This is a genomic window from Janthinobacterium sp. 1L-D-8-B-C4 (assembly GCF_057291295.1).
Genome location: NZ_JBXAVX010000015.1, coordinates 114,606 through 172,276, shown reverse-complemented (window position 1 = coordinate 172,276; position 57,671 = coordinate 114,606). Strand labels below are relative to the sequence as shown.

Annotated in this window: 52 protein-coding genes (2 of these 52 cut by a window edge); 44 read left to right on the top strand and 8 right to left on the bottom strand. The window is 61.7% G+C overall.

Features of this window, described 5'->3' with window-relative positions; translation table 11 throughout:
• The 29 genes from AC0Z42_RS23370 to tatC form a co-directional block, all read left to right on the top strand.
• Positions 1–791 carry the 3' portion of a PAS domain-containing sensor histidine kinase gene (locus AC0Z42_RS23370; RefSeq protein ID WP_485470568.1) on the top strand. It extends 391 nt beyond the left edge of the window, so 791 of the gene's 1,182 nt are visible here — the last part of the coding sequence; its start codon lies off the left edge, out of view; the stop codon is at positions 789–791.
• An 85-nt stretch (positions 792–876) separates the two neighbouring features.
• A complete protein-coding gene (locus AC0Z42_RS23365) occupies positions 877–1,560 on the top strand; it encodes a response regulator transcription factor (protein ID WP_485470567.1) in 684 nt (227 codons plus the stop codon).
• 136 nt (positions 1,561–1,696) lie between these two features.
• Entirely contained in the window at positions 1,697–2,398 is a 702-nt protein-coding gene (locus tag AC0Z42_RS23360; RefSeq protein ID WP_485470566.1) for a transposase, read from the top strand.
• A 179-nt stretch (positions 2,399–2,577) separates the two neighbouring features.
• Positions 2,578–7,278, top strand: coding sequence for a glutamate synthase-related protein (locus AC0Z42_RS23355; RefSeq protein ID WP_485470565.1), 4,701 nt, complete (start codon positions 2,578–2,580; stop codon positions 7,276–7,278).
• 70 nt (positions 7,279–7,348) lie between these two features.
• Complete coding sequence (locus AC0Z42_RS23350; protein WP_485470564.1) at positions 7,349–8,812, top strand: glutamate synthase subunit beta; 1,464 nt, start codon at positions 7,349–7,351, stop codon at positions 8,810–8,812.
• Between the two features lie 253 nt (positions 8,813–9,065).
• Positions 9,066–9,875 carry an ABC transporter ATP-binding protein gene (locus AC0Z42_RS23345; RefSeq protein WP_485470563.1) on the top strand — a complete coding sequence of 270 codons (810 nt, stop codon included), beginning with the start codon at positions 9,066–9,068 and terminating at the stop codon, positions 9,873–9,875.
• Positions 9,872–10,657 (top strand): lipid asymmetry maintenance ABC transporter permease subunit MlaE, encoded by a 786-nt coding sequence (gene mlaE, locus AC0Z42_RS23340; protein WP_485470562.1) that lies wholly within the window; start codon positions 9,872–9,874, stop codon positions 10,655–10,657. The genes AC0Z42_RS23345 and mlaE overlap by 4 nt, the downstream gene beginning before the upstream one ends.
• Before the next feature lie 79 nt (positions 10,658–10,736).
• Entirely contained in the window at positions 10,737–11,207 is a 471-nt protein-coding gene (gene mlaD, locus AC0Z42_RS23335) for an outer membrane lipid asymmetry maintenance protein MlaD (RefSeq protein ID WP_308925834.1), read from the top strand.
• Between the two features lie 11 nt (positions 11,208–11,218).
• Positions 11,219–12,088, top strand: coding sequence for an MlaA family lipoprotein (locus AC0Z42_RS23330; protein WP_485470561.1), 870 nt, complete (start codon positions 11,219–11,221; stop codon positions 12,086–12,088).
• Between the two features lie 83 nt (positions 12,089–12,171).
• A complete protein-coding gene (locus tag AC0Z42_RS23325) occupies positions 12,172–12,807 on the top strand; it encodes an MlaC/ttg2D family ABC transporter substrate-binding protein (RefSeq protein ID WP_485470560.1) in 636 nt (211 codons plus the stop codon).
• 47 nt (positions 12,808–12,854) lie between these two features.
• On the top strand, positions 12,855–13,202 hold the full coding sequence (locus tag AC0Z42_RS23320) for an STAS domain-containing protein (RefSeq protein ID WP_485470559.1): 348 nt from the start codon (positions 12,855–12,857) through the stop codon (positions 13,200–13,202).
• Between the two features lie 199 nt (positions 13,203–13,401).
• Positions 13,402–14,319 carry an ABC transporter ATP-binding protein gene (locus AC0Z42_RS23315; protein ID WP_485470558.1) on the top strand — a complete coding sequence of 306 codons (918 nt, stop codon included), beginning with the start codon at positions 13,402–13,404 and terminating at the stop codon, positions 14,317–14,319.
• A complete protein-coding gene (locus AC0Z42_RS23310; protein WP_485470557.1) occupies positions 14,316–15,077 on the top strand; it encodes an ABC transporter permease in 762 nt (253 codons plus the stop codon). Before AC0Z42_RS23315 ends, AC0Z42_RS23310 begins: the two co-directional genes overlap by 4 nt.
• A 39-nt stretch (positions 15,078–15,116) precedes the next feature.
• A complete protein-coding gene (locus AC0Z42_RS23305; RefSeq protein ID WP_436548407.1) occupies positions 15,117–15,353 on the top strand; it encodes a BolA family protein in 237 nt (78 codons plus the stop codon).
• A 3-nt stretch (positions 15,354–15,356) separates the two neighbouring features.
• Positions 15,357–16,607, top strand: a complete 1,251-nt coding sequence (murA, locus tag AC0Z42_RS23300) for a UDP-N-acetylglucosamine 1-carboxyvinyltransferase (protein WP_485470556.1) — start codon at positions 15,357–15,359, stop codon at positions 16,605–16,607.
• Between the two features lie 11 nt (positions 16,608–16,618).
• The gene (hisG, locus tag AC0Z42_RS23295) at positions 16,619–17,284 is read left to right on the top strand and encodes an ATP phosphoribosyltransferase (protein ID WP_485470555.1); all 666 of its coding nucleotides are present in this window, start codon (positions 16,619–16,621) and stop codon (positions 17,282–17,284) included.
• Between the two features lie 17 nt (positions 17,285–17,301).
• Entirely contained in the window at positions 17,302–18,624 is a 1,323-nt protein-coding gene (hisD, locus tag AC0Z42_RS23290; protein ID WP_485470554.1) for a histidinol dehydrogenase, read from the top strand.
• The gene (locus AC0Z42_RS23285; protein ID WP_485470553.1) at positions 18,621–19,514 is read left to right on the top strand and encodes a DNA-methyltransferase; all 894 of its coding nucleotides are present in this window, start codon (positions 18,621–18,623) and stop codon (positions 19,512–19,514) included. Before hisD ends, AC0Z42_RS23285 begins: the two co-directional genes overlap by 4 nt.
• Before the next feature lie 30 nt (positions 19,515–19,544).
• Positions 19,545–20,633 carry a histidinol-phosphate transaminase gene (hisC, locus tag AC0Z42_RS23280; RefSeq protein ID WP_485470552.1) on the top strand — a complete coding sequence of 363 codons (1,089 nt, stop codon included), beginning with the start codon at positions 19,545–19,547 and terminating at the stop codon, positions 20,631–20,633.
• Positions 20,634–20,653: 20 nt separating this feature from the next.
• A complete protein-coding gene (gene hisB, locus AC0Z42_RS23275; RefSeq protein WP_485470551.1) occupies positions 20,654–21,244 on the top strand; it encodes an imidazoleglycerol-phosphate dehydratase HisB in 591 nt (196 codons plus the stop codon).
• A gap of 46 nt (positions 21,245–21,290) precedes the next feature.
• Positions 21,291–21,929: an imidazole glycerol phosphate synthase subunit HisH gene (hisH, locus tag AC0Z42_RS23270; protein ID WP_485470550.1), complete on the top strand. Its 639-nt coding sequence runs from the start codon at positions 21,291–21,293 to the stop codon at positions 21,927–21,929.
• Positions 21,930–21,982: 53 nt separating this feature from the next.
• Positions 21,983–22,777 carry a 1-(5-phosphoribosyl)-5-[(5-phosphoribosylamino)methylideneamino]imidazole-4-carboxamide isomerase gene (hisA, locus tag AC0Z42_RS23265; RefSeq protein ID WP_485470549.1) on the top strand — a complete coding sequence of 265 codons (795 nt, stop codon included), beginning with the start codon at positions 21,983–21,985 and terminating at the stop codon, positions 22,775–22,777.
• Positions 22,778–22,836: 59 nt separating this feature from the next.
• Positions 22,837–23,598 carry an imidazole glycerol phosphate synthase subunit HisF gene (hisF, locus tag AC0Z42_RS23260; RefSeq protein ID WP_485470548.1) on the top strand — a complete coding sequence of 254 codons (762 nt, stop codon included), beginning with the start codon at positions 22,837–22,839 and terminating at the stop codon, positions 23,596–23,598.
• A 30-nt stretch (positions 23,599–23,628) separates the two neighbouring features.
• The gene (gene hisI / locus AC0Z42_RS23255) at positions 23,629–24,048 is read left to right on the top strand and encodes a phosphoribosyl-AMP cyclohydrolase (RefSeq protein WP_485470587.1); all 420 of its coding nucleotides are present in this window, start codon (positions 23,629–23,631) and stop codon (positions 24,046–24,048) included.
• Positions 24,045–24,416: a phosphoribosyl-ATP diphosphatase gene (locus tag AC0Z42_RS23250; protein ID WP_485470547.1), complete on the top strand. Its 372-nt coding sequence runs from the start codon at positions 24,045–24,047 to the stop codon at positions 24,414–24,416. The genes hisI and AC0Z42_RS23250 overlap by 4 nt, the downstream gene beginning before the upstream one ends.
• A gap of 17 nt (positions 24,417–24,433) precedes the next feature.
• The gene (locus AC0Z42_RS23245) at positions 24,434–24,805 is read left to right on the top strand and encodes a histidine triad nucleotide-binding protein (protein WP_485470546.1); all 372 of its coding nucleotides are present in this window, start codon (positions 24,434–24,436) and stop codon (positions 24,803–24,805) included.
• An 82-nt stretch (positions 24,806–24,887) separates the two neighbouring features.
• Positions 24,888–25,124, top strand: a complete 237-nt coding sequence (gene tatA / locus AC0Z42_RS23240; protein WP_308923053.1) for a Sec-independent protein translocase subunit TatA — start codon at positions 24,888–24,890, stop codon at positions 25,122–25,124.
• Between the two features lie 48 nt (positions 25,125–25,172).
• A complete protein-coding gene (tatB, locus tag AC0Z42_RS23235) occupies positions 25,173–25,724 on the top strand; it encodes a Sec-independent protein translocase protein TatB (protein ID WP_485470545.1) in 552 nt (183 codons plus the stop codon).
• Positions 25,721–26,476: a twin-arginine translocase subunit TatC gene (tatC, locus tag AC0Z42_RS23230; RefSeq protein ID WP_485470544.1), complete on the top strand. Its 756-nt coding sequence runs from the start codon at positions 25,721–25,723 to the stop codon at positions 26,474–26,476. The genes tatB and tatC overlap by 4 nt, the downstream gene beginning before the upstream one ends.
• A 191-nt stretch (positions 26,477–26,667) precedes the next feature.
• Here the strand turns inward: tatC and AC0Z42_RS23225 are convergent, their stop codons facing one another.
• From AC0Z42_RS23225 to AC0Z42_RS23210, 4 genes are all read right to left on the bottom strand, one after another.
• Positions 26,668–28,509, bottom strand: a complete 1,842-nt coding sequence (locus AC0Z42_RS23225) for a DUF885 domain-containing protein (protein ID WP_485470586.1) — start codon at positions 28,507–28,509, stop codon at positions 26,668–26,670.
• 158 nt (positions 28,510–28,667) lie between these two features.
• Positions 28,668–29,162 carry a hypothetical protein gene (locus AC0Z42_RS23220; protein WP_485470543.1) on the bottom strand — a complete coding sequence of 165 codons (495 nt, stop codon included), beginning with the start codon at positions 29,160–29,162 and terminating at the stop codon, positions 28,668–28,670.
• Positions 29,163–29,228: 66 nt separating this feature from the next.
• Positions 29,229–33,407, bottom strand: coding sequence for an SNF2-related protein (locus tag AC0Z42_RS23215; RefSeq protein ID WP_485470542.1), 4,179 nt, complete (start codon positions 33,405–33,407; stop codon positions 29,229–29,231).
• A gap of 30 nt (positions 33,408–33,437) precedes the next feature.
• Positions 33,438–35,390 carry a S9 family peptidase gene (locus AC0Z42_RS23210; protein WP_485470541.1) on the bottom strand — a complete coding sequence of 651 codons (1,953 nt, stop codon included), beginning with the start codon at positions 35,388–35,390 and terminating at the stop codon, positions 33,438–33,440.
• Between the two features lie 161 nt (positions 35,391–35,551).
• Between AC0Z42_RS23210 and hemE the strand changes: the two genes are divergently transcribed.
• From hemE to AC0Z42_RS23195, 3 genes are all read left to right on the top strand, one after another.
• Positions 35,552–36,637, top strand: coding sequence for a uroporphyrinogen decarboxylase (gene hemE, locus AC0Z42_RS23205; protein ID WP_485470540.1), 1,086 nt, complete (start codon positions 35,552–35,554; stop codon positions 36,635–36,637).
• Between the two features lie 499 nt (positions 36,638–37,136).
• Entirely contained in the window at positions 37,137–37,430 is a 294-nt protein-coding gene (locus tag AC0Z42_RS23200; RefSeq protein WP_485470539.1) for a hypothetical protein, read from the top strand.
• A 9-nt stretch (positions 37,431–37,439) separates the two neighbouring features.
• The gene (locus AC0Z42_RS23195) at positions 37,440–39,461 is read left to right on the top strand and encodes a primosomal protein N' (RefSeq protein WP_485470538.1); all 2,022 of its coding nucleotides are present in this window, start codon (positions 37,440–37,442) and stop codon (positions 39,459–39,461) included.
• Here the strand turns inward: AC0Z42_RS23195 and AC0Z42_RS23190 are convergent, their stop codons facing one another.
• A complete protein-coding gene (locus AC0Z42_RS23190) occupies positions 39,462–40,337 on the bottom strand; it encodes an ArgP/LysG family DNA-binding transcriptional regulator (RefSeq protein ID WP_485470537.1) in 876 nt (291 codons plus the stop codon).
• Between the two features lie 125 nt (positions 40,338–40,462).
• Here AC0Z42_RS23190 and AC0Z42_RS23185 point away from each other — a divergent pair, with 125 nt between their 5' ends.
• Complete coding sequence (locus tag AC0Z42_RS23185; RefSeq protein ID WP_485470536.1) at positions 40,463–41,923, top strand: dihydrolipoyl dehydrogenase; 1,461 nt, start codon at positions 40,463–40,465, stop codon at positions 41,921–41,923.
• Here AC0Z42_RS23185 and AC0Z42_RS23180 read toward each other — a convergent pair whose 3' ends face one another.
• Positions 41,924–42,409, bottom strand: coding sequence for an SRPBCC family protein (locus tag AC0Z42_RS23180; RefSeq protein ID WP_485470535.1), 486 nt, complete (start codon positions 42,407–42,409; stop codon positions 41,924–41,926).
• Positions 42,410–42,623: 214 nt separating this feature from the next.
• On the opposite strand from AC0Z42_RS23180, the gene AC0Z42_RS23175 reads away from it, so the two are divergent.
• Entirely contained in the window at positions 42,624–44,684 is a 2,061-nt protein-coding gene (locus AC0Z42_RS23175; protein ID WP_485470534.1) for a UvrD-helicase domain-containing protein, read from the top strand.
• Positions 44,685–44,686: 2 nt separating this feature from the next.
• On the opposite strand, the gene AC0Z42_RS23170 is transcribed toward AC0Z42_RS23175, so the two are convergent.
• Together AC0Z42_RS23170 and AC0Z42_RS23165 are read right to left on the bottom strand one after the other, a co-directional pair.
• Positions 44,687–45,034 carry an addiction module antidote protein gene (locus AC0Z42_RS23170; protein WP_485470533.1) on the bottom strand — a complete coding sequence of 116 codons (348 nt, stop codon included), beginning with the start codon at positions 45,032–45,034 and terminating at the stop codon, positions 44,687–44,689.
• Positions 45,018–45,422, bottom strand: a complete 405-nt coding sequence (locus AC0Z42_RS23165) for a type II toxin-antitoxin system RelE/ParE family toxin (protein ID WP_485470532.1) — start codon at positions 45,420–45,422, stop codon at positions 45,018–45,020. The genes AC0Z42_RS23170 and AC0Z42_RS23165 overlap by 17 nt, the downstream gene beginning before the upstream one ends.
• Positions 45,423–45,579: 157 nt before the next feature.
• On the opposite strand from AC0Z42_RS23165, the gene AC0Z42_RS23160 reads away from it, so the two are divergent.
• From AC0Z42_RS23160 to AC0Z42_RS23115, 10 genes are all read left to right on the top strand, one after another.
• Positions 45,580–45,795: a SlyX family protein gene (locus AC0Z42_RS23160; RefSeq protein ID WP_094442476.1), complete on the top strand. Its 216-nt coding sequence runs from the start codon at positions 45,580–45,582 to the stop codon at positions 45,793–45,795.
• 130 nt (positions 45,796–45,925) lie between these two features.
• A complete protein-coding gene (locus AC0Z42_RS23155; RefSeq protein ID WP_485470531.1) occupies positions 45,926–48,076 on the top strand; it encodes a M3 family metallopeptidase in 2,151 nt (716 codons plus the stop codon).
• Between the two features lie 183 nt (positions 48,077–48,259).
• The gene (locus tag AC0Z42_RS23150) at positions 48,260–50,404 is read left to right on the top strand and encodes a M3 family metallopeptidase (RefSeq protein WP_485470530.1); all 2,145 of its coding nucleotides are present in this window, start codon (positions 48,260–48,262) and stop codon (positions 50,402–50,404) included.
• A 101-nt stretch (positions 50,405–50,505) separates the two neighbouring features.
• Entirely contained in the window at positions 50,506–50,715 is a 210-nt protein-coding gene (locus tag AC0Z42_RS23145; RefSeq protein WP_094442472.1) for a VF530 family protein, read from the top strand.
• An 11-nt stretch (positions 50,716–50,726) separates the two neighbouring features.
• Positions 50,727–51,017, top strand: a complete 291-nt coding sequence (locus AC0Z42_RS23140; protein ID WP_485470529.1) for a DUF4404 family protein — start codon at positions 50,727–50,729, stop codon at positions 51,015–51,017.
• 150 nt (positions 51,018–51,167) lie between these two features.
• Positions 51,168–53,495, top strand: coding sequence for a YgiQ family radical SAM protein (locus AC0Z42_RS23135; protein WP_485470528.1), 2,328 nt, complete (start codon positions 51,168–51,170; stop codon positions 53,493–53,495).
• Positions 53,496–53,703: 208 nt separating this feature from the next.
• On the top strand, positions 53,704–54,663 hold the full coding sequence (locus tag AC0Z42_RS23130) for a substrate-binding domain-containing protein (protein ID WP_485470527.1): 960 nt from the start codon (positions 53,704–53,706) through the stop codon (positions 54,661–54,663).
• Between the two features lie 77 nt (positions 54,664–54,740).
• Positions 54,741–56,294: a sugar ABC transporter ATP-binding protein gene (locus AC0Z42_RS23125; RefSeq protein WP_485470526.1), complete on the top strand. Its 1,554-nt coding sequence runs from the start codon at positions 54,741–54,743 to the stop codon at positions 56,292–56,294.
• A 19-nt stretch (positions 56,295–56,313) separates the two neighbouring features.
• Positions 56,314–57,285 carry an ABC transporter permease gene (locus tag AC0Z42_RS23120; protein ID WP_485470525.1) on the top strand — a complete coding sequence of 324 codons (972 nt, stop codon included), beginning with the start codon at positions 56,314–56,316 and terminating at the stop codon, positions 57,283–57,285.
• A 9-nt stretch (positions 57,286–57,294) separates the two neighbouring features.
• On the top strand, positions 57,295–57,671 hold the beginning of the coding sequence (locus tag AC0Z42_RS23115; RefSeq protein ID WP_485470524.1) for a LacI family DNA-binding transcriptional regulator. Its footprint extends 664 nt past the window's final position; only the first 377 of its 1,041 coding nucleotides appear in the window; it begins with the start codon at positions 57,295–57,297; the stop codon falls past the right edge of the window.

Below are 57,671 nucleotides of genomic sequence, written 5' to 3'. Positions count from 1 at the left end.
GCCCCTACGCTTTAGTGGGCAGCGTGCGCGACGTAACGCAAGCGCAGCACGAAGAAGCGCAGCGCGGCCTTGAACAAAAACGCTTTGCTTCCATGCTGTCGCATGAGTTTCGTACGCCCCTGGCTACCATCGATGGCGCCGCGCAGCGCCTGGTGGCCACCGGCGGCGGCGCCGACGAGGCCACGCGCAAGCGCTATCTGAAAATACAAACGGCGGTTGACCGTTTGTTGGTCATGATCGACGACTATCTGTCGCCCGAGCGCATGGCGGCCATCGGCCGCGAGCGGGCCGCTGACGGCATCGCGCCTTTGGCGTTGCTGCAGCAGGCCGCCGCGACCGTGCCGGCCAGTCATCCGGTACGGCTGCATCTCGACGAAGACTTGCCGGCGCGCTTGCGCTGTGACGTGGCGGGCATGGCGCTGGCGCTGAAAATCCTGCTGGAAAACGCCGTCAAATTCAGTCCGGCCGGCAGTCCGATCGAACTTGACGGCCGCCTGGCGCAGCAAGGCGGGGTGGAGTTCGTGGTGCAGGATCGCGGCCTCGGCGTGCCGCAAGCCGAGATGGCGCAGGTGTTCGACAAGGGCTATCGCGGCATGCACGCCGCCGGCCACCCGGGAGCCGGGCTGGGCCTGTACATGGCGCGCGCCGTGGTCGAGGTGCATGGCGGTACTCTGCAAGTCAAAAACGGCGAAGATGGTGGTGCCGCGTTTTGTATTTGGCTGCCGCTGCCGGTAGCGACCGGGAAAAGCCTTGCTTCCGCTGAAGTCAACCGTGATAATTCCTTGACGTAGACCTGCCCTGCCGTCCATGATGGTGCAAGAAGTGCATGGCAAGTTTGCCTCATGAAATGCTTATTAACAGAAGAATGGCGTAGCAATGACGAAAATACTGATCGTCGAAGACAATCTGGACTACGCAGAAGACATGGCGGAGTTCCTCGTTGAGCTCGAACATGAAGTCCATGTCACCAGCTCGGCCGGCGATATGTGGGCAGCGCTCAGCCACGGCAATGTCGACGTGGTCGTGCTCGACCTGGGCTTGCCCGACGAGGACGGCTTCAATGTCATCCCGCGCATGCGCCAGCTGTATCCGCAGATCGGCGTGCTGGTGCTGACGGGCCGGGTGGCGTTCGACAGCCGCATTCTGGGCTTGCGCCTGGGCGCCGACCATTACCTGACCAAGCCGATCAAGTTCCCCGAGCTGGCCGCCCATATCGAGGCGCTCGACCGCCGTGTCGGCCCGCAGGAATCGGCTGCGCCGGAACCGGGCAAGTGGACCTTGAAAGTGAGCGCCCGCCAGCTGGAACTGATGGGTTCGGTCATCGCGCTGACGGAAAAGGAATTCAATTTCCTGCATCTGCTGACCATCAATACCCGGCCCGTGCCGCGCGACGTGATCGTGGCCGGCATGGGTGGAGATGATCCCGATGCGGGCCGCCGCGTCGACATGCTGGTGTATCGCTTGCGCAAGAAAGCCAAGACGGGACTGGGCCAGGATTTGCCGTTGCGCAGCGCTTATGGCGAGGGCTACAGCCTGTCGGCCAGTTTCAATCTGTCCTGAAGACAGGCTGAAAATAATAAAAGGGACGGAGTCGTACCTTTTTTTTTCGTTCGCGAAAAAAATCAGGGCCAGAGTCGCGCCCGGATGCGCAAAGTGTGTAAAATCAAGCCATTAGCCCTATCCTGACGACTTTGCCATGGCCCGCCTGCCCCGTTTGATCATTCCCCATCTGCCCCATTACGTCATCCAGCGCAGCAGCAACCGCCAGCCTGTATTCCAGGACAGTGCCGATTACGCGCAGTTCCTTGCATGGCTGAAAACCGGCGCCAAAATGTTCAAGGTCGCCATTCACGCCTATGTTTTATTGCCTGATCAGCTGCATCTGCTGGCCACTCCCGATAATGAAACCGGACTCGGGCAACTGATGCAGTGGCTGGGGCGTTATTACGTGCCTTACTTTAACCAGAAGTATGGCCGCGAGGGGGCCTTGTGGCAGGGGCGCTACAAAACCTCGGTCATCGATGCCGGGCATTTCTTCCTGCTTTCCTGTCACTATCTGGAGATGGTTCCGGTGCAGGCGGGCTTGGCGGCCCAGCCACGCGACTACCCGTGGTCCAGCCACGCGCATCACGCCGGCGTGCAGATAGACCCAATCGTTACCGACCATGCGCTGTATTGGGCCTTGGGCAATACCCCGTTCGATCGCGAGGCGGCCTATTTGCGCCTGGTGGAGCAGGGCCTGGGCAGCAGCCAGGTGAAGGCGCTGGAAGCGGCGGTATTGAAGGGGTGGCCGCTCGGTTCGGACGCTTTCAAACAGGCTTTGGCAGTCAAAATGAAACGGCAGGTGCTGCCGGCGAAACGGGGCCGGCCACGCAAGATTGCAGCCGATATTGGGTAAAAATCCCGAGGGTAAACAAGACGCATTTTCATTGGTGAATCAATGACTATGTCCCTATTAAATTTTCATGGCGAAAAAATTGCATTTAATTCGACTCCGACCCTTTTTGTTTTAGTTGAGTTTTCTGCTGCATTGCACTACTCTGGCTTTTCGATAGTTATTTCGCAGCGGAGAAGCCCATGAAAGCGCAAGGCCTGTACGACCCAGCCAATGAACACGATGCCTGTGGCGTCGGTTTCGTCGCCCATATCAAGGGCAACAAAACCCATTCGATCGTCGAACAGGGTCTGCTGATACTGAAAAACCTCGATCACCGGGGTGCCGTGGGCGCCGATGCGCTGATGGGCGATGGCGCCGGCATCCTGATCCAGATTCCTGACCAGTATTACCGCGAAGAGATGGCCAAGCAGGGCGTGGAATTGCCGCCGCCTGGCGAATACGGCGTCGGCATGGTGTTCCTGCCAAAGGAACATGCTTCGCGCATCGCTTGCGAACAGGAAATCGAACGCGCCGTGCGCATCGAAGGCCAGGTGATCCTCGGCTGGCGCAATGTGCCGATCGATACCGATATGCCGATGTCGCCGACCGTGCGCGCAAAAGAGCCGGTGATCCGCCAGATCTTTATCGGCCGCGGCCCGGACATCATGGTCACCGATGCGCTCGAGCGCAAGTTGTACGTGATCCGCAAATCGTCGGGCCACGCGATCCAGGCGTTGAAACTGCTGCATGGCAAAGAATTCTTCGTGCCGTCGATGTCGGCGCGCACCATCGTCTACAAGGGCCTGCTGCTGGCCGACCAGGTCGGTGTCTACTATAAAGACCTGCAGGACGCGCGCTGCATCTCGGCGCTGGCGCTGGTACATCAGCGTTTCTCGACCAATACCTTCCCGGAATGGCCGCTGGCCCACCCGTACCGCCTGATCGCCCACAACGGCGAAATCAACACCGTGAAGGGCAACTTCAACTGGATGCGCGCGCGCGAAGGCGTGATGAAGTCGGCCGTGCTGGGCGACGACCTGCAAAAGCTGTTTCCGCTGATCTATGAAGGCCAGTCCGACACCGCCTGCTTCGACAATGCGCTCGAACTGCTCTTGATGGCCGGTTATCCGATCGCCCAGGCGATGATGATGATGATCCCGGAAGCGTGGGAAAACCACACCACGATGGACGACAACCGCCGCGCCTTCTATGAATACCACGCGGCGATGATGGAACCGTGGGACGGCCCGGCCGCCATGGCGTTTACCGACGGCCGTCATATCGGCGGCACCCTGGACAGGAATGGCCTGCGCCCGGCGCGCTATATCGTTACCGACGACGACCTGGTGGTGATGGCCTCGGAATCGGGCGTGCTGCCGATCCCGGAATCGAAGATCATCCAGAAATGGCGCTTGCAGCCTGGCAAAATGTTCCTGATCGACCTGGAAGCGGGCCGCATCATCGACGACCAGGAATTGAAAAACACCTATGCCAACGCCAAGCCGTACAAGGCCTGGATCAACTCGGTGCGCATCAAGCTCGATGAAATCAAGATGGCCGAAGGCCAGCTCAAGCAGGACCGCGCGCAGGGCGAAAAAGCCCAGCCGTCGCTGCTCGACCGCCAGCAGGCGTTTGGCTATACCCAGGAAGACCTGAAATTCCTGTTGGCGCCAATGGCTGTGGCCGGTGAAGAAGCTACCGGCTCGATGGGCAATGATTCGCCGCTGGCCGTCATGTCGAACAAATTGAAGCCACTGTATAACTACTTCAAGCAATTGTTCGCGCAAGTGACCAACCCGCCGATCGACCCGATCCGCGAAGCGATGGTGATGTCGCTGGTGTCGTTTATCGGTCCGAAACCGAACTTGCTCGATACCAACAACGTCAACCCGCCGATGCGCCTGGAAGTGTCGCAGCCGGTGCTGGGCTTTGACGACATGGCGCGCCTGCGCAATATCAGCGCGCACACCGGCGGCAAGTTCAAGTCGTATGAACTCGATATCTGCTACCCGTTGGCGTGGGGCAAGGAAGGCGTGGAAGCATGCCTGGCCTCGCTGTGCGCCGAAGCGGTCGACGCCGTCAAGTCCGGCCACAATATCCTGATCATTTCGGACCGCGCCATCTGCGCCGAGCAGGTTGCCATTCCGGCACTGCTGGCCACCTCGACCGTGCACCAGCACCTGGTCAGCAAGGGCCTGCGCGCTTCGGCCGGCCTGGTGGTGGAAACCGGTTCGGCCCGTGAAACCCATCACTTCGCCCTGCTGGCAGGTTATGGCGCGGAAGCCGTCCACCCTTACCTGGCGATGGAAACCCTGGTTGAACTGGCGCACGGCTTGCCGGCCGAGCTGTCGGGCGAGAAAGCGATCTACAACTACACCAAGGCAGTGGGCAAGGGCTTGATGAAAGTCATGTCGAAGATGGGCATTTCGACCTATATGTCGTATTGCGGCGCACAGATTTTCGAAGCGATTGGCCTGAACAAGTCGCTGGTCGACAAATACTTCAAGGGCACGGCCTCGAACGTGGAAGGCATCGGCGTGTTTGAAGTGGCGGAAGAAGCGCTGCGCCTGCACAACCTGGCCTTCGGCAATGACCCGGTACTGATGGACAAGCTCGACGCCGGTGGCGAATACGCATTCCGCGTGCGTGGCGAAGACCATTTGTGGACGCCGGATGCGATTGCCAAGCTGCAGCATTCGACACGCAGCAACAATTTCTCCAGCTATAAAGAGTACGCCCAGATCATCAACGACCAGAGCCGTCGCCACCTGACCCTGCGCGGCCTGTTCGAGTTCAAGCTCGACCCGACCAAGGCGATCCCGCTCGATGAAGTGGAACCGGCCAAGGAAATCGTCAAGCGTTTCGCCACCGGCGCCATGTCGATGGGCTCGATCAGTACCGAAGCGCACGCCACCCTGGCCGTTGCCATGAACCGTATCGGCGGCAAGTCGAACACCGGCGAAGGCGGCGAAGATCCATCGCGCTATGCGATGGAACTGAAGGGCATCAAGATCAAGCAGGGCGAAACCATGGCCTCGATCATGGGCAAAGAGCAGATGGTGGTCGATATCGCGCTGCAAGAAGGCGATTCGCTGCGCTCGCGCATCAAGCAGGTGGCGTCCGGCCGTTTCGGCGTCACGGCCGCCTACCTGAACTCGGCCGACCAGATCCAGATCAAGATGGCGCAGGGCGCGAAACCTGGCGAAGGCGGCCAGCTGCCTGGCCATAAAGTGTCGGAATATATCGCCACCCTGCGCTTCTCGGTGCCGGGCGTGGGCCTGATCTCGCCGCCGCCGCACCACGACATCTATTCGATCGAGGATTTGGCGCAGCTGATCCACGACTTGAAGAACGCCAATCCGCGCGCCTCGATCTCGGTGAAACTGGTGTCGGAAGTCGGTATCGGCACGGTGGCCGCCGGCGTGACCAAGGCCAAGGCCGATCACGTGGTAGTGGCCGGCCATGATGGCGGCACGGGCGCCTCGCCATTGTCGTCGGTAAAACATGCCGGCACGCCATGGGAGCTGGGCCTGGCTGAAACCCAGCAGACGCTGGTGCTGAATGGCTTGCGCAGCCGGATTCGGGTACAAGCAGACGGACAGATGCGTACCGGCCGCGATGTGGTGATTGCCGCCTTGCTGGGCGCCGACGAAATCGGTTTTGCCACCGCGCCGCTGGTGGTCGAAGGCTGCATCATGATGCGCAAATGCCATCTGAACACCTGCCCGGTCGGGGTAGCCACGCAAGATCCGGTGCTGCGCGCCAAGTTCTCGGGCAAACCGGAATACGTCGTCAACTACTTCTTCTTTGTTGCCGAAGAAGCGCGTCAATTGATGGCCCAGCTGGGCATCCGCACCTATGACGAACTGATCGGCCGCGTCGACCTGCTCGACAAGTCAAAGGCAATCACGCACTGGAAGGCGCAGGGCCTGGACTTCTCGGCCATCTTCCACAAGCCCGACGTGTCGCATGACCATGCCTGCCGCCATGTGGAAAACCAGGACCACGGCCTGGAAAAAGCGCTCGACCACAAGCTGATCGCGCAAGCGCGCGCCGCATTGGAAAAAGGCGAACGCGTGTCGTTCATCTCGCCGGTGCGCAACGTCAACCGTACGGTCGGCACCATGCTGTCCGGCGAAGTGGCGAAGAAATACGGCCATGCTGGCTTGCCGGATGACACCATCCACATCCAGCTGCAAGGCACGGCGGGCCAGTCGGCCTGCGCCTTCCTGGCGCACGGCATCACGATCGACCTGGTTGGCGAAGGCAACGATTACGTCGGCAAGGGCCTGTCGGGCGGGCGCATCATCGTGCGTCCGAACACCGAGTTCCGCGGCTGGGCGGTGGATAACATCATTATCGGCAACACGGTACTGTACGGCGCCGTTGCCGGCGAAGCGTTCTTCAATGGCGTGGCGGGCGAACGCTTTGCCGTGCGCAACTCGGGTGCCACCACGGTAGTCGAAGGCCTGGGCGACCATGGCTGCGAATACATGACGGGCGGCACGGTGGTGGTACTGGGCGCGACCGGCCGTAACTTTGCGGCCGGCATGTCGGGCGGCGTGGCCTACGTGTATGACCCGGCCGGCGACTTCGCCAGCAAGTGCAACACGGCCATGGTCAGCCTCGACAAGGTAGTCTCGGCCAGCGAGCAGCAAGCCCAGCGCGACGCCTGGCATGCCCAGCAGCGCAATGGCACGCCTGAAGCCGATGAAGTGATCCTCAAGCGCCTGATCGAGCGTCACTTCAAGCACACGGGCAGCACCCGCGCCCGCGTCCTGCTCGACGACTGGGCAGTGGCTCGCGGCAAATTCGTCAAGGTCTTCCCGAACGAATACAAGCGCGCGCTGATTGAAATGGCCGCCGACGCCGCACAGGAAGTGCAAGCCGTCGCCGCCTGAGCCAGCTGAAAACAATGTGACAAGGGAGCGGCCAGGCCGCTCCCCGCCAGCCAAACATAAAGGAATCATCGTGGGTAAAATCACCGGCTTCATGGAATTCAAGCGCCAGGACGAACATTATCTGGAGCCTGCCGCGCGTCTGAAGAACTACAAGGAATTCGTGCTGCACCTGTCGGACGCGCAAGCGACCGTGCAGGGCGCGCGCTGCATGGATTGCGGTATCCCTTTCTGCAACACGGGTTGCCCGGTCAACAACATCATCCCGGACTGGAACGACCTGGTGTACCGCGGCGCCTACCGCGAAGCGCTGGACGTCCTGCATTCGACCAATAACTTCCCGGAATTTACTGGCCGCATCTGCCCGGCGCCGTGTGAATCGGCCTGTACCCTGGGCATCCATGAAGATCCGGTCGGCATCAAGTCGATCGAACACAAGATCATCGACATGGGCTGGGAGCATGGCTGGGTCACGCCGCAGCCGGCCAGTTTCAGCACCGGCAAGAAAGTGGCCATCGTCGGCTCCGGTCCTGCCGGCCTGGCGGCGGCGCAGCAACTGGCGCGCGCCGGCCACGCCGTTACCGTGTTTGAAAAGAGTGATCGGGTCGGCGGCCTGCTGCGCTACGGCATTCCCGACTTCAAGATGGAAAAGTCACATATCGACCAGCGCGTGAAGCAGATGGAAGCCGAAGGCGTGGTGTTCCGCACCAGCGTACTGGTCGGCAAGGACTTTCCTGCCAACGTGAACAACTGGGCCAAGGAAACGATTTTCCCGGAAGACCTGGAAAAAGAATTCGACGCCGTCATCATGGCTGGCGGCGCCGAGCAGCCGCGCGACTTGCCGGTGCCGGGCCGCGAACTGAAGGGCGTGCATTTCGCCATGGATTTCCTGCCGCTGCAAAACAAGGTCAACGCCGGAGACAAGGTCAAGGACCAGATCAAGGCTACGGCTAAGCACGTGGTGGTAATCGGCGGCGGCGACACCGGTTCGGATTGCGTCGGCACCTCGAACCGCCAGGGCGCCGCCTCGGTAGCCCAGTTCGAACTGATGCCAATGCCGCCGGAACAGGAAAACAAGCCGCTGGTCTGGCCTTACTGGCCAACCAAGCTGCGCACCTCGTCGTCGCACGAGGAAGGCTGCGAGCGTGACTGGGCGGTGGCCACCAAGCGCTTCGAAGGCAAGGGCGGCAAGGTTGAAAAGCTGATTGCCTGCCGGGTCGAATGGAAAGACGGCAAGATGAGCGAAGTGCCAAACTCGGAATTCGAGATGAAGGCCGACCTGGTATTCCTGGCGATGGGCTTTGTGTCGCCGGTGCAGCAGGTGCTCGAAGCGTTCGGCGTCGACACCGATGCGCGCGGCAACGCCAAGGCGGTGACGGAAGGCGAACGCAGCTACTACACCTCGGTACCGAAGATCTTTGCCGCCGGCGACATGCGCCGTGGCCAGTCGCTGGTGGTGTGGGCGATCCGCGAAGGACGCCAGTGCGCGCGCGCCGTCGACGAGTTCTTGATGGGCGCTTCGTTGCTGCCGCGTTAAGGAAATAAGCGAGCACTCGCTCGCTTTGCAGGCAAGGCCACGGCGCAAACAGCGGCGTGGCCTTTGTTGTTTTGTCCACCGGATCAAGTGGCCGGCAAGGCATCAGGTCTTTACACGGTTTTTACACTAAAATATCTGACTTTCGATTCATTAGTGTTGTATTCTTCCCCCTGCCAAGATCGTGGCGAGGCGGGCCTCAGCAGAGATTGGTGTTTCTGCACTACAATACGCCATTAAAATAGTGAGTTTCGTCGTGCCAAATCTTGTTGAAATCCGTGATTTACACTTTGCCTATGGAGAACGTTCGATTTTATCGGGCCTTCAAATGGACTTCCCACGTGGAAAAGTTGTGGCTGTCATGGGTGGTTCCGGCAGTGGCAAGACGACCGTCCTGCGTCTGATCGGCGGCCAGCTGCGCCCCAGTTCCGGCAGCGTCAATGTCGACGGCCAGATCGTGCATGAACTCGATACTGAAAACCTGTACCTGATGCGCCGCAAGATGGGCATGCTGTTCCAGCACGGCGCCTTGTTTACCGACCTGACGGCGTTTGAAAACGTTGCCTTTCCACTGCGCGAGCATACCGACCTGAACGAAGAGCTGATCCGCACCCTGGTGCTGATGAAACTGCACGCGGTCGGCCTGCGCAATGCTGCGCAGCTCAAACCTGCCGAGATTTCGGGCGGCATGGGCCGGCGCGTGGCGCTGGCGCGGGCGATTGCGCTCGACCCCGAATTGATCATGTACGACGAGCCATTTGCGGGCCTCGACCCGATTTCCATGGGCGTGACCGCCAATCTGATCCGCAACCTGAACGACGCGCTCGGCTCGACCTCCATTTTGGTTTCGCACGATGTGAAGGAGTGTTTCGCCATCGCTGATTATGTGTATTTTCTGTCGTCCGGCAAAATCGTGGCGCACGGCACGCCGGCCGAGATGGCTGTCTCGACTCATCCGTATGTGAAACAGTTCGTCAATGCGGAGGCGGACGGCCCGGTGCCGTTTCATTATCCGGGCAAGACGCTGGCCGATGACCTGGGCCTGCACGCGGAGGGTGGCCGATGATCGTGCGTTTCCTGGCGGCTATCGGAGCATGGTTGCGTCACTCTATCGAGGACCTTGGCTTTGCCGTACGGTCCTTCTTTATCATTATTGCCGCCTCGGGCGGCCTGTTTCGCCGGCCACGCCTGGTGATCGAGCAATTGTTTTTTGTCGGCAGCCGCTCGCTGGTCATTACCACCGTGTCCGGCCTGTTCGTCGGCATGGTGCTGGGGCTGCAAGGCTATTACACCTTGACCACCTATGGCGCGACACAGTCGCTGGGCCAGCTGGTGGCGCTGTCGCTGATGCGTGAGCTGGGCCCGGTCGTGACCGCCCTGCTGTTTGCCGGCCGCGCCGGCACCTCGCTGACGGCCGAAATCGGCCTGATGAAGGCCGGTGAGCAATTGTCGGCCATGGAAATGATGGCTGTAAACCCGATCCAGCGCGTGCTGGCGCCACGTCTGTGGGCCGGCGTGATCGCCATGCCGATCCTGGGCGGCATTTTCACGGCGGTCGGCATTATCGGCAGCTACCTGGTGGGCGTGGTACTGATCGGCGTCGACGAAGGCTCGTTCTGGTCGCAAATGCAGGCTGGCGTCGATCTCTGGAAAGATATCATCAACGGTACCTATATCAAAAGCATGGTATTCGGTATCGCCGTGACGTTTATCGCCCTGTTCCAGGGCTACCAGGCGCAGCCGACACCGGAAGACGTGTCCGGCGCCACCACGCGCACGGTCGTCATCTCGTCGCTGATGGTGTGGTGGCTGGACTTCATGATGACAGCCATGATGTTCAGCAAGTAATTTCGTAAGAGTAAGAAAATCAGTCGCCTGCACAGGGTTTGCGCAGGGGGCGGCAAGTAAAAATTATTTAGGATTGTTTATGCAACGTAAATCTCTGGATGTCTGGGTAGGCCTGTTCGTCTTGCTGGGCGTGGCGGCAGTGATGTTTCTGGCGTTCAAGGCTGGCAACATGAGTTCGCTGTCTTTCACCGATACGTATACTATTACGGCGAAGTTCGACAATATTGGCGGCCTGAAACCGCAAGCGCCCGTCAAAGGCGCTGGCGTGGTGGTCGGCAGGGTGTCGGAAATCGTGTTTGACGACAAGACGTACCAGGCGCTGGTCAAGCTGGACATCGAAGAAGGTTATAAATTTCCGAAAGATAGCTCGGCCAAGATTTTGACGGCTGGTCTGTTGGGTGAGCAATACATTGGCCTGGAAGCGGGCGGTGATGAAGCAAACCTGGCGGAGGGCGACAAGATTGCCCGCACTCAATCGGCCACAGTGCTGGAAGACCTGATCAATCAGTTCATCTACAGCAAGGCAGCGGACGGAAAGGACAGCAAATGAGCGAGTCGAACATGAATACTGTAGTAAATGCTGGCCGTATCGGCCTGGTACTGGCATTCGCCGCCACCCTGAGCGCCTGCGCCAGCAGCGGCAACCCGCGCGACCCGCTGGAGGGTTACAACCGCGCCATGTTCAAGTTCAACGACAAGGTTGATGAAGTGGCCTTGAAACCGGTGGCGACTGCCTACAAGAACGTGCTGCCATCGTTCGTGCAGACCGGCGTGAGCAATTTCTTCGGCAACTTGTCCGATGTCTGGAGCGCCGCCAACAACCTGGCGCAAGGCAAGGGCGAAGCGGGCCTGCAGGATATCGTGCGCGTGACGATGAACTCGACCTTCGGTATCCTGGGCCTGATCGACATCGCCTCGCAGGCAGGCGTGCCGAAGCACAATGAAGACTTCGGCCAGACCCTGGGCTGGTATGGCGTCAACCCTGGCCCCTATGTGGTGCTGCCGCTGCTGGGGCCGTCGACCATGCGCGACACCGTCGCTCTGCCGCTCGACGTGGTGGGCGACCCATGGCGCTACAAGGATCCGACCAATGTGCGCAATATCGGCACGGTCACCCGCATTGTCGACAAGCGCGCGTCCTACCTTGATGCGACCAACCTGATGGAAGCGGCGGCGCTGGACCGTTATGAATTCATCCGTGACGGCTACCTGCAAGCGCGCGAGAGCAAGGTCTTCGATGGCGACACCGACCGCCGCGATCAGAAAGCACCAAAAAACGACAGCAGCGCGATCGATGAGGAAGATGGCTTGAAAGCTGCGCCAGTGGCCGCAACTACGGTGCCTGAAGCGCCGGCCACCCCGGCGGTTGCTGCCGATGCCGTAACATCTGGTAGCAATACTGTTGCCGCCGAGACTACGACGCCAGAGTAAACTAGACCTACCGCAAGCACCGCAGCCGGCGTTATGATTTTGACGCCGCCTGCGCCTGGCAAGACCACCAGAAAGGTACAAACATGAAACTGATGAAACAATTGCTGGCGATGGCCACCATCGCCTTTGCCACCGCCGCCCAAGCTGCGCCAGCCACCGAAGCGCCGGACGCACTGGTCAAACGCATCAGCCAGGACGTGATCGACACGGCCAAGGCCGACAAGGGCATCCAGTCTGGCGACATCAACCGCGTCAATGCACTGGTAGAAACCAAGATCCTGCCGTACGTGGACTTCCAGCGCATGACCTCGCTGGCCGCCGGCCGCCACTGGCGTACCGCCACGCCGGACCAGCAACAGAAGCTGTCGGCCGAGTTCCGCACCCTGCTGGTGTACACTTATGCTGGCGCGCTGTCGCAGATCAAGAATGAAACCGTGGACTTCAAGCCGCTGCGCGCAGCGGCCGATGACACCGACGTCGAAGTGCGTTCGCAGGTGAACGTGGCCCGTGGCGAACCGGTGTTGCTGAACTACCGCGTTGCCAAGACCCCAAGCGGCTGGAAGATCTATGACATCAACGTGATGGGCGCCTGGCTGGTGGAAACCTACAAAAGCAGCTTCAACAGCGAAATCAGCAAGGGCGGCATCGATGGCCTGATCAAGACCCTGGCCGACAAAAACAAGGCGCTGGCCTCGCGTCCTGCTGCCAAAGCCAAATAATCGGCTATCATACTAGCTCCAGCACCCGACCAGCGCAGCCCGACGCCATGCCAGACCCTCTCGACACCTTGCAGTCCCTGACTTCCCTGACCGTGCACAACGCCACTTCGGCGTTGGAGCAGGGCCTGGACGCGATCCGCTCGGGCCAGACGAAGTTTGATCTGCGCAACGTCAAGGCCGTCGATTCGGCAGCTGTTTCCGTCATGCTGACGTGGCAGCGCGCGGCGCAGGAAGCGGGCGCCGTGCTGGAGCTGAACAACCTGCCGACCAACCTGAAAAACCTCACCAAGCTGTATGGCGTCTGCGCGCTCGTGTCGAGCACGCTGGAAGCCGGCGACTGTGGCTCTGCCGGCGCGCACGCCGCGCGCAGCCCGTCCGACCTGCATCATCATTGATCCTGTCCCACTCCCCGCATCAGCAGTAGTTATCAAGCCGGCCGTGCTAGCGCGCCGCCGGACTGATCTCCAAGTGTTCCACGAATTTTCCAACTATAATTGACTGTTGCGCCACCTTCAAAAGAAGACGGCGCCCGGCACCGGCCTGTCGGCCTGACGTTACTCCGGCAAGCGGCGCATCACACCAGAACACAAGCACATGACCGCAATTCAAATCACGAATGTCGAAAAGAGCTATAAATCGCTCAAGGCGCTGGGCGGCGTCTCGCTGGCGATCGAGGAGGGCGAATTTTTCGGCCTGCTCGGTCCCAACGGCGCCGGCAAGACTACCCTCATTTCCATTATCGCCGGCCTGATCCGGCCTGATGGCGGCAGCGTCACCATTCAGGGCCACGATGTGGTCAAGGACTTCCGCAATGCGCGCCGCAGCGTTGGCGTGGTGCCGCAGGAACTGGTGTTCGATCCGTTCTTCACGGTGCGCGAAACCTTGCGCCTGCAGTCCGGCTACTTTGGCCTGCCGAACAACGACAAGTGGATCGACGAGGTAATGGAAAACCTCGACCTCACCGGCAAGGCCGACACCAACATGCGCGCGCTGTCGGGCGGCATGAAGCGCCGCGTGCTGGTGGCCCAGGCGCTGGTGCACAAGCCGCCGGTGATCGTGCTCGACGAGCCGACCGCCGGCGTCGATGTGGAATTGCGCCAGACCTTATGGAAATTCATCTCGCGCCTGAACCGCGAAGGCGGCCACACGGTGGTGCTGACCACGCATTACCTCGAAGAGGCGCAGGCGATGTGCCAGCGCGTGGCGATGCTGAAAACCGGCAAGGTGGTGGCGCTCGACACCATGTCGGCCTTGATCCGCCGCATCGCCGGCTCGCAGCTGCAGGTGCACCTCAAGCACGGTACCTTGCCGGCCGACCTGCAGCACCTGCTGCTGCATCCCGAAGAGCCGCATGCGCCGAACAAGTTCAGCCTGCGCGTGAACGAATACAGCGAAGTCGAAAGCATCCTGGCGCGCCTGCGCCAGTCCGGTGCCGTGATCGATGAAATGCAATTGCAACAAGCTGACCTGGAAGATATCTTCTTGCAGATCATGGATAAAGGTACCGTATGATGTCGTCAGGCTTTCGCACCCTCGTCTATAAAGAGACCCTGCGCTTCTGGAAAGTGGCGACGCAAACCGTGGCCGCCCCGGTGCTGACCTCGATGCTGTACCTGCTGGTGTTCGGCCATGTGCTCGATGGCAGGGTCGAGCCCAGTCCCGGCATCAGCTACACCGCCTTCCTGATTCCCGGCCTGGTGATGATGAGCGTGCTGCAAAACGCGTTTGCCAATTCCTCGTCCTCGCTGATCCAGTCGAAGATTACCGGCAACCTGGTGTTCGTGCTGCTGACGCCCTTGTCGCACTGGGAAATTTTCTCGGCGTATGTGCTCGCTTCGGTGGCGCGCGGCCTGGCAGTGGGCTTTGGCGTGTTCGCCATCACCTGCTGGTTTGCCGACCTGTCGTTCGTGGCGCCGCTGTGGATCGTCGTGTTTGCCTTTTTGGGCGCCGCCCTGCTGGGCACCATGGGCCTGATCGCCGGCATCTGGGCCGAAAAATTCGACCAGCTGGCCGCCTTCCAGAACTTCTTGATCGTGCCGGCGACGTTTTTGTCGGGCGTGTTCTATTCGATCCACTCGCTGCCCCCGCTGTGGCAGACGGTGTCGCACCTGAACCCCTTCTTCTACATGATCGACGGCTTCCGCTACGGCTTTTTCGGCACCTCCGACGTCAATCCATGGCTGAGCGTGTCGATTGTCGGCGGCTTCCTGGTGATCCTGTCGTTCGCTTCGATCCGCCTGCTGAAAAGCGGCTACCGCCTGCGTCATTAATACTATTGACGACCCAATTCAAATCTCCAAGGACTTATCGTGACCACCACTCCAGAACTGATCCACGGCTACCTGCAGGCCGGCCTCGAATGCACTCACCTCGAAGTGGAGGGCGACGGCCAGCACTTCCAGGCCGTCATCGTCTCGCCGCAATTTGCCGGCAAGCGCCTGATCCAGCGCCACCAGATCGTCTACGCGGCGCTGGGCGACCGCATGCGCGAAGAAATCCACGCGCTGTCGATGAAAACCCTGACACCTGAAGAATACCAAGGATAAGCAATGGACAAGCTCCTGATCAACGGCGGCAACCGCCTGAACGGCGATATCGCCATCTCCGGCGCCAAAAATGCCGCGCTGCCTATCCTGTGTGCGGGCCTCCTGACCGCCGGCGACCTGGAACTGTCGAACGTGCCGCACCTGCACGACGTGGCCACCATGTTGAAACTGCTGGGCCAGACCGGCCTGAAAGTACAGCAGGACGGCGACCGCGTGGTGCTCAACGGCAGCGATATCACCAGCCTGGAAGCGCCGTATGACCTGGTGAAAACCATGCGCGCCTCGATCCTGGTGCTGGGCCCGCTGCTGGCGCGCTTCGGCGAAGCGAAAGTGTCGCTGCCGGGCGGCTGCGCCATCGGTTCGCGTCCGGTCGACCAGCATATCAAGGGCCTGGAAGCCCTGGGCGCCGAGATCCGCATCGAAGCGGGCTATATCTACGCCAAGTGCGCCAAGCTCAAGGGCGCGCGCATCGTTACCGACATGATCACCGTCACCGGCACCGAAAACCTGCTGATGGCAGCCACCCTGGCCGACGGCGAAACCATCCTGGAAAACGCCGCCTGCGAACCGGAAGTGACCGACCTGGCCAACCTGCTGGTGGCGATGGGCGCGAAGATCGACGGCATCGGCAGCAGCCGCCTGGTGATCCAGGGCGTGGCCGAGCTGCATGGCGCGGCCCACGCGGTGATTGCCGACCGTATCGAAACCGGCACCTTTTTGTGCGCGGTGGCGGCCACCGGCGGCGACATCACCCTGCGCAATGTACGCACCGACATCCTCGATTCGGCGCTCGACAAACTGCGCGCGATGGGCCTGACGATGACCTTTGGCGCCGACTGGATCCGCGCCGAAATGTCGGCCCGTCCGAACCCGGTAAGTTTCCGCACCACCGAATACCCGGGTTTCCCGACCGACATGCAGGCGCAGTTCATGGCGGTGAACACGATCGCCAACGGCGCCAGCCGCGTCACCGAAACCATCTTCGAGAACCGCTTCATGCACGTGCAGGAGATGAACCGCTTGGGCGCCGACATCACCATCGAAGGCAATACGGCGATTATCGCCGGCGTCAAGCAGCTGCGCGGCGCGCCCGTGATGGCGACCGACCTGCGCGCCTCGGCGTCGCTGGTGATCGCGGCCCTGGCGGCCGACGGCGAAACCCTGATCGACCGCATCTATCACCTCGACCGCGGCTATGACCGCATGGAAGTGAAGTTGTCGGCGGTTGGCGCCAACATCGTGCGCATCAAGTAAAAGGCAAGAACATGAATGGTTTGAACACGGACTCGCAACTGATCCTGGCGCTGTCGAAGGGCCGCATTTTCGACGACACCATGCCGCTGCTGGAAGCGGCCGGCATCCGCGTGCTGGAAAACCCGGAAACCTCGCGCAAGCTGATACTGCCGACCAATGACCCGAACGTGCGCGTCATTATCGTGCGCGCCAGCGATGTGCCGACCTATGTGCAGTATGGCGCGGCCGACTTCGGCGTGGCCGGCAAGGACGTGCTGCTGGAGCACGGCGGCGAAGGTCTGTACCAGCCGATCGACCTCAATATCGCCGCCTGCCGCATGTCGGTCGCGGTGCAAGCCGGCTTCGACTACGAAAAAGCCGTGCACCAGGGTGCGCGCCTGCGCGTGGCCACCAAGTTCGTGCATACGGCGCGCGAGCATTTCGCCGCCAAGGGCGTGCACGTCGACCTGATCAAGCTGTATGGCTCGATGGAACTGGCGCCGCTGGTGGGCCTGTCCGACGCCATCGTCGACCTGGTCAGCACCGGCAGCACCCTGCGCGCGAACAACCTGGTGGAAGTCGAACACATCATGGAAATCTCGTCGCGGCTGGTGGTCAACCAGGCGGCCTTGAAGCTCAAGCGCGAGCGCTTGCAGCCGATTATCGAAGCGTTTGAACGCGCGTCACAGTCAAAGTAATCAAGCAGGAACCCATCATGCCGATACAGATACGCAAGCTCGATTCAAGCCAGGATGGCTTTCAACAGTCGCTCGACACGCTGCTGGCGTTCGAAGCGGGTACCGATGAAGCGATTGAAACGTCGGTCACGAAAATCCTGGCCGATGTGAAAACGCGCGGCGACGCCGCCGTGCTCGAATACACCAACCGCTTTGACCGTATCCCGCATGGCGGCGCGGCCGAAATGGCCGCCTTCGACATCTCGCAAGCCGAGCTGCAATCGGCCCTGAACGGCTTGCCGTCGGCCCAGCGCGAAGCGCTGCAGGTTGCCGCGCAGCGCATCCGCGTGTTCCATGAGCGCCAGCGCGACGAGCTGAAAGGCTTTACTTACACGGAGCCTGACGGCACGGTGCTGGGCCAGAAGATCACGCCGCTGGACCGGGTCGGTATCTATGTGCCGGGTGGCAAGGCCGCCTATCCGTCGTCGGTACTGATGAATGCGATTCCCGCCCATGTGGCAGGGGTGGCCGAGATCATCATGGTGGTGCCGACGCCCGATGGCATCAAGAACCAGATGGTGCTGGCCGCCGCCGCGATTGCCGGCGTGACGCGCGTGATCACCATCGGCGGCGCGCAGGCGGTAGGCGCTCTGGCCTATGGCACCCGCACGATCGCCGCCGTGGATAAAATCGTCGGCCCCGGTAACGCCTATGTGGCCGCCGCCAAGCGCCGCGTGTTCGGCATCGTCGGCATCGACATGATCGCCGGGCCGTCGGAAATTCTGGTGCTGTGCGACGGCAGCACCGACCCGGACTGGGTGGCGATGGACCTGTTTTCGCAGGCCGAGCACGACGAACTGGCGCAGGCAATCCTGCTATGTCCGGATGCCGACTATATCGCGCGCGTTGAAGAAAGTATCACCAGGCTGCTGCCGACCATGCCGCGCCAGGCCACCATCAGCACCTCGCTGGCCGACCGTGGCGCCCTGATCAAGGTGCGCGACATGGACGAGGCGTGCGCGATCGCCAATGCGATCGCCGCCGAGCACCTGGAAATCTCGGCGCTCGATCCACAGCAGTGGGCCGATAAAATCCGCCATGCCGGCGCCATGTTCCTCGGCCGCTTTTCGTCCGAATCGCTGGGCGACTATTGCTGCGGCCCCAACCACGTGCTGCCGACCTCGCGCACGGCGCGCTTTTCCTCGCCGCTGGGCGTGTATGACTTCCAGAAGCGCTCGTCGATCATCCATGTCAGCGAAGCCGGTGCGCAGACCTTGGGCAAGGTTGCCGCCACCCTGGCCTATGGCGAAGGCCTGCAGGCGCACGCGCGCAGCGCCGAACTGCGCTTGAAACCGCAATGACGCCGGCGGCGGAGCGGGGCGACTGGCTCAACCAGGTCTATTGCGAAGACGCGCTGGCCGGGCTGGCGCGGATTCCCGATGGCGCGGTCGACCTGATCCTGACCGATCCGCCGTACAACCTGGGCAAGGACTACGGCAACGCCTCGGACCAGCAGACGGTGGCCGATTATTTGCGCTGGACCGAACAGTGGATCGATGCGGCGCTGCCCAAGCTGAAAGCCAATGGCAGCCTGTATATTTTCACCACCTGGCGCTATTCGCCCGAGATCTTCGTCCTGCTCAAGCAGCGCATGGCGATGATGAATGAAATCATCTGGGACCGCCGCGTGCCGTCGATGGGCGGCAGCGTGCGCAGCTTTTCGTCGGTGCACGACACGATCGGTTTTTTCGTCAAGCGCAAGGACTATTACTTTGACCTCGACGCGGTGCGCATCGCGTATGACGCGGCGACCAAAAAAGCCCGTTCGCGCTCGATCTTCATCGGCGCCAAATGGCTGGAAGTGGGCTACAACCCGAAGGATTTGTGGAGCGTGTCGCGCCTGCACAAGGAGCACCCGGAACGGGCCGACCACCCGACCCAGAAGCCGCTTGAAATCATCGAGCGTATGCTCAAAGCGTCGTGTCCGCCCGGCGGCGTGGTGCTCGACCTGTTCATGGGCAGCGGCACCACGGCGCTGGCGGCAAAACGCTGCGGACGCGATTTTGTCGGTTTTGAGCTCAATCCCGATTACTGCGCCATTATCGAACAGCGGCTCGCGGCGCTGCAGCAGGAGCAAGATGCACCGGCGCTGGCGCCAGCGAAAAAGAAAGCCGTCAGCAAGCCGGCCGCCAAAAAGCCGGCGGCCAGGAAAACCCGCCGCGCGGCCGTGCCGGAAGATGCGGCCGTTTGAATTGTCATTCATGTCAGGAGTGTTTGCAGCATGTCTTTCCTCGATCAGTTAATTAACAATACGGTACGCCCTGACGTGCGCGCCATCGGCACCTACCATGTGCCCGACGCCAGCGGCTACGTCAAACTCGATGCGATGGAAAACCCGTATCTGCTGCCGCGGCATTTGCGCGACGAGCTGGGCGTGCGCCTGGCAGGCGCAGTGCTGAACCGCTATCCGCCGTCGTACGCCAGCCTGAAGGCTGCCGTCTGCGCCAAGCTGGGCGTGCCCGCCGGTTACGATGTGATCCTGGGCAATGGTTCCGACGAGCTGATCTCGATGCTGGCGATGGCTTGCGCCAGCCAGCAGCGGCGTGCCGTGCTGCTGGCGCCGGTGCCCGGTTTCGTGATGTATGCGCGCTCGGCGCAATTTGCCGGCATGGATTTTGTCGGCGTGCCCCTGAAGGCGGACTTCACGCTCGATCTCGACGCCATGCTGGCGGCCATCGACCAGCATCGTCCGGCGCTGGTATTTTTGGCCTATCCGAACAATCCGACCGGTAATCTGTTCGCCAGCGCCGATATCGAGCGCATCATCGCCGCCCTCGGCGATACGGGCATTGCCGTGGTCGACGAAGCATATGAACCGTTCGCGCAGCACAGTTTCATGGGGCGCCTGCCGGAGTTTCCTAATCTGGTGGTGATGCGTACCGTGTCGAAACTGGGTCTGGCCGGCATCCGCCTGGGTTACATGTCGGGCGCACCAAAACTGCTGGAACAGTTCGAGAAAGTGCGGCCACCGTATAACGTCAATGTGCTGACACAGGTGGCGGCCGAATTCGTGCTCGAGCACCTCGATGTGCTCAATGGCCAGGCCGGCTTGCTCAACAGTGCGCGCGATGCGCTGGCGGCACAGCTGGCGGCGCTGCCAGGCGTGACGGTATTTCCGTCAAAGGCAAATTTTCTATTGATTCGTGTGGCTGATGCCGACGATGTTTGCGCAAAGCTGCTTGCCCACCGGGTTTTAATCAAAAATATGAGTAAAATGCATGCTGTGCTGGCCGACTGCCTGCGTATCAGCGTCAGTACCCCCGAAGAAAATACCCTTTTTTACGATGCCTTCAAGGCATCGCTCGTTTAGCTAATCGCCAGAGTCCCTTCATGAACCGCACCGCAGACATCACGCGCAACACCAACGAGACGCAAGTTCGCGTCGCCATCAACCTCGACGGCACCGGCCAGCAAAAGCTGGACACCGGCGTGCCCTTCCTCGACCATATGCTGGACCAGATCGCGCGCCACGGCCTGATCGATCTCGATATCGAAGCGACCGGCGACGTGCATATCGACAACCACCATACGGTGGAAGACGTCGGCATCACCTTGGGCATGGCGGTGGCCAAGGCCATCGGCGACAAGAAGGGCATCCGCCGCTACGGCCATGCCTATGTGCCGCTGGACGAAGCACTGTCGCGCGTGGTGCTCGATTTCTCGGGCCGTCCTGGCATTGAATACCACATTCCATTCACGCGCGCGATGATCGCCGGCTTCGATGTCGACCTGACGCTGGAATTTTTCCGCGGCTTCGTTAACCATGCCGGCGTGACCCTGCATATTGACAACCTGCGCGGCACCAACGCCCATCACCAGTGCGAAACCGTGTTCAAGGCCTTTGGCCGCGCACTGCGCATGGCTGCCGAGCTCGACGAGCGCGCGGCCGGCATCATTCCGTCGACCAAGGGCAGCCTGTAAGCTCACTTGGCATCGTCTTCACAGATTTCCAGACTGAATAAAACACATGAATAAAATTGTGGTGGTGGATTACGGCATGGGCAACCTGCGCTCGGTGGCGCAGGCGCTGCGCGCGGTGGCGCCGGAAGCGGACGTGCGCATTTCGGGCCTGGCGGCCGATATCGACAGCGCCGACCGCATCGTGCTGCCGGGCCAGGGCGCGATGCCCGACTGCATGCGCAGCCTGCGCGAATCGGGCGTGATGGAAGCGCTGCTGCGCGCGGCCGGCAGCAAGCCGGTGCTGGGCGTGTGCATTGGCGAGCAGATGCTGTTCGACGGCAGCGAAGAGGGTGACGCGGCCGGCCTGGGCTTGTTGCCAGGCAAGGTTGTGCGCTTCCAGCTCGACGGCCAGCTGCAGGACGACGGTTCGCGCTTCAAGGTGCCGCAGATGGGCTGGAACCAAGTCAGGCAAACGGCGTCACATGCCTTGTGGGACGGTATTGCCGACGATGCTTATTTCTATTTTGTGCACAGTTATTTTGCTCAGCCTCAAGAGGCAGCGCATACGGTCGGCCAGACTATCTACGGCAAGCCGTTCGCGTGCGCCGTCGCCCGTGATAATATTTTCGCTACCCAGTTCCACCCTGAAAAAAGTGCCGCCGCCGGTTTGCAGCTATACAAGAACTTCGTTCACTGGCAACCCTGAGCCGTTCCTCTCCAGAACCTTTTGCTTCTCACTCACTTTAAACCACACAGACCATGCTGCTTATTCCCGCCATCGACCTGAAAGACGGTCACTGCGTACGCCTGAAACAAGGCGATATGGAACTTGCCACCGTATTTTCCGAAGACCCGGCCGAAATGGCCCGCCATTGGCTGATGCAGGGCGCGCGGCGGCTGCATCTGGTCGACCTGAACGGCGCGTTTGCCGGCAAGCCGAAAAATGAAGGCGCCGTCAAGGCGATCCTGAAGGCCGTGCAGGATTTCGCGGTGGAAAACGATATCGACGAAATTCCGGTGCAGCTGGGCGGCGGCATCCGCGACCTCGACACCATCGAGCGCTACCTGGACGCCGGCATCAGCTACATCATCATCGGCACGGCGGCCGTGAAAAGCCCGGGCTTCCTGCACGACGCCTGCGGCGCCTTCCCGGGCCATATCATCGTTGGCCTCGACGCCAAGGACGGCAAGGTAGCCACCGATGGCTGGAGCAAGATGTCGGGTCATGAAGTGATCGACCTGGCGAAAAAATTCGAAGCCTATGGAGTGGAAAGCATCATCTACACCGATATCGGCCGCGACGGCATGATGGGCGGCATCAATATCGAAGCCACCGTCAAGCTGGCGCAAGCGGTGAAAATTCCCGTGATCGCTTCGGGCGGCCTGCACAACCTGGGTGATGTGGAAGCATTGTGCGCGGTGCAGGACGAAGGCATCGAAGGCGTGATCTGCGGCCGTTCGATCTACGAAGGCACGATCGACCTGGCCTCGGCACAATTGCGCGCCGACGAGCTCAGCGGCGACCTTGACCTGGAAGACGGCGCCGAAGCCTGATGCAGCACCGCCGGGGCGCGCGCGTCCTGGTTTTATTGTGGCGACAATCTGGATTAATCATGCTTGCAAAACGAATCATCCCCTGCCTGGACGTGACCAATGGCCGCGTCGTCAAGGGCGTCAATTTTACCGAACTGCGCGACGCCGGCGACCCGGTGGAAATCGCGCGCCGCTATGACGAGCAGGGTGCCGACGAAATTACTTTTCTCGACATCACGGCATCGAGCGACAACCGCGGCCTGATCTTCGACATTATCGAAGCGGTCGCCTCGCAAGTGTTCATTCCGCTGACCGTCGGCGGTGGCGTGCGCGTGGTTGACGATGTGCGCCGCCTGCTCAACGCGGGTGCCGACAAGGTCAGCATCAACACTTCGGCCGTGACCAATCCGCAACTGGTGTATGAAGCGTCGCAAAAACACGGTTCGCAATGCATCGTGGTGGCGATCGACGCCAAGCAGGTGTCGCCCGGCAAGTGGGAAGTATTTACGCACGGCGGGCGCAATGCTACCGGCCTCGATGCGTTCGAATGGGCGCGCAAGATGGAAAGCCTGGGCGCCGGTGAAATTTTGCTCACCAGCATGGACCGTGACGGCACCAAGATCGGTTTTGATCTGGGCCTGACGCGCGGCGTGTCCGACGCGGTCGGCATTCCCGTGATTGCCTCGGGCGGCGTGGGCGGCTTGCAGGACCTGGCCGACGGCATCAAGCTGGGCCGCGCCGATGCGGTGCTGGCCGCCAGCATCTTCCATTATGGCCAGCACACGGTACAGGAAGCCAAGCGTTTCATGGCGCAGCAGGGCATTCCGATGCGCCTGGTTTAATAGGACAGAGATAACATGCAGAACGGAACGATGGTTGCAAGCAATGCAAAGTGGCTGAAAAAGGTCAAATGGGACGAGCACGGCCTGGTGCCGGTGATCGCGCAGGAGGCAGGCAGCAACGATGTGCTGATGTTCGCCTGGATGAACCGCGACGCGCTGGCGCGCACGGTGGAACTGGGCGAGGCCGTGTATTGGAGCCGCTCGCGCAAGAAGCTGTGGCACAAGGGCGAGGAATCGGGCCACACGCAAAAGGTGCTGGAAATCCGCCTCGATTGCGATGAGGACGTGGTTTTGCTGAAAATCGAGCAAACCGGCGGCATCGCCTGCCATACGGGTCGCCATTCCTGCTTCTTCCAGAAGTTCGAGGGCGACGAAAAGACCGGCGAATGGCAGATCACCGAACCGGTGCTGCAAGATCCGGCAACCATTTACCCGGCGGCGAAAAAATGAGCGACACCCTGAAACGCCTGGCTGCCGTCATCGAATCGCGCAAGCTGGCCAATGGCGGCGATCCGGCCACCTCCTACGTGGCACGCCTGTTTGCCAAGGGCGACGATGCGATCCTGAAAAAGATCGGCGAAGAAGCGACCGAAACCGTGATGGCCGCCAAGGATGCGCGGCGCGACAATGACCCGTCCAAGGTGCTGTATGAATGCGCCGACCTGTGGTTTCATTCGCTGGTGATGCTGGCGCAGTTCGATTTGACGCCGCAACAGGTGCTCGACGAGCTGGCGCGCCGCGAAGGCCTGTCAGGACTCGAGGAAAAAGCCGCACGCAAGGATGAGCTGCGCGACGCCGGCGAAGCGGACAAACACTGACCAACCCTGGAGCATTCGTGGATAACTGTATTTTCTGCAAGATCGCTGCAAAACAGATTCCGTCGACCATCGTGTACGAGGACGACGACTTGCTCGCCTTTAAAGACATCAACCCGGCCGCACCGGTGCATCTGCTGTTGATCCCGAAACGCCATGTGGCGACCCTGTCCGATTGCGACGACAGCCATGTGGAAGTATTGGGCAAGCTGCTGCGCCTGGCGCCAAAATTGGCGGCCGAGTTTGGCTGCGCCGTCAGCCATGATGCCGATGGCGTGCCATCGGGCGGCTTCAAGACGCTGGTCAACAGCGGTCCGGACGGCGGCCAGGAGGTGTACCACCTGCACATGCATGTGTATGGCGGCCCGCGTCCGTGGCGCGGCCAGCACTGACTTTACGCAACGCACGAAGTTCGCGTGTATACTATCGGCATTGGTTGACGCTACTCGGGCACTGTCCCGCAAGGAGAATGTGATGGGTTCATTGAGTATTTGGCACTGGCTGATCGTTCTGGTGATCGTGATGCTGGTCTTTGGCACCAAGAAACTGGGCAATATGGGCGGTGATATCGGCAAGGCCGTCAAAGGCTTCAAGGATGGCGTCAAGGGCGACGATGAAAAACCGCCGGCGAACACCCCTCCCGTGCCGCCATCGCAAGTGGCCGATAAAAGCACGATCGACGTCGACACGAAAGAAAAAAGCAAGTTCTGATAGCGTGGCGGGGCTTGTGCCCTGCCCGCAGGAAGTACTTGGACGCTTATGATCGATCTCGGTCTCTCTAAAATCGCCATCATTGGCGTGGTGGCGCTGATCGTCATCGGTCCGGAAAAGCTGCCGAAGGTGGCGCGCATGGCCGGTACCTTGTATGGCCGGGCACAGCGCTACCTGAATCAGGTGAAATCCGAAGTCACGCGTGAAATCGAACTCGAAGAGCTGAAAAACCTGCAGAAGGAAGTGCAGGAGGCGGCCGATTCGGTCAAGCAAAGCGTGGAGAAATCCATGCATGGCGTGGAAAATTCAATTTCCGGCAACCTGGCCGAGGTGGAAAACGCCTGGCGCGGCGATACCTCTGTGTATGCGGCGCAGGACCACGACGGCCACGATGCGCATGAAGCCATGCTGCGCGCTACCCAGGACGACCTGGCGCGCAAGGCGCGCGAATTCCGCCGCAAGAAACTGGTACGCAATTCTGCCATTCCCGGCTGGTACAAGCAGCGCCATGGCGGCAAGCAGCATGTGCAGTCGGCCGCGGCCCGCGTGGCGCGCTTCCGGCCGCGCAGCGCCGCCTCCCCATCGTCTTTTTACTCATGAGTAGCAAATCTCCGGTGGAAGAAACTTTTATCTCGCATCTGGTCGAACTGCGCGACCGCCTGGTCAAGGCCTCTATCGGCATCGCCCTGGTGTGCGCCGTGCTGTTTTACTGGCCCGGTCCGGCGCAGATCTACGACTTTATCGCCGCGCCGATGATCGCCTCGCTGCCAGCCGGCTCGAAAATGATCGCCACTGGCGTCATTTCGCCGTTCCTGGTGCCGATGAAGGTGACCCTGGTGATCTCCTTCATCGTTGCCTTGCCGTGGGTGCTGTACCAGTTGTGGGCATTCATCGCGCCGGGCCTGTATACGCATGAAAAGCGGCTGGTCGCGCCACTGGTCATCTCGTCTTCGCTGCTGTTCATGGCCGGCGTGGCCTTCTGCTATTTCTTTGTGTTTGGCCGCGTGTTTCATTTCATCAGCAACTTTTCACCATCGTCGATCGCGGTCACGCCCGATATTGAAAACTATCTCGATTTTGTCATGTCGATGTGCCTGGCCTTCGGCGCCACCTTCGAGGTGCCGGTGGTGGTGGTGATCCTGGTGCGCATGGGACTGGTCAGCATCGCCAAGCTCAAGGAAATACGTCCTTATATCATCGTCGGCGCCTTCGTGATCGCCGCCATCGTCACGCCACCCGACGTGGTCAGCCAGTTCTCGCTGGCCATTCCGATGTGCTTGCTGTTCGAGCTGGGGCTGCTGGTGGCGCCGATGTTTGTCAGGGCCACCCAGGCGCCGGAAGAAGCGTCCTAGACGTCTTGCTGCTGGCCATGAAAAAGCCGCTGTCTTCCCTACGGAAGCAGCGGTTTTTTTGCGGGTAGCGACATGCTACATTCCAGGTGGGAATCGAATTTCTGTTTCCAAGCCTTGAACCAGTTATCGTGCTACCGCAAAAGCATGAAAAAAGGCGCCGCAGCGCCCTTTGCATCAGCAAGGCTCAAGGCTTACTGCATCAATTCCCTGATCACCTTGACCGGCGCGCTGCCGTAGCTGAGGAATTGCTCATGGAAATCCTTCAGCACGAAGCGGTTGCCCAGCGCCTGCTTGCGCTCTTCGCGCAAGTCCATGATTTCGCTGTAGCCGCTGAAATAGCTGGTCAGTTGCACCGAGCTCAGCTGAACGCGGCGCCATTTTTCCGTGGCTTCGCGCCTGGTCTGGAAGGCCTGGCGCGTCAGCAGGTCGATCGCCTGCGCCTCGGTCATGCCCAGCACATGCACGCTGTAGTCGAGAATGGTGTTGGTGACGCTGCGCAAATTCCACTTCGAGTACATCAGCCACATTTCCGCTTCATTGTTGCCGTAGCCCGATTCGAGCATCATGCGCTCGCCATACACGGCCCAGCCTTCAACCATGGCGCCATTGCCGAAGATCGATTTGACCAGCGACGGCGATTTGTTGGCATACACCAGTTGCGTGTAATGGCCGGGGATGGCTTCGTGAATGTTCAGGATCTGCAAGATCCAGTGGTTATATTCGCGCAAGCTGCTTTCCGCCTGTTCCGGCGTTTCGCCGTCGAGCGGGGTCACGTTGTAATACGTGCGGTCTTGCGGACGATAAGGGCCCGGTGCTTCGATGCTGGCGCCAGCCACGCCACGCTGGTAGGGCGGTGTTTCACGCACCACCAGCGGCTTTTGCGGGTCCATCGTCAGCAGATTGTGGCTGGTGACCCATTCCTGCAATTGCGGGATCTGGCGGCGGATCTCGGGCACGAAATCGGCGGGCGCCACGTGATTGCTGGAGAGCTTGTCGATTACCATGCCGATCTTGGCGGTACGGTCCTGCGGCTTCGCAACATTGCCCATGGTCTTGTTCCACAGCTCGTCGGACAGGCTGTCCATGTGTTCCAGCAGTTTTTCGCGCGCCGCCAGGGCCTTCTGGTACATCTGCTCGGCGCTGACGCTGGCCTGGATATCGTAATTGAACTTCTGCTCGTACAGTTCCTTGCCGATGCGGAACGAGCGCGCGCCGTTTTGCGCCAGCGCGGCGTCCTGCTCGGTCAGCCAGGCGGCATAGCCCTGCACGGCCGTGCGCGCCGCCGTCACGCGCGCGTTGTACAGCTGCTTTTCGGTCGGTGTCAGGATCGATGCCTGCGCTGCCTTGTTCAGGTCGTCAAGCACGGTCAGCACGCCGGCGCTTTGCGCGATCGCCAGCTGCGTGTGTTCACGCGTCGGATTGACAATGCTGGCGCGCGCGGCGACATAGTATTGCGGCACGGTGGCGATGCGCTTGAGCAGGGTGCGCAGGCGCTGCGGCTGCGAAGCGTATTCCGTGTTGAGGATGAAGTCGATCGAGCTGGCCACGTTGTACTGGGCAGGATTCCATTCGAATTCGCGGAAGGTGGTCAGGTACCAGCGGTCCGATTGCAGCTTGTTGGTGAGCAACGCGAGGTCGGTACGCTGCTTGTCGGACATTTTGCTGCCGTCGAGTTTGCCGAATTTGTCCAGCCATTCGTCGATAAAGGCCAGCTGGCGCTGGCGATTGGCGGCGTCGGGGATGGTCAGGTTGGCGGCGCCGTCATATTTGCCGGCCGAAATCGCGCTTTCCGGATCGAGCTGCCACAGCTTGGTCAAAAACTGGCCGCTGAGGTAATTCATGGTGCGGTCGCGGCTGTTTTCACCGGCGATGGCGGCCGCCGCGGCTGCCGTGGCGGTGGCGCCGACGACGGCTTTTTTGGCAACCGAAGTTTTTGCGGCCTTGGCATTTTTCTGCGGTTTTTTGGCGGCGCTGGCTGGCGACAGCGTGAACGCCATCATCAATGCTGCCAGCACAACTTTATTTCTTATCATCATAAGGATTCTCTTGATTATTTGGTTATTTGTGTTTATCAGAAAATATTAATCTGATAATGTCGGTAACAAACAACGATTGCACAGTCGTGCCGAGCTTGCCGTAGCGGGCCAAAGATTAGCATCAATCACCGGCGTTGCGCCACTTTTACATGAGATCAGACGACGATGGCGTGTTGGCGCAGCATTTCCTGCAGGCGTGCATTGATGGTGTCCACGGCATGCTTGCCGCGCGCCATGCCGCTGGCATGGATCACCGTTTGCCGGCTGGTGCGCAGGCTGATGCGTACCGTGTACGAGCGGAACAGCCAGCTCCAGAAATTGGTCTCGTAGCCGGCCTGATCCATGTCGCGCCATTGCACGCCGGTCAGTCTTTTCTTCCACGGCAAGATGCCGGAGGCCAGCCAGACGCCGGCCTCGTCGTAATACAGCTGATAGCTGCGGATCGTCAGCAGACGGTAGCCGACGATCAGCGCCGAGCCGATCAGCACGATCAAGGCGGCGCGCGTGTTGTACTTGAAGGCCAGCGGCAGGGCGGCAAAGAACAGCAGCACGGCAATGACGAAGGTGCCGGCATACGCGGTCCAGGATTTGCCGCACAAAAAAACCGCGCGCGGGCCGCTGCTGTCGGGAATGGCAAGTGGATCGGTCATGGAGGCGGTCGTAAAACACGGAAAAAACATCATCGCATGGAATCTGCCTGTTCGTTCGCACCAGCGCTACTTTTTCATTCCTTCCTGCAGCATGCCCAGCATGTCATTGGCCGACATGCGCGCGGCCGCGTCGCTGCCTTCCAATAAACTGTCGGCCAGGTCGCGCTTGTGCTGGTGCAGTTCGACGATGCCTTCCTCGATCGTGTGTTTTGCCACCAGCCGGTAAATCGTCACGGGGCGCAGCTGGCCCATGCGGTGGGCGCGGTCCGAGGCCTGGTCTTCGACGGCCGGATTCCACCACGGGTCCATATGGATCACGTAGTCGGCCGCCGTCAGGTTGATGCCCATGCCGCCCGCTTTCAGGCTGATCAGGAACACATCGCCGTCACCGGCCTGGAAGGCGTCGACACGGCGCTTGCGCTCCTGCATGGTGGTGCTGCCATCGAGATACTGGTAGTGCACGCCATGCTGCTCCAGATGCTGGCGGATCAGGGTCAAATGGTCGACGAACTGGCTGAACACCAGCACCTTGTGGCGGTTTTCCAGCAAGCCCGACAATAGCTCGGCAAACGCCGCCAGCTTGCTGCTGGCCAGGCCCAGCTCCGGCGCCACCAGTTGCGGATTGCAGCAGGCGCGGCGCAGCTTCATGATTTCTGCCAGGATCTGGATGGCTTTTTTCGAGGCCGGCCCTTCCACCATCGCCAGTTTTTCCAGCGCTTCGCGGCGCAAGGATTCGTACAGCGCAGTTTCCTGCGGCGACAGCTGCACTTCCATCACGATCTCGGTGCGCGGCGGCAATTCGGACAGGACTTGCGTCTTGGTACGGCGCAAGATGAAGGGCGCGATCAGGCGCTTGAGGCGCAAGCGGGCGCCGGCGGCGGCGCGTTTGTCCTGGTCTTTTTCGATCGGACCGGCAAAGCGCAGGTTGAACTGGTCCAGCGTGCCCAGCAAGCCTGGGTTGATGAAGCGAAACAGATTCCACAATTCGCCCAGGTGATTTTCCAGCGGCGTGCCGCTGGCCACCATGCGAAAGTCCCCCTGCAGCGCCATCACGGCCTGCGAACGCTTGGTAGCGCCATTCTTGATCGCCTGCGCTTCATCGAGCACGATGGTATGCCAGCGTACGCCGGCAAACAGCGCCGCTTCCTGCTGCAGCAAGCCATAGCTGGTTACCACCAGGTCGAACGGCTGCAGTTGTTCCAGCATGTCGGCGCGGTCGCCGCTGCCGAACAGTTTCAGCTTCAAGGTCGGCGCGAAGCGCTGCGCTTCGGACAGCCAGTTCATGCACACCGACGTCGGCGCCACCACCAGCGTCGGCCCTTGCGGCGCGCGCGACAGGATCAGCGCCAGCGCCTGCAAGGTCTTGCCGAGACCCATGTCGTCGGCCAGGCAGGCACCCACGCCCCAGTTGGCCAGCCGCGCCAGCCACTCGAAGCCGGCCAGCTGGTAGTCGCGCAGGTCGGCCTGCAAGGTCGAGGGCAGCTGCGGCGTGTAATCGTCGAGCGCGCGCAGGCGCAGCAGGTGCTCGCGCCACAGCTTGTCGGCTTTCACGCCACCGGCGTCATTGGCCAGTTCCTCCAGCGCAAACGCGGCCAGCGGATGCACATGCACGCCGTCCTCGTGCGCCTGGCCATACGCGGCCAGTTCGGACAGGCGCCGGTGCAATTCGTCACTCAAGGCCAGGAACTGATTGTCGCCCAGCGCCACGAAGCGGCTCTTGTTGTTCTGCATCAGATCGAGCAGGGCGCGCAGGTCCATCACCTTGTCTTCGTCGATCTGCACTTCGCCACTGGCGGCAAACCAGTCCTTGTCGCTCTTGATATTGAGACGCATCTGGCCGCTGTCGATGCGTTTGGAGACACGCATCGATTCGCCCTCGGGCCAGGCCAGCACGATGCCTGCCGGATCGAGTTCCTGCAATTCCACCAGCAGCTGCAACGACAGCGAAGGCTGGCCCAGCAGCCATTCGCCATGCTCTTCCTCGGCCTCTTCCAGCACCAGGCATTTGCCGATCAGCTGGCGCTGCGCTTCGCGTTCGCCATTCAGGTCGCGCCGCGCCTGCACCGCGCGCCCGGCGACATCGGCAAACACGCTTTCGGCGCCGCTGCCGGGGGCGTAATAGGCGCCGCTGTCGACCAGCGGGCGCACCAGGATCTGCATTTTCAGGCCCTGATTGTAGGGCAGCAGGTGCACATGCAGGCGCGCATCGGCCGTGATCACTTCGGCGTCCGCCGCGCCGCCGCCGATATCGGACTGCACCGTGACGATCGATGAAATGGCGCCGATCGCCTGCAGCACCTGTTTTTCCGCATGCAGCGGCACCGACAGGCCCAGGCCGACAATCGCGGCGATGCGCCGGTGCTCGTCCTGGATATGTACCACGCGCAAGCGGGTCGGGGTTTCTTTCAGCACCACTACGTCGACCGCTTCGTCCGGCACCGGCGGCTGCAGGCCCAGCCACAGCTGGCCGTCATGCGACTTGATCAGCAGTTCCGGCGCGCCAGCCAGCAATTCCACGCGCGTGTCGGGCGCATCGAGCCAGAACACCAGCGGATGGCCGACCAGCAGCAGGGCCGCCTTGTCGGCCACGATTTCATGGCGCGGCGCCGACGAGTAATATTGCTTGAAGGGCAGGATGCTGGCGGCCGCGCGCACGTCGTGCGGCGATAGAAAGTCAAGCTCGTGCGCCTCTTCGGCCAGGCGTTTCAAGCCCATGGCGCGGCCCTTGCTCCAGCCGCCGCGCGTGTCGCGCTTCTGCTCGCGCACTTCCACCGCCGTCAGGCCATGGCGCGTGTCGAAGGCCACCAGCCAGACCAGCCGCGAGGCACTTCCCGGCGCCTCGCTGGCCGCGCCCGGCTGCAAATTGATCAGTGCGCTCAGCTGGCGCTGCCACGCTTCCTGGCGCTCGAACCACGGCGCCATATCGGTCAGGCCATGTTTGGCGCGCAGGGCCGTGGCCTGGCGTTCCCGGGCCGGGTCGCCCAGCAACCCCAGCAAGCCGGCCGCCTGCGCGGCGATCAGCTCGTAGCCTGCCGCATCGGCCTGGCTGATGAGCGCTTCCAGTTGCGGCTTGCGCTCGGCCAGTTGCGGCAGCGACAGCCAGTAGTACAACAAGCCCTGGAACAGCTGCGCCTGCAAGGCGCTTTCCCAGTGGCGCGTTTGTACCAGTTCGGCCTGCATCACGCCGGCGCGCACCAGGCGCAGCATGTGCAGCTGCTGGTAGACGGCGCTGTCGTGGCTGGGCTGGACATGCACGGCGATATCGAGATACGTCTCGGCCGTTTTCAGGTGTTTCGCGTCGCCGCTTTTCAGCAGCGCCAGCATGTACAGATGGCCGCCGACGCCCGTAAACAGCTGCTTGCGCTTGCCGGTTTCCTTGCGCAGCGCTTTCAGGGCTGCTTCAAAACCGGCCAGCGCGCTGGCATGTTCGCCGCGCAGCACGGCGATGGTGCTGTCGATATACACCGTCTGCGCGCCTTCCTGGCCGGCCAGGTAAGCGGCTGCCTGCTCCAGTTCGCCGCACAGGATGGCGTCCTCGGCCAGGGCGAGGGGCAGCGCTGGTGAAATCCAGTCGCCGGCCGCCGTCTGCGCCGCGAAATGCGCGCGCGCATAGCTGCGGATGGCTGGCGCCGTGGCCGGCTCGCGCGGCGCGTTGGCCAGCAGCACGGCCAGTATCTCGTCCTGCAGCTGCGGCACGATATACGGCAACATCTCCGGCTCGAACGGCCGGCCGCAAATCTCGATCAGCGGATGCAGCTGCTGCGCTTCGTAGCAGGCCATGCAGGCCACCAGCAGGCTGGCCACCTGGCTGCGTTCGTCATTGCGCAGCAGCGCGATGCGCAAGCGCGCCACGCCTTGCCGGTAGCTGCGCAACTCCACATAGCCGTCCCAGTTGCGGCGCACCGGGTTGATGGTTTCGATGGCGTGGCACAGGTCGCGAAAATGCAGGTGTTCGATCGCCTCGCGCATGGCCGGCCAGCGCAGTTTCGCTTCGCAGGCAAAGCCGCGACCCACCACTTCGGTCGCCATGGCCAGGCGCGCCAGCCGCTGCAGCATGTTTGTTACCGTCATCAGCTTGAACGGCGTGCCGTCGGGCTCGACGATATTGGCGAGCTGTAGGTGTTCATATACGGCGTGCTTGCCGACCGGCTCGCCGACGATGGCCAGCAAGGCCAGGATCATCTTTTCGTGCAGGTCGAGGGCGTCGAATTGTTCAAGCAATTCAAGCAAATGCGGGTCGGTCATGCGGCTGTTCTAGGTAGGTGAATGAAATGATCAGGCGGGCAGGTTGTCGATCTGCACCGGCGCCTCGCTCTCTGGCGTAGCCAGCCGGAACACGCGCTGATAAAAATACAGTTCCGCATCCAGGGTGCGGATGATGTTTTCTGCCTTGCGGAAACCATGGCCTTCGCCTTCGAGCGGCACATACGCCACCGGCACCCCGCTCGCTTTCAGGGCGTCGACCATCAGCTGCGACTGCTGCGGCGGCACCACCTTGTCGTCGAGGCCCTGGAAGAAAATCATCGGCCGCGACAGTCTGTCGGTATGGTGGATCGGCGAACGGGCCTGGTACAGCGCTTCGGCCTCGGGCTGGGAGGCGATCAGGTAGTCATTGTAGTGCGATTCGAACTTGTGCGAATCGAGGTCCAGCCCTTTCAGGTCGGATACGCCATAGTAGCTGGCGCCGGCCTTGAACACCTCGTGGAACGTCAATGCACACAAGGTGGTCAGACCGCCGGCACTGCCGCCGCGGATGATCAGCCGCTCGCCGTCGGCCAGGCCCTGCGCCACCAGGTAGCGCGCGCCGGCGATGCAGTCTTCCACGTCAACGATGCCCCACTGGCCACGCAGCGCGTCGCGGTAGGCGCGGCCAAAGCCGCTGCTGCCGCCATAGTTGACGTCGAGCACGCCGATGCCGCGGCTGGTCCAGTACTGGGTTGCCAGTTTCAGGGTATTGCTGGCCATGCTGGTGGGGCCGCCATGGCTGATCACGATCACTGGCGGCAAGGTGCCTTCGGGCGCTTGCGCGTCGCCATTGGTGGGCGCATAGAAAAACGCGTGCGCCGTGCGGCCGTTCGCGCTGGGGTAGCTGATGCTGCGCGGCACCGACAAGTAGGCCAGCGCAGGCAGCTCGCAGATCGATTGCGCCAGCACTTCCAGTTCATTGTTCGACAAATCGATGCGCGCCAGTTCCAGCGCGATGGTGGGGCTGCCGCCCAGCAGCGCCACGTAGCCGGGACCGACGCGCAGCTCGCGGATTTCCTGGTACGGGTGCGGCAAGGCTTCCAGCTTCGCCGCACCCACCGTCAAGCGGGCCAGGTGGCTCACGCCCTGCACGATATACGCGCAAATAAGTTCATCGTCCGACACAAAACCATACAGGCTGCCGCCAAAGGTCCAGTGCGGCGTGGCAAATTCGGCTTCCATCGGGCACAGCGCTTCGACCTTGCCGCCATGCAGGCGGTACAGATTCCACCAGCCGCTGCGGTCGGACACAAAATGCAGCACGCCACCAGGCGACCATTCCGGCTGGCAAATCGATTCGCTTGCGCTGCCGGCCACCAGGCGCGGCGCGCCCAGGCTGCCATCGGCCTGCACCTCGGCCAGCCACAGCTCGGTACCCTGCCATGGCAGGCGCGGATGGTCCCAGGTGATCCAGGCCAGTTGCTGGCCGTCCGGCGACAGGCGCGGTGCGGCGTAGAAATCGCGGCCTTGCGCCAATATCGTTTCGGTGCCGTCGAAGCCGACCGCCGCCAGGGTGTTTTCGGGATGGGCATGCCCTTCGGCAGGATGCTGCTCGCGCACCGTGATCAGGCGCGCGCGCGTGGCATCCACTACGAAATCGGCATAACGCGTATTGCCGCCGGTACCGAACGCCTCGGCGGCGGCGTCGTCCTTGATGCGGTACAGGCGGTTGTCAAGAAAATGCGAAAAATAGACGTTGTCGCCATCGACGGCATAGGCGCCGCCGCCATATTCATGCACGCGGGTGCGCACATTGAAGGGCGCGGGCGTGACATCGTCGACGCGCGCGCCGCGCTGGCGCAGCAGGGTGTTGCGGCCCGCTTCGCTGGCGCGCCCGGCCAGCCAGTACACATCGCCGCCGTCCGCACCACCCAGCGCCAGCTGCGTCAGCGGCGAAGCGCCGGCCGCGACGATGGCGGCGCTGATCGGCGAAGGCCAGGTGCCGCAGGGGATCACTGGGGTAGTCGGGGTGGTCGATGTCATGTGAAACTCCGTTCGGTAGGTGGGGCGGCAAATGCCAGGCGTGCATCATCATAAAGGAAGCCGCCAGGCTGCGCCAAATGCTGCAAACCGTTACCGGTATCAATGAACTGGCGGCAATTGGGTGCGATAATACCCGCTTCCCCAAAGCCTGATTGCCTGCCATGCCACAATTTGCTCCGCTCCAGAACGACACCTTTTTGCGCGCCCTGCTGCGCCAGCCGACCGAGCACACGCCTGTGTGGCTGATGCGCCAAGCCGGCCGCTACCTGCCTGAATACCGCGCCACGCGCGAGCGGGCCGGTTCTTTCCTGGGTTTGGCAAAAAATCCCGATTACGCCACTGAAGTGACCTTGCAGCCCCTGGAACGTTTCCCGCTGGACGCGGCAATCCTGTTTTCCGATATCCTGACGGTACCCGACGCGATGGGCCTGGGCCTGTATTTCGCCGATGGCGAAGGGCCGAAATTCGAGCGTCCGCTGCGTACCGAACAGGACGTGATGGCCTTGCAAGTGCCGGACCTCGATTCGCTCGACTACGTCTTCAAGGCCGTCACGCAGATCCGCACCGAACTCAATGGCCGCGTGCCACTGATCGGCTTTTCCGGCAGCCCGTGGACCCTGGCCTGTTATATGGTGGAAGGCGGCGGCTCGAAAGAATTCCACACCATCAAGAAGATGCTGTACAACCGCCCCGAGCTGATGCACCACATCCTGGCAATCAATGCTACCTCGGTGGCGCAGTACCTGAATGCGCAGATCGACGCCGGCGCGCAAGCGGTAATGATTTTCGACTCCTGGGGCGGTGCGCTGGCCGATGGTGCATACCAGGAGTTCTCGCTGGCCTACATGCAGCAAGTGGTGGCGCAACTGAAGCGCGACAAGGATGGCGTGAAAATTCCCGCCATCGTATTTACCAAGGGCGGCGGTCAGTGGATCGAGCAGATTGCCGATATCGGCGCCGACGCCGTCGGCCTGGACTGGACCGTCAACCTGACCCGCGCGCGCCAGCTGGTCGGCCATAAAGTCGGTCTGCAGGGCAACCTGGACCCGGCCATCCTGTTTGCCAGCCCGGACCAGATCCGCGCCGAAGTGGCCAAGGTTTTGAATGCTTTCGGCGCGCCGTCGGCAGGCACCGGTCACGTATTCAACCTCGGCCATGGAATTTCCCAGTTCACCCCGCCGGAATCGGTGGAAGCCATGGTCGAAGCCGTGCATAGCCAGAGCCGCGCGCTGCGCGCCGGCAAGTAATATCGCCCGCCGTTACCGGGACCGGGACCGGGTACCGGCACTGCAAGGCAGGTTTTCCACAGGAAGCCTGCCTTTTTTGTTTGCGGCCTTGCAGCATGAAAACCGACTTATGCACAATTTTTTTTACTGCGGAAATAATAGGCAGTTAAAAATCCATGCCCGGGAGCGTGTTGCAAGTCATTGATTCTTAGGTGATAAAAATTGGTTTCCATAAGCGGCTTGGCTATAACTGGCAAGGTTGTTCTGCTGAAAGGCGGCGTTGTTCCTTCATTGTCCACAAAGTTATCAACAGATTTCTGTGGATAAAAATGAAAAGTATTTTGTTATCCGGGACTTAGCGGCGATGCGCAGGTTTTACCTGAGATGCATGGTGCAGTGCATGATGATTCAATAACGAAGCGCCTGCCCGGCTTGTCAACATGCTGCCGTCGCCGATTGTGAATAACGTGCTGCTAATTACCTGAAAATGCCTTGGTGCATATCGTGGCAATCATGCTTTATGCTAAGAAATAAAGCTTCAAATGGCTCAGTTATGCACAGCTGCCGGGTTAAGCCTGCTATTTCAGCCCTGCCGGGCTGTGTTTTTCAAGTCACTGATTTTAAACAATTAATTTATTTTGCGCGCGCTCTTGACGGCGATTGGCATTCCATGCAATGCGGATTTTTGAACCTTCATTTTGCTTTGTCCACAAAGTTATCCACAGAATTATCTTCAGGCTGGCCCGGCATCGGCGGCGAGACCAAGTATCATGGCCGGCTGTGCGCCCGCCGCATTGTTATCAACCTGGAATAGACTAGACCCATGGCGCAGTGCATCCTGAAAATCGCGCTCGATACCCCGCTCAATGCCCTGTTCGACTATCGCTGGCGCAGCGACGACCTGCCCCTGCCGCAGATCGGCCAGCTGGCGCTGGTGCCGTTCGGCCGGCGCGAAGTCATCGGCCTGGTCGTCGGCATCGCCGACAGCACCGAGGTGCCCGATGCGAAAATGAAAGATGTGCTGGCCGTGCGCAGCCAGCTCACGCCATTGTCCGGACAATGGCTGGCGCTGGCCGCGTTTGCCGCCGATTACTACCAGCGCCCGCTGGGCGAAGTGGCGCTGCCGGGCCTGCCGAAGAATTTGCGCGTGCTGACCACCGTGGCGCTCGACCGCGCCATCAAGAAGCTGGCCAAGTTGCACGATGCGCATGACGGCACGCCGCTGAACATGCCGCCACTGAACCCTGCCCAGCAGGAAGCGGCCGACGCCATCGGCGGCGCGCAGGGCTTCAAGCCGACCCTGCTGTACGGCGTGACGGGCAGCGGCAAGACCGAAGTGTATCTGCAGGCCTGCGCCCAGGTGCTCGCGCGCGAGGAGGCGGCGCAGATATTGATCCTGGTGCCGGAAATTAACCTCACGCCCCAGCTCGAAGGCAATATCCGCGCGCGTTTTCCCGGCGTGATGCTGGCCACCTTGCACAGCAGCCTGTCCGAGGGCGAGCGCATGCTGCACTGGCTGGCAGCCCACCAAGGGCAGGCGCGCATCGTGCTGGGCACGCGGCTGGCGATCCTGGCGTCGTTGCCGAACCTGAAACTGATCGTCATCGACGAGGAGCACGATCCTTCCTACAAGCAGCAGGAAGGCTTGCGCTATTCGGCGCGCGACCTGGCCGTGTGGCGTGCCTGGCAGTTGCAGATTCCGATCGTGCTCGGCTCTGCCACGCCCTCGCTGGAAAGCTGGCACCACGCGCAGACGGGCCGCTACCGCAAGCTGGAATTGCGCGAGCGGGCCGTGAAGAACGCCGTGCTGCCGCGCGTCAAACTGCTCGACATGGAACGCGACAAGCCGAAGGACGGCCTGACCTCGCATCTGGTGGCGGCATTGAAGCTGCGCATGGAGCGCGGCGAGCAGTCGCTGCTGTTTTTGAACCGGCGCGGCTATTCGCCGGTGATCTGCTGCGAATCGTGCGGCTGGATCAGCAACTGCACCCGTTGCACTTCCTTCATGGTGCTGCACAAGCCCGAGCACCGGCTGCGCTGCCACCATTGCAGCCTGGAGCTGCGCGTTCCGCGCCATTGCCCCACCTGCGGCAATGTCGACCTGCAACCGCTGGGACGCGGCACGCAGCGCGTGGAAGAGGGCTTGCAGCAACTGTTTCCCGAAGCGCGCATTTTACGGATCGACGCCGATTCGACCCGCAAGAAGGGCAGCGCGCAGGAAGCGTTCGATACCGTGCACCGCGGTGAAGTCGATATCCTGATCGGCACGCAGATGGTGGCCAAGGGGCACGACTTCAAAAAACTGACGCTGGTGGGCATCCTGAACCCCGACACGGCGCTGTTTTCGCAGGATTACCGCGCCAGCGAGCGCCTGTTCGCCCAGCTGATGCAGGTGGCTGGGCGGGCCGGGCGCGCCGCGCAGACCGAGGGCGGCAGCGTGTCCGAGGTGCTGATCCAGACCCGCTATGCGCGCCATCCGCTGTATGACGCGGTCGTCAACCACGATTACGACCATTTCGCCACCACCTTGCTCGAAGAGCGGGCCCAGGCGGCGCTGCCGCCGTACCTGTTCCAGGCGCTGCTGCGCGCCGAAGCGCCGGAACTGGCCACGGCGATCGAGTTCTTGCAGGCGGCCAAGGATTGCATGGCGCATCCGGCCATTACCATCAACGATCCGATTCCGATGAGCATGACGCGCGTCTACAACGTCGACCGCGCCCAGCTGCTGCTGGAGTCCAGCTCGCGGCCCGCGCTGCAAGGCTTCCTGAAGGCGTGGCTGGCGCTGCTGCGCGCCATGAAAACGCGCGTGAAGTGGTCGCTGGAAGTCGATCCGCTCGATATCTGATCAAGCCAGCCAGGCACGCGCCGAGCGCACGATCTGTTCCGACAACAACTTGGTAAATGGCGTATCGAGGCTCCAGGCATGCCAGTGCAGCGGCACATCCAGGGTGACGTCGGGAGCCAGGTCGAGCAGGCGGTCGGTGGCCAGCAGCGGCGCCGCCAGGCGCTGCGGCATCAGGCCATAGGCGAGGCCTTCCTCGAGGCAGGCGTGGCGCGCCGCTGCCACCGGCAGGCTATGGTGGGGAAACGGCGCATGCAGGTCCAGTTGTTCTGCCAGGAAACGCACCAGCAGGCTGTGCTGGCCCACCACGGCGGGCGCCAGTTGCACCGCTTCACGACTGAAACCGTCGCCAAACCAGTGGCCGGCAAATACCGGCGTGGCCACGCACACGTAGCGCAAGATGCCCAATGATGTCACGCTGCTGGCCGCCGCCTCGGACGCGCCGGCCACGCAGCCAAACACCGTGCCGTCGCGCACCATCTGCAGCGCGCAATCGCTGTCGGCCAGGCGCACGTCGAGCTGGCAGCGCGGCGGCGCCAGCAGCGACGCCAGGGTCTCGGGAAACCAGGTGGCCAGGCTGCCGTCATCGATGGCAATGGCCAGCTCGGGCATGCTGACGGTATTGCCCAGGTCGATATCGAGCGACGCTTCCATCAGTTTCACATGGCGGTGGTGCGTGATCAGGCGCTGGCCCAGGCCGGTAGGCACGGCCGGCTGGCCACGGATGATCAGCAGGCGCCCGCTGGCGTCTTCCAGCGCCTTGATGCGCTGCGAGACGGCCGACTGGCTGATGCCCAGCGCCACGGCGGCTTTCTCGAAGCTGCCATGGCTGGCCACGGCGTCCAGCACGGCCAGCGCACGATAATCGAGTGATCCCATTAGCTGTACTTATAAATTTGAAAAATGATTAGCCATACTAATACAAGAATTGCTGCTTGGTAAAACCTTTTCCGTGCCAACAGAGTAGTATGCATCTTCATCGAATGACCTGGGTGGTGGCAATAATGAGCAACGATATCAAGACGATACAAGTGGACGTGGCGGTGATCGGCAGCGGCACGGCCGGCCTGACGGCGCACAAGGCGGCACGCCTGCATGGCAAGCGCGTGCTGATGATGGAAAGCGGGCCGTACGGCACCACTTGCGCGCGCGTCGGCTGCATGCCCAGCAAACTGCTGATCTCCGCCGCCGAAGCGGCCCATGCCGTGACAGCGGCGCCCGCGTTCGGCGTGCATCCGGGCGCGCTGCGCATCGATGGCCAGCAAGTGATGGCGCGCGTGCGCAGCGAACGCGACCGTTTTGTCGGCTTCGTCCTCGAAGGCGTCGATGCGATTCCCGAGGAAGAAAAATTGCGCGGCCACGCCCGCTTTATCGGACCCGGCAAGCTGCAGGTCGACGAGCACACCATTGTCGAGGCCGCCAGCGTGGTGATCGCCACCGGTTCCTCGCCGATCGTGCCGCCCGAATGGCAGGCGGCGGGCGAGCGCGTGATCACCAGCGACGCCGTATTCGGCTGGACCGACCTGCCGGGCTCGCTGGCGGTGGTCGGCGCCGGCGTGATCGGCCTGGAACTGGGGCAAGCGCTGGCGCGCCTGGGCGTGCGCGTGACCGTGTTTGCACGCGGCGCCAAGGTGGCGCAGCTGACCGATCCGCTGGTGCTGGCAGAGGCTGGCAAGGTGCTGGCCGAGGAATTCGATATCCGCTTCCAGACCAGCGTCGCGCACCTGGCGAAAACGGAAGATGGTAATGGCGTATTGCTGACCAGCCGCGATGGCGAAGGGAAGGAAAAAACCGAGCAGTTCGAGTATGTGCTGGCCGCCATCGGCCGCAGCCCGAATGTGCACGGTATCGGCCTGGAGACGGCGCAGATTGAACTGGACCGCCATGGCGTGCCGCTGTATGACAAGCACACCATGCAGTGCGGCAAGAGCGCTATTTTTATCGCCGGCGACGCCAGCGACGAGCTGCCGCTGCTGCCCGAGGCTGCTGACCAGGGCCGCATCGCCGGCGACAATGCGGCGCGCTTTCCTGCTGTGCAGCCGGGCCTGCGCCGCACGCCGCTGGGCGTGGCATTCACGGAGCCGCAGATCGCCACCGTTGGTGCTACCTACCAGCAGCTGTGCGTCACGCATGCGGGCAGGTTTGCGGTGGGCGCCGTGTCGTTCGGCAACCAGGGCCGCAGCCGCGTGATGCTGCAAAACAAGGGGATGCTGCGCGTGTATGCGGAATTCGGCAGCCAGCGCTTCCTGGGCGCCGAGATGATCGGCCCGCGCGCCGAACACCTGGGCCATTTGCTGGCCTGGGCTTGCCAGGCGCAACTGACGGTGCACGCCATGCTCGACATGCCGTTCTATCACCCGGTCATCGAAGAGGGCGTGCGCACGGCCTTGCGCGAGCTGGCGCTGCACCTGCAAAACGATCCCGGCAATGTGCCGGCCTGCGCCGACTGCACGCCGGGCGCTTGATTAGTTGAGCAAACCTGCGTCGAGCCGACCCTCGGCCGCCAGCTCGCGTAGCACGCGGATGGTGTCGATATCGGACTCCTGGTAGGCCGAACGGCGGAAGTCGTCGTACATGGCGTTGGCCGCATCGGTGGCCACGTCATGGCCGTCGTCATACTGGAAGCGTACCCACAGGCTGTGTTGGTCAGGCATTTCGATGGTCATCACCAGCGAGGAGGCGCTGATATCCTTTTGCGCGGCCACGGCATAGCGCACCTGCAATTGCGGCAGCAGCGTGACCTTGTCTTCGATCACCAGTTCGCCATAACGCAGGCGGCGTGAAAACCCGCTGTCGCTGCGCTCGCTGATTTCGCATTCGTCCAAATGCGGCACGAACAGCTTGGGCGACTCGGCGCGCAGCACCAGGCCGCGCCAGACCTGCTCGACCGTCAGGGTATCGATCAGCGGGTTGAGGGGATCGTTGATTTCAATCAGATGTTCAAATTTCATGGGACGGCCATTCGATAGGTTGGGGCGCAAGGCCGGGGTTATAGCCGGAATAATAGCTGGAATAATAGCCGGAATGTTACTCCAGGCCGGGCTGCGCCGCATGGATTCAATCGGCCAAGATGGCGTCCATGCGCCATTTATCAAGACCCTGGCCGTGCAAACAGCGTGCACGACACTGTTACAATGGACTGCTGTTCCCTGCGGAAATACCCTGATGTCCAAAGCACCACAATTCGGCCTGAACGCGCCCCAAAGCGAAGCCGTCACCTACCTCGACGGCCCCTGCCTGGTACTGGCCGGCGCCGGCTCGGGCAAGACGCGCGTGATCACGCAAAAGATTGCTCACCTGATCGAAGACCGTGGCTACGACCCGCGCACCATCGCCGCTTTGACGTTTACCAACAAGGCGGCGCTGGAAATGCAGGAGCGCATCGCCAAGCTGTTGAAACAGCCACGCCAGGCCAAGCAGCTGACGGTGTCGACCTTCCACTCGCTGGGCGTGAAGATCTTGCGCCAGGAAGCCAATGGCGTCGGGCTGAAAGACCGCTTTTCCATCATGGACAGCGACGACTGCTTTTCGCTGGTGCAAGACCTGGCCATTACCACCGACAAACAGATCATCCGCCAGATCCAGACCGCGATGTCGCTGTGGAAAAATGGCCTGATCGACCCGGACACGGCGCTGGCGCAGGCCAAGGATGAGGACGAAGCCAACGCGGCGCGCATCTACCGCAGCTATGTGGCCACCTTGTCGGCCTACCAGGCGGTCGATTTCGACGATTTGATACGCCTGCCGGTGGAGTTGTTCCGCAACAACGGCGCCGTGCGCGACAAATGGCAGCGCCGCCTGCGCTACCTGCTGGTCGACGAATACCAGGACACCAATACCTGCCAGTATGAGCTGGTGAAACTGATGGTGACGGGCATCGGCAAAAAGCCCATGTTTACGGCCGTGGGCGACGACGACCAGGCGATTTACGCCTGGCGCGGCGCCACCGTGGAAAACCTGAAAACCCTGGAAACGGATTTCCCCCACCTGCGCGTGATCAAGCTGGAGCAGAACTACCGTTCCACCATGCGCATCCTGAACGCGGCCAACGCCGTGATCGGCAACAACCCGAAATTGTTTGAAAAATCGCTGTGGTCCGAGCACGGCCTGGGCGAGCCGATCAAGGTGCTGGGCATGCAGTCCGACGAGCAGGAAGCCGAGCAGGTCGCCATCATGATCTCGGCCGACCATTTCGAACGCAAGAACAAGTTTTCCGATTACGCCATTTTGTACCGCGGCAACCACCAGGCGCGCATCATCGAGCAGTGCCTGCGCAAGGAGCGCATCCCGTACACGATTTCCGGCGGCCAGAGCTTCTTCGACAAGGCCGAGATCAAGGACATCATCAGTTACCTGCGCCTGTTGGCCAACGAAGACGACGATCCGGCTTTCATTCGCGCCGTGACCACGCCGCGCCGTGGCGTAGGGCAATCGACGCTGGAAGTACTGGGCGCGTTCTCGGGCCAGTGGCAGTGTTCGCTGTTCCAGGCCGTGTTCAAGGGCGGCATCGAAGCCAAGCTGACGGATCGCCAGCTGGGGCCGCTACGCGACTTTTGCAACTTCATCAACGACCTCGAATCGCGCGCCAGCCGGCCCGGTGCGGCCGGCAGCGGCGACGCGGCGGCCGAAGTGCTGGACGACATGATGAAGGAAATCCATTACGAGTCCTATCTGTACGACGCCTTCGAAGAGCGCGCAGCGCAAAGCAAGTGGCAGAACGTGCTTGAATTCGTCAACTGGCTCAAGGAGCGGGGTCGGGGCGGCAAGGACCGCGATGGCGAAGAAAAAAACGTGCTGGAGCTGACGCAGATGGTGGCCCTGATGACCATGCTGGAAGGCAAGGACGAAGAGCAGGACGCCGTGCGCATGTCGACCCTGCATGCCTCGAAAGGGCTGGAGTTTCCGCACGTGTTCCTGGTCGGCGTGGAAGAGGGCATCTTGCCGCACAAGGGCGACGCCGACGCGCCGCCCGAAACCATGGCGGCGCGCATCCAGGAAGAGCGGCGACTGATGTATGTGGGCATCACGCGCGCCCAGCGCACCTTGCAAATTACCTGGTGCAAGAAGCGCAAGCGCGCCGGCGAACAGGTGCATTGCGACGTGTCGCGCTTTATCAAGGAAATGGAACTCGACGTGGGCGACGCCGTGCCGACCGAGTCGGAAGTGATTTCGCCGAAGGAACGCCTGGCGCGCATGAAGGCGCTGCTGGCTACCCCCAAGGGCTGAGTTCAGCCGGCGTCCGGCGTGACCTTGGGCACGATGGCAAACTGCATGCCCAGCGCATCGAGCATTTTCAGGATGGTTTCGAAGCGCGGCTTGCTGCCTTCGCGCAAGGCTTTATACGCGCCTTCGCGCGTGATATCGGCTTTGGCTGCCACCTTGCCCATGCCATGCGCGCGCACCACGTCGTTCATCGCCGCCTGGAACAGTTCGGCGTTGCCGGTGGCGACGATTTCGCTCATGTAGGCGGCGATGGCGTCGGGGCTGGTCAGATGCTGGGTCGGATCGAAACGGGTCAGGCCCAGCGCGGCCAGGTCGTCGAGGTCGAAGGTATCGCGATCATTTTCTTGGTTCATTTTTTCTTCCTGGACTGGTGTGAGCGGTAGCCTGCTTTTGTTTCCTCAGCGCCGCCTGCGTGGCTTTCAATTCGGCGAGGATCTTTTTCGCCTGGCCGATATCGTGTTGTTGGCTGGACTTGTCGCCACCGAGCAGCAACAGGATCAAGCAGCCCAGATTGGTTTCATGAAAATACACGCGCCATCCGGGGCCCGTTTGCAAGAAGCGCAGTTCACACACGCCTTCGCCCACCGTGCGCCAGTCGCCTTTTTTCCCATGCTGCAAATTCTTGATGCGCGCATCGATGGCGGCCGCCGCAACATCATGCAGCTTGCCTTCCCAGCGGCGATATTGCGCCGTCTTGAAGGTATCGATCAAACACGGCTCAATCTCGGCTGACGTATCCATTGTAATCGATTGTTCTCATTCATCAAGGAGTTTTCATGCAATCTCAAGGATAGCGAGGCAATCTGCGTTGCGTGGCCAGGACAGCAGCTTGTTTGCGGTGGATCGCGAGGCTGGAGGGTAAAATGCGCGTTTGATGCCAGGAGTTACCGTGAGCACTATGGACAATGAACAGATGGAAAGCCGTTTCGTCGATATCGAGATCAAGCTGGCGCAGCAGGAAGACCTGGTCGAGTCGCTGAACCAGATGGTGTACCAGCAGGGCCGCCGCATCGACCAGCTCGAAGCGATGCTGCACAAGCTGGGCGAGCACGTGCGCGACGGCGCGCAGCAGGCCAATGGCGGCCAGGTCAACGAGCGCCCGCCGCACTATTGAGAATGACCAAGCATCACTGCATGGCGTGATACCTGCGGTTGTTGCGGGTGACGCAAGTGTTTCAGGCTGTTATTATTTCAGGCTGGTCCGCGACACAATCGCGGTTCTCTTGCGTTCTTTGAAAGATGTCATGACCCGTCCAACACTGCTCGTCATCGCCGCCAGCCTGATGCTGGCGCCAGCCGCTTTTGCCGCCACCAAGGCGCCAGCCGCCGCTACCGTCGCGGTCGCCCTGCCTGCCAGCAACCCGTTTGCGCAAGCCAGCACCCTGCCTTTCCATTACCCCGCCTTCGACAAGGTGCAGGACGCCGACTACGCGCCCGCCTTTACGGCCGGCATGGCCCAGCATCTGGCGGAAATCAATGCGATCGCCAACAATCCGAAAGCGGCCAGTTTTGAGAACACCATCGTTGCCATGGAACGCGCGGGCCAGCTGCTGGGCCGCGTGCGCACCGTGTTTTCGGTGATGTCGGGCTCGAACACCAACGAGACGATCCAGGGCCTGGAACGCGAGCTGGCGCCAAAAATGGCGGCCCATAGCGACGCGATCATGCTCAACGGCAAGTTGTACCAGCGCATCAGCACCCTGTACGCCAAGCGCGACAAGCTGGGTCTCGATGCCGAATCCAAACGCCTGCTGGAACGCTACCACACCGATTTCGTGCGCGCCGGCGCCAAGCTGTCGGCCGCCGACAAGGACAAGCTGAAAACCTACAACGGCCAGCTGGCCGCCCTGTCGACCACGTTTGCGCAGAACGTGCTGAAGGAACTCAATGCCTCGGCAGTCGTCGTCGACACGCGCGAAGAGCTTGACGGCCTGTCGCCGGCGGCGATCGAAGTGGCCGCCGGCCTGGCCAAGAAGCGCGGCCTGGACGGCAAGTATGTGATCGCGCTGGTCAACACCACCGGCCAGGCACCGCTGTCGCAGCTGACCAACCGCGCACTGCGCGAACGCATCATGGCCGCGTCGCAGGCGCGCGGCAGCCATGGCGGCGAATTCGACAACCGCCAGGTGGTGCTGGACCTGGCCAAACTGCGCGCCGAACGCGCCGCGCTGATGGGCTATCCGAACTACGCGGCCTATTCGCTGGAAGACCAGACCGCCAAGACCACCACCGCCGTCAATGCGCTGCTGGGCGAACTGGCCAAGCCGGCCGTCACCAACGCGCGCCATGAAGCGGACGATATCCAGAAGGTGATCGATGCGGAAAAAGGCGGTTTCAAGGTCGCCGCCAGCGACTGGGCTTTCTACAGCGACAAGGTACGCGCCGAGCGCTATAACTTCGACCAGAACCAGTTGAAGCCTTATTTTGAAATGAACAGCGTGCTGACCAAGGGCGTATTCTTTGCCGCCGGCAAGCTGTACGGCCTGTCCTTCAAGCAGCGTACCGACTTGCCGGTATATAACGCCGACATGCTGGTATTCGACGTCTTCAACGAAGACGGCAAGCAGCTGGCCATCTTCACGCTCGACCCTTATGCGCGCAGCAACAAGCGCGGCGGCGCCTGGGCCAATGCCTATGTCAGCCAGTCGGCCCTGCTGGGCAACCAGCCGGTGATCGCCAATAACCTGAACATTCCAAAGCCGGAAGCGGGCCAGCCGACCCTGATGACGTTCGACGAAGTGACCACCATGTTCCACGAATTCGGCCATGCCCTGCACGGCATGTTCTCGAACGTGAAATATCCGCGCTTCTCGGGCACCAGCGTGCCGCGCGACTTCGTCGAATACCCGTCGCAAGTCAATGAAATGTGGGCGCTGTGGCCGGAAGTGCTGCAGAACTACGCCAAGCACTACCAGACCGGCGTGGCGATTCCCGCCGAGCTGCTGACGAAAGTGACGGCGGCCGACAACTTCAACCAAGGCTACAAGACTACCGAATACCTGGCCTCGGCCCTGCTGGACCAGCGCTGGCACCAGCTGACCCCGGCCCAGATCCCGACCGACGTGCTGGCGTTTGAAAAAACCGCCCTGGCGGACGCCGGCATCGACTTCGCGCCGGCGCCGCCACGCTACCGCACCACCTACTTTTCGCATGCGTTTGCGGGCGGCTATTCGGCCGGCTACTACGCCTACCTGTGGTCGGAAAAGCTTGACGCCGACACGGTTGAATGGTTCAAGGAAAACGGCGGCCTGACGCGCAAGAACGGCGACTGGTTCCGCGCCAAGCTGCTGTCGCGCGGCGGCAGCGCCGATGCCTTGCAATTATTCCGCGACTTCCGTGGCCGTGATGCGAAAATCGAACCGCTGCTGGAGCGCCGCGGCTTGACCGGCAAGTAAGCCGTCGCCAGACTAAAAATGGCCGTCATGCGTGACGGCCATTTTTATTTGGTTAAACGCCTGCTGTGCCGCAAGAAACCTGTGTTATTGCCCGATACGCCCCGCCTGGCAGGCAGCCTGCTATGATTTACAACTGGTCCGCGACACGATCGCGGTTCTTCCCCGCATTTCCCGAAGGATCTCATGCTCCGTCCACAATTGCTCGTCCTCGCCGCCAGCGTCATGCTGGCCCATGCCGCTCCGCAAGCCCTCGCCGCCACCGCCGCGCCGGCCGCCGCCATCAGCGCGCAAAACCCGCTGCTCAAGGCCAGCCCGCTGCCGTTCCAGATGCCGCAGTTCGGCCTGATCAAGGACGCGCACTACGCGCCGGCGTTTGCCGAAGGCATGAAGCGCCAGCTGGCCGAAGTCAATGCGATCGCCAACAACCGCCAGGCGCCGACGTTTGAAAACACCATCGTCGCGCTGGAACGCACGGGCCAGCTGCTGCACCGCGTGCAGAGCATTTTCAGCAACATGACCTCGACCAATACCAATGCCGCCCTCGAAGCGGTGGAAGTCGATGTATCGCCCAAGCTGGCCGCCCATGGGGATGCCATCAGCCTGAATCCGAAACTGTTTACCCGCATCGATACCCTGTACGCCAAGCGCGACCAGCTGGGTCTCGATGCCGAATCGCTGCGCCTGCTGGACCGTTACCACACCGATTTCGTGCGCGCCGGCGCCAAGCTGTCCGACACCGACAAGGACAAACTGAAGGCCTTCAACGCCGAGCAGGCCGGCCTGGAAACGGCCTTTGCGCAAAACGTGCTGAAGGAAACCAATGCCAAGGGCCTGGTGGTGAACACCCGCGAAGAACTGGCCGGCATGACCGACAGCGATATCGACACGGCCGCCGCCGCCGCCAAGGAGCGCGGCCTGGACGGCAAGTTCGTCATCGCCCTGGTCAACACCAGCGGCCAGCCGCCGCTGGCCGTATTGACCAACCGCGCCACGCGCCAGCGCCTGATGGACGCGTCCTTGAATCGTGGCAGCCAGGGCGGCGAATTCGATAACCGCGCCATCGTGCTGAAGCTGGCGAAACTGCGCGCCGAACGCGCCACCTTGCTCGGCTACCCGAACTACGCGGCCTACTCGCTGGAAGACCAGACGGCAAAGACCACCACCGCCGTCAACACTCTGCTGTCGGAACTGGCAAAACCGGCGGTGGCCAATGCGCGCCGCGAAGCGGCTGACCTGCAGGGCGTGGTCGACGCGGAAAAAGGCGGTTTTACCGTCGCGGCCGCCGACTGGGCCATCTATACGGACAAACTGCGCGCCCAGCGTTTCAGTTTCGACGAGAACCAGTTGAAGCCCTATTTGGAACTTAATAGCGTGCTGAATAACGGCGTGTTCTTTGCGGCCAATAAACTGTACGGCATCAGCTTCAAGGAACGTAAAGACTTGCCGGTGTATAACCCGGACGTGCGCGTGTATGACGTGATCGACGCCAACGGCAAGCCGCTGGCGCTGTTTATCGCCGACTTCTATGCACGCGGCAACAAGCACGGCGGCGCCTGGATGAATGAATATGTATCGCAATCGTCCCTGATGGGCACGCACCCGGTAGTGGCCAATCAGCTCAATATTCCGAAGCCGCCGGCCGGCCAGCCGACCCTGCTGACGTTCGACGAAGTGACCACCATGTTCCACGAGTTCGGCCATGCGCTGCACGGCATGTTCTCGAACGTGAAATACCCGCGCTTTGCCGGTACCAGCGTGCCGAGCGACTTCGTCGAGTACCCGTCGCAAGTCAATGAAATGTGGGCGGTGTGGCCGGAAGTGCTGCAGAACTACGCCAAGCACTACCAGAGCGGTGCGGCAATGCCGCAGGAACTGCTCGACAAAGTGATGGCCGCCAAGAAATTCAACCAGGGCTTCATGACCACCGAATACCTGTCGGCGGCTCTGCTGGACCAGCGCTGGCACCAGTTGGCGCCGAACCAGATCCCGACCGACGTGCTGGCATTCGAAGCGGCCTCCCTGAAGGATGCCGGCGTTGATTATGCGCCGGTGCCGCCGCGCTACCGCACCAGCTACTTCTCGCACAGTTTTTCAGGCGGCTATTCGGCGGCCTATTACGCCTACCTGTGGTCGGAAAAACTCGATGCCGAGTCGGTCAACTGGTTCAAGGAAAATGGCGGCCTGACGCGCAAGAACGGCGACTGGTTCAGAGCCAAACTGCTGTCGCGCGGCGGCAGCGTCGATGCGCTGCAACTGTTCCGTGACTTCCGCGGCCGCGACGCCACCGTCGAGCCGCTGCTGGAACGCCGTGGCCTGAAGACGCAATAAGCACAGGTATGCTTGCATCGTTCTTGAGCGGACGGTGCAAGCGTAACGTGCGGACGGCGTAGAATTGAGTAATATGGAAAACAAGTAGTCGAAAGAAAAAAATGAGTCAAGATTTGAATGGCGTCACCCTGGAAGCGATCGTGACGCGACTGCAAGCCCATTACGGCTGGGACGGTTTGGGCAAGCGCATCGATATCAATTGCTTTATCAGCGAGCCGAGCATCAAGTCGAGCCTGAAGTTTTTACGCAAGACCCCGTGGGCCAGGAGCAAGGTGGAGCAACTGTACCTGGACACGCAATTTACTGACTGACAGGAAAAAACATGGAAAGCAAACTCAAGGAATCGTTACAACAGCTGCGGTCGAACCTGGAGTCCAGCGGCCCCGTCGATGAAGAGTTACAAGGTTTGCTGCACAAGCTCGATGGCGATATCCACCTGCTGCTGGAAAAGCGCGCCGCGCTCGAAGCCCGGGAACCGCAGGAAGAAGAATCGATCACCTATGGCCTGGCCGAGCGCAGCCAGGAATTGTCGGCCAAGTTTGCCGTCAAGCATCCTAAACTGGAACCGGCACTGCGGGAACTGGGTGAGATTCTTGCCAATATGGGGATTTGACGGGGGGCTGTCGCTTCGCGATCGCTATGCGCCCCACTGGGGCACATAGCCCCCAAGTGATTGAAACATAAACGTTTTTTTGTACAAAAATCCAACAGTCAAATTCAGGCTGTCAGGTTTGAAATGGCCAATTCCGGTACAATCCGGCCAATGAACTCCCCTACCAATTTATTTGCGACCGTTCCCAAGCGGTCTGCCCGCGCTGCCGTAGCGCCTTTCCTGCCGATGTCGCGCGCCGAGATGGACGCGCTGGGCTGGGACCAGTGCGACGTCATTCTCGTCACCGGCGACGCCTATATCGACCACCCGAGTTTCGGCATGGCGCTGGTCGGCCGCCTGCTCGAAGCGCAAGGCTACCGCGTCGGCATCATCAGCCAGCCCGACTGGCTGTCGGCCGAGGCCTTCCGCATTCTCGGCAAGCCGCGTTTGTACTATGGCGTGACCGCCGGCAATATGGATTCCATGGTCAACCAGTACACGGCCGACCGCAAGATCCGCTCCGACGACGCCTATACGGCCAACGCCGAACCGAACAAGCGCCCTGACCGCGCCGTCACCGTCTACGCCCAGCGCGCGCGCGAAGCGTATCCGGACGTGCCGGTGGTGATCGGCAGCATCGAGGCGTCCTTGCGCCGCATCGCCCACTACGATTACTGGTCGGACAAGGTCCGCCGTTCCGTGCTGCCCGATTCCAAGGCCGATTTGCTGATTTTCGGCAATGCCGAGCGCGCACTGGTCGACCTGACGCACCGCCTGGCCGCCGGCGAGGCGATCAAGGATATCCGCGACCTGCGCGGCACCGCCTTCATGGTGCCGGCCGGCTGGCTGCCTGGCGACGACTGGGGCGTGCACAATTCCACCCGCGTCGATGTGCCCGGCAAGGTCGATCCGCACTACAGCCCGTATGACATGGTGCAGGAAGACAAGACCGCCTGCGCCACCGAGAACGCCTCGAAGTCGGCCGAAGTGATCAAGCCGATCCGCATCATGAGCCGCGAAGAACGGCTGGCGATGGCCAAGGAAAAGCACGACAAGACCGTGGTGCGCCTGCCGGCCTACGACGTAGTCAAAGACGACCCGGTGATGTATGCGCACGCTTCGCGCGTGTTCCACCTGGAATCGAATCCGGGCAATGCCCGCGCCATGGTGCAGGCACATGGCGAACGCGACGTGTGGCTCAATCCGCCGCCGCTGCCGCTGGCCATGGACGAGATGGATGGCGTGTACGACATGAACTACGCGCGCGCACCGCACCCGAGCTATGGCAAGGCGCATATCCCGGCCTGGGAAATGATCCGCTTTTCCGTCAACATCATGCGCGGCTGCTTCGGCGGCTGCACCTTCTGCTCGATCACCGAGCACGAAGGCCGGATTATCCAGAGCCGCTCGGAGCCGTCGATTTTGCGTGAAATCGAGCATATCCGCGATAAAACCAAAGGCTTTACGGGCACCATTTCCGATATGGGTGGCCCCACCGCCAATATGTACCGCCTGGCGTGCAAGGAAAAAGAGATCGAAGTGTCGTGCCGCCGCCTGTCGTGCGTGTACCCGTCGATCTGCGTGAACCTCGGCACCGACCACAGCAAGCTCATTTCCCTGTACCGCAAGGCGCGTGCGATTCCCGGCATCAAGAAGGTGCTGATCAGCTCGGGCCTGCGCTACGACCTGGCCGTGCGCTCGCCCGAGTACGTCAAGGAACTGGTCACGCACCATGTCGGTGGCCTGCTGAAAATCGCGCCCGAGCACACGGAAGAGGGCACTTTGTCGAAAATGATGAAGCCCGGCATCGGTGCGTATGACGAATTCAAGGAAATGTTCGACCGCTTCTCGCTCGAAGCGGGCAAAAAACAGTACCTGATCCCATACTTTATCGCCGCCCACCCCGGCACCACCGACCTGGACATGCTGAACCTGGCGCTGTGGCTGAAGAAGAACAACTTCAAGCTCGACCAGGTGCAGACTTTCATGCCCACGCCGATGGCGATGGCCACCACCATGTATCACACGCGCAAGAATCCTTTGCGCAAAGTGACCGCCGACTCGGAAACGGTGGAAACGGCGCGCAGCGGCAAGATCCGCCGCACCCACAAGGCGTTCCTGCGCTACCAGGACCCGGCCAACTGGCCGATCCTGCGCGAAGCGCTGGTCAACATGGGCCGTGGCGACCTGATCGGCAATGGCGACAAGCACCTGATTCCGGCCTGGACTTCGTCCGAGTCCGGCGGTCTGGCCGCAGGCGAGCGCAGCCGCCAGACGCACGGTGCCGGCACACCCGACAAATTCAAGGTCACGCCGGGCAAGAACCGTATCGCCCTGGGCGGCACGGCGGCCGCGCCAAAAGCCTCGGCGGCCGAATCGAAGGTGCGCCCGTCGATCCTGTCGACCATCAAGACCCGTGCCAAGCCGGCCGCTGCCGCGCCGATCAGCCGCGGCAAGGCGCCGGCCAAGGCTGGCGCACCGGCACGCGGGCGCAGATAAAGCCAGTTGTCCGGGCACCTTCCGAAACCCGGCCGCGCGCCGGGTTTTTTCATGGCAAAGCGCAATTTTGCTGCACCGCACATACAGAATTGCTTGCACTCTAATGGGGCATTGAGGCACACTTCGCTACGCGCAAACGTTTGCGCGCTGCGTTTTACAAAAAAGCATTGCTCAGACGTGCTTGCCTAACCATACCCTGGAGACTGACATGACATCCCGTATTCGCCTCAAAATGATCGCCGCCGCCGTTCTCGTTTGCGCCCTGCCTGCCCTGCCAGCGATGGCGCAGACGGCAGCCAAACCGAAGGTCGCACTGGTGATGAAGTCGCTCGCCAACGAATTTTTCCTGACCATGGAAAACGGCGCCAAGGCGCACCAGAAAGCCAATGCCGCCAAGTACGACCTGCTGTCGAACGGCATCAAGGATGAAACCGACACCTCCAGCCAGATCAAGCTGGTCGAGCAGATGATCGTCTCGCGCGTGAACGCCCTGGTGATCGCCCCGGCCGACTCGAAAGCACTGGTGCCGGTACTGAAGAAAGCCGTCGACGCCGGCATTCTGGTGGTCAATATCGACAACAAGCTCGACGATGCAGCGCTGAAGGAAAAAGGCATTTCGATCCCGTTCGTCGGTCCTGACAACCGCAAGGGCGCCAAGATCGTCGGCGACTTCCTGGCCAAGCAGATCAAGAAGGGCGACCAGGTCGCCATCATCGAAGGCGTGTCGACCACCTACAACGCGCAGCAGCGTACTCTGGGCTTCCAGGACGCGATGGCCAGCGCTGGCGCGAAAGTCGTCAGCGTCCAGTCGGGCCAGTGGGAAATCGCGCCGGCCAATACGGTCGCTGCCGCCATGCTGAACGCCAACCCGAACATCACCGCCATCCTGGCCGGCAATGACAACATGGCCATCGGCGCCGTCTCGGCCATCAAGGCTGCCGGCAAGACCGGCAAGGTGAAAGTCGTCGGTTACGACAACATCAATGCCATCAAGCCGATGCTGGCCGACGGCCGCGTGCTGGCAACTGCTGACCAGTTCGGTTCGCAGCAAGCCGTGTTCGGCATCGAAGCCGTGCTGAAAGCGCTGGCCGAGAAGAAAAAGCAAGCCCAGCTGGGCGGCACCATCGAAACCAAGGTGGAACTGGTCGCCAAGGGCGCCAAGTCCTGATCGTCTGATCCCGCCGGGGCTGGCGTTTGCCGCAATGGCAGGCGCCAGCCCCGTTTGTCCTTTTACGCGGAGCCTCCATGCCTGCCAACACCCCTGCGGCGCACGCCGCCACCACCCCTTTGCTCACGCTCGATAATATCGGCAAGTCCTATGTCGGCCCCGTGCTGGGTGGCGTGGCACTGCGCTTCATTCCCGGCCAGGTGCTGGCACTGACGGGCGAAAACGGCGCGGGCAAGAGCACGCTGTCGAAGATCGTCTGCGGCCTGGAGCAAGCCACCACGGGCACCATGCTGCTTGACGGCAAGCCGTATCAACCAGCCTCGCGCGGCGCCGCCGAAGCGCTGGGCATCCGCATGGTGATGCAGGAACTCAATTTGATTCCCACCCTGTCGATTGCCGAAAACCTGTACCTGAAAAACTTGCCGCAACGTTTCGGCTGGATCGACCGTGCCCGCCTCGAACGCGACGCGCGCGAACAGATGGAAAAAGTCGGCCTGGGCGCGCTCGATCCGTGGACCCTGGTGGGCGAACTCGGCATTGGCCACCAGCAGATGATCGAGATCGCGCGCAACCTGATCGGTACCTGCCGTTTGCTGGTGCTGGACGAACCGACCGCCATGCTGACGCACCGCGAAGTCGAACTGCTGTTCCTGCAGATCGAGCGCCTGAAAGCCGAAGGCGTGGCGATTATTTATATTTCGCACCGCCTGGAAGAACTCAAGCGCGTGGCCGACCGCATCGCCGTGCTGCGCGACGGCCAGCTGGTGTGCGACGACGATATCGCGGGGCATTCTGCCGCCGACCTGGTCAGTTTGATGGTGGGCCGCTCGGCCGACGACGAGATCGACCTGAGCGGCCGTAACATCGGCGCACCCTTGCTGCGCGTGCGCGGCCTGGCGCGCGGCGATGTCGTGCATCCCACCTCGTTCGACCTGCGCGCCGGCGAGATCCTCGGCATTGCCGGCCTGATCGGTTCGGGCCGCACGGAACTGCTGCGCCTGATCTTTGGCGCCGACCGCGCCGACGCCGGCCAGGTATTCCTCGGCGACAGCGAAACACCGGCCATGCTCGGCTCGCCCCAGGCGGCCGTGAAAGCCGGCATCGCCATGATTACCGAAGACCGCAAGGGCCAGGGCCTGCTGCTGCGCCAGTCGATCGCCATCAACACCACCCTCGCTTCGCTCGATACCGTCAACCGTGGCGGCTGGATGGACCATGCGGCGGAAGCCACGGTCGCCAACGACTATATCGGCCAGCTCGGCGTGCGTTCGCGCAACTGCGAGCAGGCTGTCGGCGAACTGTCGGGCGGCAACCAGCAAAAAGTGGTGATCGCGCGCTGGCTGTACCGCGACTGCCCCGTGATGCTGTTCGACGAACCGACGCGCGGCATCGATATCGGCGCCAAGTTCGACATCTACCAGGTGCTGGCCGAACAGGCGCGCCAGGGCAAGGGCCTGGTCATCGTCTCGAGCGACCTGCGCGAACTGATGCTGATCTGCGACCGCATCGCCGTGATGAGCGCCGGCAAGATTGTCGACACCTTCGAGCGCGGCGCCTGGAGCCAGGACGCGCTGCTGTCGGCGGCGTTCTCCGGCTACATGAACACTCCTTCCACCCCCGCTGCGGCTTGATGCCGCCGGAAAGCTATCCATGACGACACCTTCTTCTCCTTCGTATTTGCAGCGCAGCCTGGCCGACCTGAAAAACTATGCGGGCCTGATCGGCGCGCTGGTCGCCATGTGCGTGCTGTTCTCGTTTGCCAGCGAAAACTTCTTTACCCTGGCCACCCTCAGCACTTTGTCGAACAATATCCCGTCCCTGGTGGTGATGGCGGTCGGCATGACGTTTATTTTGATTATCGGCGGCATCGACCTGTCGGTCGGCTCGGTGATGGCGCTGGCTGCCTCCGTCTTGTCACTGGCGGTGGTGCACTGGGGCTGGCCGGTGTGGAGCGCGGCCCTGCTGGGCATGCTGGTGGCCGCCACCTGCGGCGCGGTGACCGGCCTGATTTCCGTCGGCTGGCGCATTCCCTCGTTTATTGTGTCCTTGGGCGTGCTGGAAATGGCGCGCGGCCTGGCCTACCAGGTGACCAATTCGCGCACCGAATATATCGGCGGCGCCGTCGAAGGCATCAGCTCGCCGATCGTGTTCGGTTTGTCGCCGGCCTTTATCGCCTCGATCGCGATCGTCGTCATCGGCCACCTGGTGCTGACGCGCACCGTGCTGGGCCGCCACTGGATCGGCATCGGCACCAATGAAGAAGCGGTGCGCCTGTCGGGCATCAATCCAAAGCCGTCGAAAGTGCTGGTCTTCGCGCTGATGGGCTTGCTCGCTGGCGTGGGCGCCCTGTTCCAGGTCTCGCGCCTGGAAGCGGCCGACCCGAACGGCGGCGTCGGCATGGAGCTGCAGGTGATCGCCGCGGTAGTGATCGGCGGCACCAGCCTGATGGGCGGCCGCGGTTCCGTCATCAGCACCTTTATCGGCGTGTTGATCATTTCCGTGCTGGAAGCCGGCCTGGCGCAGGTGGGCGTGTCCGAACCGGTGAAACGCATCGTCACCGGCCTGGTGATCGTCGCCGCCGTGGTGCTTGACACCTACCGTCGCCGCGGCGAACGCGCATAATAGACGCCCATGGCAACCATCAAACAGGTGGCACAGGTGGCAGGGGTATCGTTTACCACTGTTTCCCATGTGCTCAACAACACGCGACCCGTCAGCGACGAGGCGCGCGCGGCCGTGCTGGCGGCGGTCGAGCAACTGCATTACGTGCCCAGCGCGCTGGCGCGGGCGCTCAAGTGCCGCAGCACCGGCACCATCGGCCTCATCATTCCCAACAATACCAATCCGTATTTTTCGGAAGTGGCGCGCGGCATCGAAGACAGTTGCTACGCGGCCGGCTACAGCGTGATCCTGTGCAACTCCGATGACGACCCGGTCAAGCAGCGCGAGTACCTGAACGTGCTGCTGACCAAGCGCTGCGACGGGCTGATCCTGTCGGCGCTGGCCGA

Excerpts from the sequence above, each read along its gene's own strand:
- hisI (WP_485470587.1), top strand. The coding sequence starts at position 23,629 with ATGGTTGCAAGCAATGCAAAGTGGCTGAAAAAGGTCAAATGGGACGAG.
- AC0Z42_RS23135 (WP_485470528.1), top strand. The coding sequence starts at position 51,168 with ATGAACTCCCCTACCAATTTATTTGCGACCGTTCCCAAGCGGTCTGCC.
- AC0Z42_RS23190 (WP_485470537.1), bottom strand. The coding sequence starts at position 40,337 with ATGGGATCACTCGATTATCGTGCGCTGGCCGTGCTGGACGCCGTGGCC.
- AC0Z42_RS23330 (WP_485470561.1), top strand. The coding sequence starts at position 11,219 with ATGAATACTGTAGTAAATGCTGGCCGTATCGGCCTGGTACTGGCATTC.
- AC0Z42_RS23200 (WP_485470539.1), top strand. The coding sequence starts at position 37,137 with ATGCTAAGAAATAAAGCTTCAAATGGCTCAGTTATGCACAGCTGCCGG.
- AC0Z42_RS23175 (WP_485470534.1), top strand. The coding sequence starts at position 42,624 with ATGTCCAAAGCACCACAATTCGGCCTGAACGCGCCCCAAAGCGAAGCC.
- AC0Z42_RS23195 (WP_485470538.1), top strand. The coding sequence starts at position 37,440 with ATGGCGCAGTGCATCCTGAAAATCGCGCTCGATACCCCGCTCAATGCC.
- AC0Z42_RS23365 (WP_485470567.1), top strand. The coding sequence starts at position 877 with ATGACGAAAATACTGATCGTCGAAGACAATCTGGACTACGCAGAAGAC.
- hisA (WP_485470549.1), top strand. The coding sequence starts at position 21,983 with ATGCTGCTTATTCCCGCCATCGACCTGAAAGACGGTCACTGCGTACGC.
- hisB (WP_485470551.1), top strand. The coding sequence starts at position 20,654 with ATGAACCGCACCGCAGACATCACGCGCAACACCAACGAGACGCAAGTT.
- AC0Z42_RS23125 (WP_485470526.1), top strand. The coding sequence starts at position 54,741 with ATGCCTGCCAACACCCCTGCGGCGCACGCCGCCACCACCCCTTTGCTC.
- tatC (WP_485470544.1), top strand. The coding sequence starts at position 25,721 with ATGAGTAGCAAATCTCCGGTGGAAGAAACTTTTATCTCGCATCTGGTC.
- AC0Z42_RS23165 (WP_485470532.1), bottom strand. The coding sequence starts at position 45,422 with ATGGATACGTCAGCCGAGATTGAGCCGTGTTTGATCGATACCTTCAAG.
- AC0Z42_RS23250 (WP_485470547.1), top strand. The coding sequence starts at position 24,045 with ATGAGCGACACCCTGAAACGCCTGGCTGCCGTCATCGAATCGCGCAAG.
- AC0Z42_RS23360 (WP_485470566.1), top strand. The coding sequence starts at position 1,697 with ATGGCCCGCCTGCCCCGTTTGATCATTCCCCATCTGCCCCATTACGTC.
- hisF (WP_485470548.1), top strand. The coding sequence starts at position 22,837 with ATGCTTGCAAAACGAATCATCCCCTGCCTGGACGTGACCAATGGCCGC.
- AC0Z42_RS23170 (WP_485470533.1), bottom strand. The coding sequence starts at position 45,034 with ATGAACCAAGAAAATGATCGCGATACCTTCGACCTCGACGACCTGGCC.
- AC0Z42_RS23140 (WP_485470529.1), top strand. The coding sequence starts at position 50,727 with ATGGAAAGCAAACTCAAGGAATCGTTACAACAGCTGCGGTCGAACCTG.
- AC0Z42_RS23215 (WP_485470542.1), bottom strand. The coding sequence starts at position 33,407 with ATGACCGACCCGCATTTGCTTGAATTGCTTGAACAATTCGACGCCCTC.
- AC0Z42_RS23180 (WP_485470535.1), bottom strand. The coding sequence starts at position 42,409 with ATGAAATTTGAACATCTGATTGAAATCAACGATCCCCTCAACCCGCTG.
- AC0Z42_RS23155 (WP_485470531.1), top strand. The coding sequence starts at position 45,926 with ATGACCCGTCCAACACTGCTCGTCATCGCCGCCAGCCTGATGCTGGCG.
- mlaE (WP_485470562.1), top strand. The coding sequence starts at position 9,872 with ATGATCGTGCGTTTCCTGGCGGCTATCGGAGCATGGTTGCGTCACTCT.
- AC0Z42_RS23320 (WP_485470559.1), top strand. The coding sequence starts at position 12,855 with ATGCCAGACCCTCTCGACACCTTGCAGTCCCTGACTTCCCTGACCGTG.
- tatB (WP_485470545.1), top strand. The coding sequence starts at position 25,173 with ATGATCGATCTCGGTCTCTCTAAAATCGCCATCATTGGCGTGGTGGCG.
- AC0Z42_RS23160 (WP_094442476.1), top strand. The coding sequence starts at position 45,580 with ATGGACAATGAACAGATGGAAAGCCGTTTCGTCGATATCGAGATCAAG.
- AC0Z42_RS23325 (WP_485470560.1), top strand. The coding sequence starts at position 12,172 with ATGAAACTGATGAAACAATTGCTGGCGATGGCCACCATCGCCTTTGCC.
- AC0Z42_RS23150 (WP_485470530.1), top strand. The coding sequence starts at position 48,260 with ATGCTCCGTCCACAATTGCTCGTCCTCGCCGCCAGCGTCATGCTGGCC.
- hisC (WP_485470552.1), top strand. The coding sequence starts at position 19,545 with ATGTCTTTCCTCGATCAGTTAATTAACAATACGGTACGCCCTGACGTG.
- AC0Z42_RS23285 (WP_485470553.1), top strand. The coding sequence starts at position 18,621 with ATGACGCCGGCGGCGGAGCGGGGCGACTGGCTCAACCAGGTCTATTGC.
- AC0Z42_RS23145 (WP_094442472.1), top strand. The coding sequence starts at position 50,506 with ATGAGTCAAGATTTGAATGGCGTCACCCTGGAAGCGATCGTGACGCGA.
- AC0Z42_RS23130 (WP_485470527.1), top strand. The coding sequence starts at position 53,704 with ATGACATCCCGTATTCGCCTCAAAATGATCGCCGCCGCCGTTCTCGTT.
- hemE (WP_485470540.1), top strand. The coding sequence starts at position 35,552 with ATGCCACAATTTGCTCCGCTCCAGAACGACACCTTTTTGCGCGCCCTG.
- AC0Z42_RS23120 (WP_485470525.1), top strand. The coding sequence starts at position 56,314 with ATGACGACACCTTCTTCTCCTTCGTATTTGCAGCGCAGCCTGGCCGAC.
- AC0Z42_RS23185 (WP_485470536.1), top strand. The coding sequence starts at position 40,463 with ATGAGCAACGATATCAAGACGATACAAGTGGACGTGGCGGTGATCGGC.
- AC0Z42_RS23225 (WP_485470586.1), bottom strand. The coding sequence starts at position 28,509 with ATGATAAGAAATAAAGTTGTGCTGGCAGCATTGATGATGGCGTTCACG.
- hisG (WP_485470555.1), top strand. The coding sequence starts at position 16,619 with ATGAATGGTTTGAACACGGACTCGCAACTGATCCTGGCGCTGTCGAAG.
- AC0Z42_RS23315 (WP_485470558.1), top strand. The coding sequence starts at position 13,402 with ATGACCGCAATTCAAATCACGAATGTCGAAAAGAGCTATAAATCGCTC.
- mlaD (WP_308925834.1), top strand. The coding sequence starts at position 10,737 with ATGCAACGTAAATCTCTGGATGTCTGGGTAGGCCTGTTCGTCTTGCTG.
- AC0Z42_RS23310 (WP_485470557.1), top strand. The coding sequence starts at position 14,316 with ATGATGTCGTCAGGCTTTCGCACCCTCGTCTATAAAGAGACCCTGCGC.
- AC0Z42_RS23355 (WP_485470565.1), top strand. The coding sequence starts at position 2,578 with ATGAAAGCGCAAGGCCTGTACGACCCAGCCAATGAACACGATGCCTGT.
- hisD (WP_485470554.1), top strand. The coding sequence starts at position 17,302 with ATGCCGATACAGATACGCAAGCTCGATTCAAGCCAGGATGGCTTTCAA.
- tatA (WP_308923053.1), top strand. The coding sequence starts at position 24,888 with ATGGGTTCATTGAGTATTTGGCACTGGCTGATCGTTCTGGTGATCGTG.
- AC0Z42_RS23220 (WP_485470543.1), bottom strand. The coding sequence starts at position 29,162 with ATGACCGATCCACTTGCCATTCCCGACAGCAGCGGCCCGCGCGCGGTT.
- hisH (WP_485470550.1), top strand. The coding sequence starts at position 21,291 with ATGAATAAAATTGTGGTGGTGGATTACGGCATGGGCAACCTGCGCTCG.
- murA (WP_485470556.1), top strand. The coding sequence starts at position 15,357 with ATGGACAAGCTCCTGATCAACGGCGGCAACCGCCTGAACGGCGATATC.
- AC0Z42_RS23210 (WP_485470541.1), bottom strand. The coding sequence starts at position 35,390 with ATGACATCGACCACCCCGACTACCCCAGTGATCCCCTGCGGCACCTGG.